Here is a 57671-nt window from a genome sequence, read left to right as displayed (position 1 = left end):
GAATTTCAGGAACTTGCGCTAAGCATCAAAGACAATTAACTGAAGCTATAAAGAGATCAAGAAATATAGCATTACTACCATTTACAACTGAGTAGTAGTTTATTGCCCCTGACATATGTCAGGGGTTTTTATTTTTACTAAAAGAAAATTTAATACGTAAATATTTACAATAAGAAATAATGTTTTTTATTGCATAAAAATAGAAAAATAAATACAATAATATTATGGTAAAAAGGCATATTTGTAGAATATTATGAAAATAAGAATTTAAATATTAATTGGAGGATAATATGGAGAATAAGTCCCAAAGCAGGTGGTTGGTAGAAGCAAGTTTCATGGCGGCTATAACATTTATTCTTATGATGCTTACCACTACTACAATGTTGGATGTAATAGGAGCTTTCATAGTGCCAATCCCTATGACAATTCTTTATTTAAGACATGGAAAAAAAGTAGCTTGGCTATGTGCAATTGCAAGTGGAATTCTCTCGGCATTATTTTATGACCCTTTATGGATAGTAAAGTCTATTATATTATATGGTGCTATGGGGATTGCCTTAGGATATTGTATAAAAAAGGAGCAATCTGTTGCAAAAACAATAGGATTTTTAGCCATAATTAATGGTATTGGTAATATAATAAATTACATCTTAATATTTACAGTATTTAGTGATATAAGTTTTACACAATATTTACAACAAATTGTAAATGTATTTCATCAGTCGGCTGATATGGCATCTTCAATGGTAGGAAACTCTGCATCTATGCAACAAGTAGTAGAACTTTATAAATCAGTGGATATAAACTATCTTTTAATGATTTTACCTATAATATTTATAGTATCTATAATAATATCAGCTTTTTTTAATTTTATAATAGCTAGGTGGATATTAAGAAAATTAGGATTTAAAGTTAAATCTTTACCTCCATTTTCAAGATGGTATTTAGATAGCAAAATATCAATAGTATTAATAATTTTATTTTTATTATCTTATATAATGAAAGTAAACAATATAGCGTATAGTAATTCTTTTTTTGTTACTATGCTTTGTCTATTAATCGTTGTGTTTATGATACAAAGTTTATCTATAGTTGCGTATTTCTTGAAGAATAAATTGAAATTAAGTAATCCTATAATAATTTTTATTGAATTTATTATAATTATGTCACCTTTATCTCTTTATTTTGTAGCTCTTGGAATAGCGGATTTAATAATGGATATAAGGGATGTAGATCCTAATAGTTTAAAAAATATTATTAAAGGTAATATAAAAAATAAGTTTAAACATTAATAGAATTTAAATAGGAGAATGTTTTAAATGAAATTAAAATTTTTAAATAAAGGTTCTAAAGTTACTAGTTATTTAATTATAGTATTAATCATATCAGTGATATTAGCTTTTTTTAGATTACCTTTTATATTACTTGCATTTTTAGGACTAAATTCTATATATTTAGGACGCTTAATTAATGGTTTAATAGATGAGAAAAATTTGAATGAAAATAATATAGAAAACTTATCAATAAATATAAACAATAATATAAGAGATAATTTATTTAATCTTATTTATCCTGTATGTATGTTAAATCTAAATGGGGATATAATTTGGTATAATAAAAGTTTTGAAAAATTATTTGCTGTTAATGATGCAAATGGAAGTAATTTAGTTTCAGTAGTTAGAGGAATAGCACTAGATAAAGTGTTAAAATGTGATAAAAAGTATTATCAAAGAATAAAGGTAAAAAAATTAATTTATGAAGTTTATGGGAAAATGGTAATTCAAGATAGTAAGACTCATTTTTGTATGGTATATTTTAATGATGTAACTTATTTGAGTGAAAAAACTAAAGAAAGTATAATTTTAATAGAAGTTGATAATTTAAATGAAGCTGTAAAAAGTACTGATGAAAATATAAGACCATTATTAGCAGCAGAAATAGAAAGGGCATTAAATCAATATGCTAATTCTATGGATGCCATGATAAAAAGATATGATTATGGGAAATATATACTATCGGTAGATGATAATGTTATTGAAGCTCAAATAAAGAAAAAGTTTGATATATTAGATAAAATAAGAGATATAGATTTTGGAAATGAGATAGATGTTACTTTAAGTATTGGTGTTGGAAGAGGAAGAAATACTCCAGCTAAAAATTATGATGATGCAGCACGTGCGAAGGAATTAGCCCTTGGTAGGGGTGGAGATCAAGCTGTTGTGAAAAATGATAAAGAAATTTCATTCTTTGGTGGAAATACAAAAGAGTTAGAGAAAAGAACAAAGGTTAGAGCAAGGGTTGTTGCAAGAGCTTTAAAAGAACTTGTTTATGAAAGTAATCAAGTTTATATAATGGGGCATAAAAATCCTGATATGGATTGTTTTGGAGCAGCACTTGGAATAGCTTCAGTAGTCAAAGGACTTGGAAAGAATGTAAAAATAGTCTTAGATGACAATATTAATGCTATAGATATTTTCCTAGAGAAGATTAGTAATAAAAGAGAATATAGTGATTTGTTTATTTCTCCTAAAGATGCTAAAATCACAATAGATAGTAATACTTTATTAATATTAGTTGACGTTCATAACAAAGGATATGTTATGGATAGTGAATTAGTAGAAATGTCTAATAAAGTAGTTATAATAGATCACCATAGGAGAAGCCCTGACATAATAAATGGTGCTATATTAACATACTTAGAAGTTTATGCATCATCTACTTCTGAACTTGTAACAGAGATAGTTCAATATATGCTTGATAAACCTAAGATAACTAAATTAGAAGCAGAAGGCTTACTTGCAGGTATATATATGGATACCAAAAACTTTACATTTAAAACAGGAGTAAGAACATTTGAAGCTGCATCATATTTAAGAAAGTTAGGTGCGGACACAATAGATATCAAAAAAATATTTAGTAATGATTTAGAAAACTACATAACTAAGGCAGAGATAATAAAGTCAGCTAAAGTTGAAGATAATATAGCTATTGCTATATGTCCACCAAACGTTAAGGATACAGTTACTGCTGCTCAAGCAGCTGATGAGCTGTTAAATATTACAGGTATTAAAGCATCTTTTGTATTTGTTATAATAGATGATAATATATATATAAGTGGTAGATCCTTTGGAGATATCAACGTGCAGGTAATATTAGAAGCATTAGACGGTGGTGGACACATGACTATGGCAGGAACAAGATTAAAAGGTGTTTCCTTAGAAGAAGCCTTAACTATGTTGAAGAAATCAATAAAAGAAAATTTAGGGGAAGGTGAGTAATAATGAAGGTAATATTACTTCAAGACGTTAAAAAATTAGGAAAAAAAGGTGATGTTGTTAGTACATCAGATGGATATGCAAGGAACTTTTTGTTTCCAAGAAATTTAGCACAAGAAGCAACAGATTCTAATTTACATGTTTTAAATGCTAAGAAAGATGTGGAAAGAAGAAAGAAAACTGCTGAAATAGAAGCAGCACAAAAACTTGCAGATGATCTTAGAGATAAAGTTGTTAAAATAGATGCTAAAGCTGGAGATAGTGGAAAATTATTTGGTGCTATAACAAGTAAAGATATTGCAGATAAGATAAATGACCAATTTAATGTAAAAGTTGATAAAAAGAAAATAGTAATGGATACAATAAAAATTGCGGGGACATATAATATAGAAGTTAAACTATATCCTGAAGTTTCAACAAAAATGAAGGTGATGGTGTCTCCTATTAGCTAAGGGGGATTTGAATTGAAATCTTTAGATGAAATAAATGCATTATATGATGCGTTAAACAGTGAGTTAAGTGTAGAGGCGCAAGTAAATGTGCTTTATGAAGTAACGAAAAATATATTAGATGAAGGTGCTATAAGAGCTAGAACTATTAGATTTAAATTAAAAAAAATGGTTGAATCTAATAATTATTGCGAAAGATTATATGCTTTAAGTAATATAATTTTAGAAGGCAATGGGTTAAAAGAAGTTCCAACTGAAGAAAATGTAGAGGAATGTTTAAAAAATGTTTGTTCTAGTTTATCAGATGTTATAGCAAAAAGATATGTTCAAACTGAAATTGAGAAAAAAGTTGAACAATTTTTAATAGAAAAACAAGATAAATATGTTGATGAAATAAGACTTAATATAATGAAAAAGCAAAAAGGTAACGAAAATGCTAAAACATTAAAAAAGCTAGAAGAGTTAGAAAAGTTAGATAAGAGAGAACATAGTAAAAATATAATGTCTCTTTTAAGACCAGAAGATTTTGAAGAAATAGTAGGTCAAGAAAGGGCAATAAAATCTTTATTATCAAAGCTTGTATCACCATATCCTCAACATGTTATCCTTTATGGACCTCCAGGGGTTGGAAAAACAACTGCAGCAAGAATTGCATTAGAAATGGCTAAAGAGTTTAAAGCAACACCTTTTGATGCAGATTCTAAATTTATAGAAGTTAATGGAACAACTCTAAGATGGGATCCAAGAGAAATAACTAATCCTCTTTTAGGTTCAGTTCATGATCCAATATATCAAGGAAGTAAGAGAGATTTGGCTGAAATTGGTGTTCCAGAACCAAAACCAGGTTTAGTTACAGATGCACATGGTGGTGTGTTATTTATTGATGAAATTGGAGAATTAGATGAAATTCTTCAAAATAAACTATTAAAAGTTTTAGAAGATAAGAGAGTTGAGTTTTCATCATCTTATTATGACCCAGATGATGAAAATGTTCCTAAATATATAAAATATTTATTTGATAAAGGAGCACCAGCAGATTTTGTTTTAATAGGTGCAACAACTAGAGAACCAGGGCAAATAAATCCAGCTCTTCGTTCTAGATGTACAGAGGTTTATTTTGAGCCTTTAGCTTCAGATGATATTGAAAAAATAGTTAAAAATGCAGCTAAGAAGCTTAATGTATCTTTAGAAGATGGTGTAGAAAGATTAATAGCATCTTATACAATAGAGGGAAGAAAGGCTGTAAATATTTTAGCTGATGCATATGGAAATGCTATATATAGAAACGATGGAGTTTTAGGAGAAAATGAAAAGATACTTTTAAAAGATGTAGAAGAAGTTTTAAGTATAGGTAGATTTATTCCTTATGAGAGAATTAAAAAGCTAGATAATAGAGAAGTAGGTCATATATATGGCTTAGGAGTTTCTGGATTTTTAGGTTCAACTCTTGAAATTGAAGCAGCAGTATTTAAAGCTAATAAAGAAGGACAAGGTCATATAAGGTTTAATGATACAGCAGGTTCAATGGCTAAGGATTCAGTATTTAATGCAGCTTCAGTAATAAGAGCGGTTACTGGAAAAGATATTAAGGATTATGATGTACATGTTAATGTAATTGGTGGAGGAAATATTGATGGACCTTCAGCTGGTGCAGCAATAACTGTATGTATAATTAGTGCTCTTTTAAATAAGCCAATAAGACAAGATTTAGCTGTAACTGGTGAAATATCATTAAGAGGTCATATAAAACCTGTTGGTGGAATATTTGAAAAAATTTATGGAGCAAGAAGAAAAGGAATAAAACTTGTAACTGTTCCAAAAGATAATGAGAAACAAATACCTACAGGACTTAAGGATATAGAAGTTAAAGCTATAAGCAATATTGAAGAATTAATACAAATAGCTTTAGAGCAATAAATTTAAGACTATCTAAAAAAATTATTTTAGATAGTCTTTTTTAAATTAATTATTGTTAGGTATTGAAATGGTGAAAATATACATATAAATTTTATTATACTCTTTATAACAAACGTTTTCAAAAGGCTTTTATAGTATAATAAGAAAGAAAAGGTTATGAAATTTAAGATAGAAGAATCTATTTCTATTGAAAAATAGTAAATAAGACATATAGTATTTTTATCAGAAACAGGAAAGGTATATAATTAATTTGTAATTAAATTTAAACGTTTAAATAATGATTATTATTAAATATATTTAGGGAAGTGTAATTTTTATGGAAATAAAAAAAAGCAATAGTAAATTAGCACCTATATTAATTTCATTACCTGCTATTGGTTTAGGACTTGCTTGGAATATGAATAGCACAGTAGTGCCTTTGTTGGTAGCACTTGTAACTAAATCATCTTTTTTATTAGGAATTTTGGTTGCTATGGCATCGGTTACAGGGATTTTTGCACCATACATATCTGGAATTTTAAGTGATAGAGTGGGTAAGAGAAAACCATTTGTTTTGATAGGGTCTTTAGCAGGAGCTATTTTCTTGTTTTTATTGGGTTTTTCTTCTTTTTATTTTGAAATGTTTATTTTTGCATTTTTATTTTATTTATCAATGAATTTTTATCAAGGAGCTTATTATGCATGGGTGCCAGAAGCTGTTGAAAAAAATGAAATTGGACTTGCAACAGGATTTAGAACTGCTTTTTATTTTATTGGTGGAATTATAGTATTTGGAATTGGTGTTATTTTATTTAATATGAATCCGGCGTTGCCTCTTATTGTGTCAGCTGTTGTAGTAATAGTAACTAATATAATAACAGTCATTAATGTAAAAGAAGATAGTAGCCGTTTAGTAAAATCCACATCAAAATTAAGTTTTGATTTTATAAAGAATAAGTCTGCAATGAAAGTATTTATGACAGCATTCTTTTTATACTTATCTTATGGATTTATAATGCCATATTGGATAAGATATTATGAAAAAATGAATGGATTTACAAGTAATGAAATTAGTACTGCATTGGTTGGTATGACATTAATGGGTCTTATTTTTTCAATATTTATAGGAAAATTATGTGATAAATATAATAAACAATTAATTTTGTTTTTATCTTGTACAGTTTGGCTTATAGGATTTATTGTAGGGGCATTTGTTATGAACATAAGTATGTTATGGGCATTTACATTAATTTTTGGATTAGCTTGCGCTATGTTTAGTGTAGTGTTTTATGCATTGATTCCAGCTGTTGCTCCTAAAGAGAGATTAGGTGAATATATGGGGATAAATAATATATTTTTGTGCATACCACAAATTATAGGAAATCTTGTAGCTGGTGAATTGATAACCAATAACGCATTTTTAATATTTCCTTGCTGTATTGTATTCATAATTATAGCAATGTTAATTTGTGTTATAGGTAAAATGAAGCTCAATGATGATAGTAGTGTAATTGAATCTAAGCCAGATAAAGCTAAAGTAGCTTAAAATAAATATTATTATAATAAAAAATAACTAATATCTAACGGAGGGGGAGTTGTATATTATGAAATATTTAGTACTAGATGTTGGAGGAACAGCAATTAAATATGCTTTAATGACAGAAAAATTAGAATTTTTAGAAAAGGGTAAAATAAAGACACCTAGGGATTCTATAGAAAATTTTATAGATAATATAGGTAATATTTATGATAAGTATAAAAATGATATAGAGGGTATGGCTTTAAGTATTCCAGGAATTTTAGATAGTGATACAGGATATATGTATACAGGAGGATCATTAGAATATAATACAGATAAAAATATGATTAGGGTGTTAGATGAAAGATGCAAAACAAAGATAGCAATTGAAAACGATGGCAAATGTGCAGCTTTAGCAGAGTTGTGGAAAGGAAACTTACAAGAGTGTGAAAATGGAGTTGTTATTCTTTTAGGAACTGGTGTTGGAGGAGGAATAATTAAGGATAAAAAACTTTACAAGGGAAAGCATTTTTTTGCAGGTGAGTTTAGCTTTATAGCAGGTAATATAAATGTTATGAGTAATAATGATAAAGAGTGGTGGGGAAGTTTAAATGGCTTAGATGGTCTTTTGGATGATTTTGCGAAAGTTAAAAATTTAAATAGAAATGAAATTGATGGAATTAAATTTTTTGAATATGCTAACAATAATGATAAAGATGCTTTAGAGATTTTAAATAAATTTACTTACAAAACAGCTTTAGCAATAATAAATCTTCAATGTATATTAGATGCTGATAAATATTTAATTGGTGGGGGTATAAGTGAACAAGATATTTTAATAAAGTATATTAAAAAAAATATTGACGATTATCATAGTCAGTTTGAATATTTTGTTCCTAAACCTATTGTAGACAGATGTAAATTTAGAAATGATTCTAATCTTATAGGAGCATTGTATAATTTTTTAATTAAAAAATGATTTAAATATAATAAATAAGTCTTATCAGATTTTTAATTTCTTATTTATCTGATAAGGCTTATTTTTATTTATTTCTTGCACTAAGAATGGTTCACAATTAAAAGTATATATATTATAATTAAATTTTAAGATAATTATATTTTAATTTTAGATAAATTGACTTATAGAAGGGAGGGGTTTATCCGTTGGAGGGACCAGGAATTAAAAGTTCTCCTCAAAGTATAGAGGCTGAGAAATCTGTTCTAGGCTCTATGATGATAGACAAGAACGTTATAGCACAGGCGGTAGAAATATTAAGTGCTGAAGATTTTTATAGGGATGCACATAAATATATATTTAAAAGCATTGTTGAAATGTATCAAAGAGATGAACCTATAGATGAAATTACTCTTTTAGAACATTTAAAATCTACAGATAGATTAGAGAAATCTGGTGGAATAAGTTATATAACAGAAATAGGTTCTTCAGTTTTAACAACAGCAAATGTTAAATCTTATATAAAAATAGTTGAGGATAAAGCAACGTTAAGAAAACTTATTGATTCATCAACTAAAATAATAGAAAGTTGCTATAATAATCAAGATGATGTAGAAAAAGTTATAGATGTAGCAGAACAGAAAATATTTGATTTAGCAGAAAAGAAGAGTAGTAGTGATTTTGAGCCTTTGAGTGATATTTTAGAGAGAGGCTTTGAGCAAATAGAAACTCTTTTTAATAATAAAGGTGAGGTTACAGGTGTTGGTTCTGGATTTAAGGATTTAGATGATTTAACATCTGGTTTTCAAAAAGGGGATATGATATTAATTGCTGCAAGACCTTCTATGGGTAAAACCACTTTTGCTTTAAATATAGCAGAGCATGCGGCACTTAGGGAAGGAAAAAGTGTTGTTATATTTTCTCTAGAAATGTCTAAAGAACAATTAGCTTATAAACTTTTATGTTCTGAGGCTAATGTTGATATGTTAAAACTTAGAACAGGAAATTTAGAAGATAAGGATTGGGAAAATATCGCAAGAGCATCAGGACCATTATCATCAGCTAAAATATATATAGATGATACTGCTGGTGTTTCTATAATGGAAATGAGGTCTAAATGTAGAAGACTTAAGATAGAGTATGGCATAGATTTGATACTTATTGATTATTTACAGCTTATGAGCGGTAGTGGGGAAGAAAGTAGACAACAAGAAGTTTCAGAAATATCAAGAAATATTAAAGCGATTGCTAAGGAAATGCAATGCCCTGTTATAGCACTTTCACAGCTATCTCGTGCTCCAGAACAAAGGGCTGATCATAGACCAATGCTTTCAGATTTAAGAGAGTCAGGTTCAATAGAACAAGATGCTGACCTTGTTATGTTTTTATATAGGGATGAGTATTATAATAAGGAAACAGAAGAAAAAAATGTTGCAGAATGTATTATAGCAAAGCAAAGGAATGGTCCCGTTGGCAATGTTAAATTAGCTTGGATTGGACAATTTAGTAAATTTGGAAACTTAGAACACAATTATAGAGAATAAATAATAGGCTATGTTTTTAATATATAGTGTTGTTGATATATTAAGGCATAGTCTAAATTACTACATATAAAAATAGAAAGGTAATGAGTTATATGAATAAAAAAATTGGTTTTGTGGGTTGTGGCAATATGGGAAGTGCCATGGTTGGAGGAATTTTAAATTCTGGTCTTGTGGAGTGTGAAAATATAATTGTATCATGTAAAAGAGAGTCTAGCATTAAAAATTTAGAAGAAAAGTTTAATATAAAAGCCACTTTAAATAATATTGAGGTTTGTAAAAATAGTGAGATAATTTTTTTAGCGGTTAAACCTTATATGTATAAAGAGATTATAGAAGAAATAAGAAATTATATAGATGATAAAAAAATAATAGTTACGATAGCGGCAGGAGTGACTTTAACTGATATAGAAGAATGGTTTAATAAAGATGTTAAAATTGTTAAAACCATGCCAAATACACCAGCTTTGGTTGGAGAAGCAATGACTGCTATTTGTGCAAATAAAAATGTAACTAAGGATGAATTAAATATAATTACAAGTATATTTAATTCTTTTGGTAAAAGTGAAATTTTAGAAGAAAAATATTTTCATGCTTTTACTGCTCTTTGTGGTTCTTCACCAGCTTATGTTTATATGTTTATAGAGGCTATGGCAGATGCTGCTGTAAAACAAGGATTACCTAGAGATAAAGCTTATAAAATGGCATCTCAAGCTGTTTTAGGTTCGGCGAAAATGGTTTTAGAAACTAAAGAAAACCCAGGAAAACTAAAAGATAATGTTTGTTCGCCAGGTGGTACAACAATAGAAGCTGTTATAGAACTTGAAAGACAAGGATTTAGAAACGCAGTAATAAGTGCAATAGAAAAGTGTGAAGAAAAGTCTAGAAATATGTAATATAGAAATTTTTTAATAGTGTTGGTTTTATTAAGATTTTTCATCTTAGTTAAAACCAACGCTTATTTTAAGTTTTACTTTTTATCCCCAAAAACTTTTTTATTAAGTTCAAGACCAGTTTTGGTTATTGCAAGACCACCCATTGCAGTTTCTCGTAAAGAAGCAGGCATATCACGTCCAACCCTATACATAGCTTCAACAGTATCATCAAAAGGAATTTTGCTAGTGATACCAGCCATGACCAAATCTGCAGTAGTAAGTGCACTTACAGCACCTGCAAAGTTTCTTTTAGCACAAGGAACTTCTACAAGACCAGCTATTGGATCGCACACTAATCCCAATATGTTTTTAAATACAATTGCAGCGGCATTTAATGCCATTTCAGGTGTTCCGCCCATCATCTCTACAGTAGCAGCAGAAGCCATGGCAGCACCTGATCCACATTCAGCTTGACATCCACCTTCAGCACCAGCTAGGGTTGCATTTTGAGCTATAATCATTCCGACGGCAGAGGCTGTTAAAAGACCTTTTATCATTTCATCATCAGAAAGATTTAATTTTTCCCCAACAGTTAATATAACAGCTGGCAAGATTCCACAGGAACCAGCAGTAGGACATGCTACGATTCTTCCCATAGAAGCGTTAATCTCAGAGCAAGATAAAGCTTTAGCCATGGCACTAACCATTGTTTCGCCAGTTAATGTATTGCCTTTTTCAAGGTATTTTTTTAGTTTATAGGCATCTCCACCTATAAGACCACTAACAGAAAAAATTTCAGATTCTTGTCCTTTACTAGTAGAATCTTTCATAACATTTAAAACAAGTTTCATATTTTCTATAATTTTTTCTCTAGTTGAACCTTTATTTTCAATTTCATGTAAAATAGCGTATTCACAAAGAGAAATATTGTTTTCTTTACAAATACGTATAAGTTCTTCACCATTTCTTGCAAACATTAAGAGATACCTCCTTCAACAGGGTTTAAAACAATAATTTTATTCACGTAATCTACTTTCTTAATATCTTCAATAATGTGTTCATCAAGAGTGTTATCAAGTTCAAATATCATAACAGCAGATTTACCCTTTTCAATTCTAAATACTTTCATAAAAGCTATATTAACATTGTATTTATACACAATTTCAGATACTTTACAAACAACACCAGGTACATCTTTTTGAGATATTATAAGAGTTGGGTATTCACCGCTAAAATCTAAGCTATTTCCATTAACTTCTGTAATTCTAATGTTTCCACCGCCTATGGACGAACCCATAACTTCACAATAAGTATTATCAACAGTAGTCATTAAAAATTTAACTGTGTTTGGGTGTTCATTACCTAAATCACATTCTTTAAACTCAATTTCTAGAGATTGCTCTTTAGCTATGTCTAATGAATTTCTAAGTCTTACATCAGATGGTTCCATTCCTAAGATACCAGCAACTAATGCTTTGTCTGTTCCATGGCCTTTATAAGTTTTTGCAAAAGAACCGTGAAGTAAAAAAGTTACTTTTTTTAGTTTGTTATGACCACATATAGATTTAGCTACTTTTCCAAGTCTTGCGGCACCTGCTGTATGAGAACTAGATGGACCTATCATAATAGGACCTATTATATCAAAAATTCCAAAATTTTGCATAAAATCCCTCCTTTAAAAATAATAACATATATAATATCATTTTATGTCATAACTTATTTTTAATAAAGTAAATTAAAGTAGAAAATTAAGTTAATAATAAGTTAATTGCTTATTAAAAATAAAATTGGAAATTATAAAAATAATCACGAATTATATTTTTGAGTAAGAAAAAAATATACGATATATTTTCATTGACCTAGGTAAAATACTTTGATAATATGGTAATGGAGTAATAAAAAATATAAAAAATACTAAAAAATACGAATATTACTCCTGTAAATAAATCCGAACAAACGGTGGTGTTTACATAATTAAAGGAACGTGTTTCTTTTATTTTAAGGAGGAAATTTTTTATGTCAGCATTTATTGTATTAGGAGCTCAATGGGGCGATGAAGGTAAAGGAAAAATGACAGACTATTTAGCAGAAGAGGCTGATGTAGTTGTTAGATTCCAAGGAGGAAACAACGCTGGACATACAGTAGAAGTTGGTGATAAGCAATATAAGTTACACCTAATTCCTTCTGGTATATTACATGATGAAAAATTAAATGTTATAGGTAATGGTGTTGTTGTAGATCCAAAGGCTTTATTTGAGGAAATAGATTATTTAGAGGGATTAGGGGTTAAGGTTACTCCAGAAAAGCTTGTAATTAGTGACAGAGCAAATGTGATAATGCCTTATCATAAAATACTAGACGTTTTAAAAGAAAAAGCTAGAGGGAAAAACGATATAGGGACAACAGGCAAAGGAATTGGGCCTTGTTATACAGATAAAGTTGAAAGATCAGGAATAAGAATATCAGATCTTTTACATGAGAATGAATTTAAAGAAAAATTAGAAATTAACATAAAGATGAAAAATGATTATATTAAACTTTTAGGTGGAGAGCCATTAGATTTTCACGAAATATTTACTGAATATTTAGAATATGCTAAGAGATTAAAACCATTTGTTAAAGATACTTCAGTTAGAATTTATAATGAAATAAAAAATGATAAAAATGTTCTTTTTGAAGGTGCGCAAGGAATGCTTTTAGATATTGACTATGGAACTTATCCATATGTTACATCATCTAATACAACTTCAGGTGGAGTTGCTAGTGGAACAGGAATTGGACCTAATATGATAACAAATGCTGTTGGAATAGTTAAAGCATATACTACAAGAGTTGGTAAAGGACCATTCCCAACAGAACTTTTAGATGAAACTGGTGAGTGGATAAGAGAAAAAGGACATGAATATGGAGTTACTACAGGAAGGTCTAGAAGATGTGGGTGGCTTGACCTTGTTATAGTAAAAACAGCAGCTAGAGTTTCAGGATTGACATCTTTAGTTGTGACTAAAATAGATACACTTGCAGGTCTTGAAAAACTTAAAGTTTGTACCGGATATAAATTAAATGGAGAAATAATAGATTATTTCCCAGCTAGCTTAGAGGATTTAGCTAAATGTGAACCTGTATATGAAGAGTTTGATGGATGGGGAGAAGATGTAGCGAATGCTAGAAGCTACGAAGAATTACCTGAAAACGCCAAAGTATATTTAAATAGAATAGCAGATATTACTGGTACTAAAATTTGTATAGTTGGTGTGGGTCCAAAGAGAAATCAAACTATAAGAATAACAAAGGAACTTTAATATATAGTATAAATGTGAAAAGAGTTGTATTAGGTATTTTAATGCAACTCTTGTTTTTGTTTTATTGATTTTAGGAAAATTACTAAATCATAATCATATGAAAGATATGTTTAAATATCATAGTATAATTATTTTAGAGTATATTCTAAATCTAAATAGTATAAATAAAGAGAAAGTTGGTGATTATAGATATGGGATATATTTTAGAATTAAGAAAAGAGTTAAAAAATCCATCAAGACCTTTGATAATGACATCAGCAGGGACAATTATAGTAAATAATAAAGGTGAAATACTACTACAACAAAGAACAGATAACCTTAAATGGGGTTTCCCAGGGGGAAGTTTAGAGCTTGGTGAAAGTTTTGAGGAAGCTGCAATTAGAGAGGCAAAAGAAGAAGTTGGGTTAACATTAAAAACTTTAAAGCTTTTTAATGTTTATTCAGGTAAGGAGTGTTACAATAAGTATCCTAATGGTCATGAGATATATAATGCTTCAGCTATGTTTATATGTTTTGATTATGAGGGAGAGATTATTTTAGATGAAGACGAAACTAAAAATGCAGTATTTTTTAGTAAAGAAGCCTTTCCTAAGACTTTTGATATAAATCCTCCAGATAGAGTTGTTATAGAGGATATAGTAAAAAATTTTGATTTAAAAAATTATAAAAAAAATATTTAATTTCTATTATATATTGGTCAATAAAGTTTAACAAAATATATTTATATTAAATCAGAGTATTTTACTTGTATTTAAATAGATTTAGAGTTATAATAAATTTAAAGTTATTGTAAAACATTTAATAATAAAATATGAGGTGAGTATATAATGATAACAAAGGAAATGAGAATCGGAGAAATATTACAAGCTAAACCAGATGCTGCACAAATATTAATGAGCTTTGGAATGGGATGTATAGGATGTCCTTCATCACAAGCTGAAAGCTTAGAAGAAGCTGCTATGGTTCATGGATTAAATATAGAAGCTTTAATAGAAGCTTTAAATAAATAATATTATAAAATAAGAAAATGTCTTAGGCTTAGCCTAAGGCATTTTTTTACAATTCATTTTATAATCATTCTTTTAATATAGATGGATAAATGGAATTTATTTTTATTAAAGCTAAATAAAATAAAAAAAATAAAAAAATATTTAAAAAACTATTGTTATTTAATAATAATTATTATATAATAAATTCATAAGATAAGTGGAACAAAACAAACACTTACATATGAGAAATGTTAAATGATGTATAAGTATAAAGAGATGTTAAGAAATGTGGAACAAAACAAACACTTACATATGAGAAATGTTAAATGATGTATAAGTATAAAGAGATGTTAAGAAATTAGGAGGAATTATAGTTATGAAAAAATTTGTTTGTACAGTATGTGGATATGTTTATGAAGGAGAACAAGCTCCAGAAGTTTGCCCAATATGTAAAGTTGGAGCAGATAAATTTATGGAACAATCAGGAGATTTAGTATTTGCTGATGAACATAGAATAGGAATCGCAAAAGGTGTTGACCCAAGAATAATAGAAGGATTACAAGCTAACTTTGCAGGAGAATGTACAGAAGTTGGAATGTATTTAGCAATGTCAAGACAAGCAGATAGAGAAGGATTCCCAGAAGTTGCAGAAGCTTATAAGAGATATGCATTTGAAGAAGCAGAACATGCTGCAAAATTTGCTGAATTATTAGGAGAAGTTGTAACAAACAGCACTAAAGAAAATTTACAATTAAGAGTTAATGCAGAACACGGAGCAACTCAAGGTAAAAAAGATTTAGCAACATTAGCAAAAGAATTAGGATTAGATGCAATTCATGATACAGTTCATGAAATGGCTAAAGATGAAGCTAGACACGGAAGAGGATTTGAAGGTTTATTAAACAGATATTTTAAATAGAATTTAATTATAAAATGAGAGATATATAAGATTAGGAGGAATTATAGTTATGAAAAAATTTGTTTGTACAGTATGTGGATATGTTTATGAAGGAGAACAAGCTCCAGAAGTTTGCCCAATATGTAAAGTTGGAGCAGATAAATTTATGGAACAATCAGGAGATTTAGTATTTGCTGATGAACATAGAATAGGAATCGCAAAAGGTGTTGACCCAAGAATAATAGAAGGATTACAAGCTAACTTTGCAGGAGAATGTACAGAAGTTGGAATGTATTTAGCAATGTCAAGACAAGCAGATAGAGAAGGATTCCCAGAAGTTGCAGAAGCTTATAAGAGATATGCATTTGAAGAAGCAGAACATGCTGCAAAATTTGCTGAATTATTAGGAGAAGTTGTAACAAACAGCACTAAAGAAAATTTACAATTAAGAGTTAATGCAGAACACGGAGCAACTCAAGGTAAAAAAGATTTAGCAACATTAGCAAAAGAATTAGGATTAGATGCAATTCATGATACAGTTCATGAAATGGCTAAAGATGAAGCTAGACATGGAAGAGGATTTGAAGGTTTATTAAATAGATATTTCAAATAAAATTTGTAAATTAAATTAATTAAAATAAAGTATCAATAAAACATATATTCTAAATTATTAAGCCAACTTTTAAATATTGAAAGTTGGCTTTTTATTTGATATAGTCTTTTATATAAATTTTAAAGGGGTGATTAGATGAATAATTTTTACGAAAAAGAGTATGAAATAGCTTATTGGAATACTAATTCAAGGTTGGAGAGTAACATAACATCCATATTGCATTTTTTTTCGGATATAGCAATAAAGCAAGAAGAATCTCTAGGATTTTCTATGGGTGATATGCTTGAAAGTAGAGAAGCATGGGTTCTTTTTGATTATGATATAAACATTATAAGATACCCTAAATATAGAGATAAGATAAGGGTGAGAACCTTTGTTGAAACTATTCGTAGATTTTATGGATTAAGAGGATTTGAAATATATAGTGAGGATGGAGAGTTACTGGTTAAATGTGATTCAATATGGTTTTTAATTGATCTTGAAAAAAGAAGGTTAAAAAGTGCCGATGATAAGTATTATATTGCACATAAACTAGATAAGGGTAATTTAAAGAATTTGAGAAGCAAATTACACATAGACGAATTAGATAAAATTGATATAAATAAAATTTACAATATAGAGCATACACATATAGATAGTAATAAACATGTTAACAATGTTAAATATATGGAGTGGGTAATAGACAGTATGCCATTAGAAATTATAGAAAATTATAAAATTAATAAGTTGAAAGTAAAGTTTGAAAAGGAAGTTCAATATGGTCATAATGTTTTAGTTCAAGGAGAATTGAAAAAAATTGATGACAATACAGTAAAATCAATACATATAATAAAATCAGATTCAGGAGAAAAGTTAACATCTGTTGAAAGCTTTTGGTTTAAGATAAATTAATATGTATTTTATAAATAAGTGTTGATTTTAGAAAAGATAATTTCCTTTCAAAATCAGCACTTAATGAAGTAGTAATCAGTTAAGAGAAGCACTTTTGCCAGCTAAAAATCCAGAACTCCAAGCCCATTGTAAATTAAATCCACCACAATCGCCATCAACATCTAATATCTCACCACAAAAATAAAGATTTTTTACTAAATTAGATTCTAAAGTAGTATTATTTATATCCTTTGTATCAATTCCTCCAGCTGTAACTTGAGCAGAAGAAAAACCATTAGTTTCCAAACATTTAAATTTCCAACATTTCATAAGAGAAAATAGTTTCTTTTTTTCTTGCCAAGTAAGTTCAGAACAAGGTTTATGAAGTTCTGCAATTCCAGCCTCTTTTAAAATTATTGGAATAAGTTTTTTGTTTATTATACCTATCAAGGAATCTATTACAGCTCTATGAGAAAATACAGCAAAATGTCCTTCAAGAAAATTTTCTATATCATTTATAGATTTTTCAGGCATCATATCAACTGTTATGTAAATATCTTTTCCTTTTGATAAAAGCCTTGAGGCAGTCCCTGATATTTGAAGGATAGGAGGTCCAGAAATACCATAGTCAGTAAATAATATCTCGCCAAATTCTTTTCTAAAAGATTTTTCATTAGAAATAACTTCAGCATAACCATTGAATTTAATTCCAGATAAAGCTTTTAAGCTTTTATGTTGAAGTTTAAGTTGAACGATAGATGGAATAGGGGTGATTATTTTATGCCCAAGATTTTTTACAATATTATAAGCACTTCCATCAGAACCTGTTTTAATTGCTGATTTTCCTCCACAGGAAATGATAAGTTTTCCACAGGATATGCTATCATACTCATTATTTTTTGTGGATAATTTAAATTTATTTTTTTTATTAATTATAGAATTTACTTTAAAATTATTATAAATAGGGATATTTCTATCCTCTAATGCCAATCTAAAAATATCTATAACAGATGAGGCTTGTAAAGATTGTGGATAAATTTTTTTATTTTCAAGTTCTATTAAAGGTAAACCTAAATTTAGAAAGAATATTTTTGTATCTTCAACAGTCATAGAATTTAATGCAAAATCAAAAAAGTTATTATTATTGCTATGAAAATTTACAAATGGTGGTTTTATAGAAGAATTGCTTATGTTACATCTTCCATTACCAGTTGTCAAAAGTTTTTTACCAATCCTATCGGTACCTTCAACAATAGCTACATCCATGCCAAGATCTTTTGCAGTTATTGCAGCGATAAGTCCAGAGGCACCACCGCCTAAAACTATTAAATCATGATAAATCATAAAAATTCTCCTTAAAATATTTTAGTAACACTATTATAAACAAAAGTTAATAAATTTCATATAAGTATTTAAAAAATAAAAAAACAATCAAAATAAAATAGTTTTATATCATATATTGTGTTTTCTCATGGAATAATAAAAATAATATTAAATTTTTTAGAGTATTAATCAAAAAAGGAGAAACGTATTTATGAAAATAAAAATTAAAGATAATAATTCTTTAGACAAGGGAAGAGAATTTAAGGTCAGACGTATGAATTATGATCAGGTGGTTGTTAATTATCCAGGGGAAAAAGGTATAGAAATCTTAAAAACTGATGATGTTGAATTTATTAGTGAAAATGAATTTGATGATTTTTTAATAAAGCATAGATATTTATTAAAAATAAAGATAAACAGAGGGATTTCAGTAGTATTTTATAAATATCTTTTTGATGAGTTAGAAAAATTAATACAAGATACAATAGTCGATTTTAAAGTTTTAAAAGATAGTTTTAAAATTGTTAATAAAAGAGGAATGTGGGAAAAAGAAATGGTTATTATGCTAAATCATGAATATAGTATACAAGTAAGTGTTAATGGTGAAAAATTTAAAAAAGATAGTTATAGATATGATGTAAAACAATTAACAGAAGATGAATTAATGGAATTTTGTAAATTTAATATTGAAAAATTAGAAAAGGATATAGAAAATAAAAATAAAGAATTAAACATGTTTAAGGAAATAAAAAGTAATCTCAATGAAAATGTTTAAATAGTGATTAAACATAATAATTAAGATACAGTTTTAAGTAGTATAAAAATGCTAAATGATAAATAAAAAGAGAAAATATTAAAAAAAGTTAAAAAAAATAGTTGACACTTCTTTAGTTTTTCTGTATTATATTTATGTCGGGTAACCGAATATAGGAAATGTTAATTATAAGGCCCGTTGGTCAAGCGGTTAAGACACCACCCTTTCACGGTGGTAACAGGAGTTCGATTCTCCTACGGGTCACCATTTTTAAGGTCGCATAGCTCAGCTGGGAGAGCATCTGCCTTACAAGCAGAGGGTCACAGGTTCGATCCCTGTTGTGACCACCATTTTAAAAAAATACGGTTCAGTAGCTCAGTTGGTTAGAGTGCCGGCCTGTCACGCCGGAGGTCGAGGGTTCGAGCCCCTTCTGAATCGCCATTAAGGCCCGTTGGTCAAGCGGTTAAGACACCACCCTTTCACGGTGGTAACAGGAGTTCGATTCTCCTACGGGTCACCATTTTAAGGTCGCATAGCTCAGCTGGGAGAGCATCTGCCTTACAAGCAGAGGGTCACAGGTTCGATCCCTGTTGTGACCACCATTTAAAAAAATACGGTTCAGTAGCTCAGTTGGTTAGAGTGCCGGCCTGTCACGCCGGAGGTCGAGGGTTCGAGCCCCTTCTGAATCGCCATATTTGCTGGCATGGCTCAACGGTAGAGCAGCTGACTTGTAATCAGCAGGTTGTAGGTTCGATTCCTATTGCCAGCTCCAAAAAACTTCAACACATATGTTGAAGTTTTTTTATTTTACATAAAGAAATTCATCCTAGAATTTATAATAGGATGAATTTGCATTTTGCACTTTAGTTAAATTTTTTTTACTTCGTATTTCTTTAGTATTATTTTTAATTCTTATATCGTCACCATATACATTAAATAATCTAAAGTTTCCAAAAAGTCTTGATGTTATTCTTTCTATGTACATAGTTGTAAGTTCAGAAATATTTAAGTTAGTGGAAATAATCATTTTTTTATTAAGAAGTAATTTTTTATTTAATAGATTGAAAAGTTCTGTTCTTGTAAAGTCAGTTATTTGTTCTGCTCCCAAATCATCTATTATAAGAAGATCACAATTTACAAGCAAATCTTCTAGTTCTATATTATTTTCAAACTTTATTTCCCTTAAATTTTTAACTAGTTCATCTGATGTTCTGTATATAACCAAAAAACCTGAATCTAAAAGAGATTTTGCAATACAATAGGTTAAAAATGTTTTCCCAGTTCCAGGACTTCCGTAGAAAAGGAGATTATCGTTTATATTTTTAAAGTTAGGAATATATTCATTTGATATTGAATTTAATATTATTTGCATATTTTCCCTTGGAGAAAACATCTTATCTGTTCTTTTGTTAGAATAAACATCTAAAGAAAAACTACTAAAATTATTTACTCTTAAAGTATCCTCTAAATGTGAATTTTCATAATAAACTTTTATAAGTTTGTTTTTATAACAAGTACATTTTTTAGGTCCTATGTAACCTGTATCTTGACATTTTGAACATCTATAGTGAAGATTTAAATAATCAGTACTATATCCTCTTTCAACAAGCATTTCATACTTTTTAGCTCTTAAGTCTTCTATTTTTTCTCGAAGCTCATTAAGTTCAGCTTCTTTGTTAGGTGAATTTTTTAGTGCACACATAGATAAATTTAAACATTGCTTTGCTATGTTTTTTTCTAGCTTCATTATTTCAGGATACTTATCTTCAATTTCTTTAGTTCTTTGTTCTAATGATAATTTTTCTTCTTGACGTATTTTTTCATATAAATTCATAAGTTTAGTTTGATATCCCTTAATCATCGTCGTATTCACCATCATCCCATCCTAAAAGTTGTTTTTCTAACTTATCATAATCATATTGTCTTTGAGTGAAGTTAGCAAAGTTAGAAGGTTTGTCTTTATGAAAATTAATATTATTATTTTTGTAATTATTATTTTGTATTTGAGTTTGTTTATTAACATCTTTAGTAGCTATATCTTCTAAAGTAGTTATATTATCTTTAAACCATTTAGCAAGTATGCCATCTATATATCTAAAATCTGCTCTATTTAGCCTTTGTGAACAAATATCACAAGCTTTTAATATAACTTCTATAGAAAAATTATATTGGAATAGCCATTTTTCTATCATATCTTGATGAGGTTTCATAATATCAGAATTCTTTATACCTAAATAATTCAAAATATTTCTTATTTTAGTCCATTTATCTTCATGTTTTGTTATAAGGTTTTGAGCATCATCTACTGTTTTAACTCCTGCATCAAACCAAGAAAGGGCAACCTTTTCAAAATATCTAGAATCATTTTTTCCTTTAGATAAGCAGTATTCTATAAGGATTAATATAAGTTCAGATGAAAAATTAAATTCACTTTGCCAAGATAAATAGTTAGACATTTCAGAGGGAGAAAGAGTTCTTCCTATAAGGTTTTCTATGTCTCTAAGCATATCTTTGTTATTTGATTGAGATAGTGCTGACAAAAGATCTATATTTTTTTTGTAGGTATCTTCTGAGTCTACTAAATCAATAAATTCTATGTTAAAATTATTCATTTTATCTATTGGGTTTAATTTTATCACGCCTTCTTCATTCCAGTATGATAATGCGTTCATAATATCAGATTCTAAAAGGTTAAGTTTAGCAGCGAGTATTGAAGAACTTATTCCAGGTTCACCGCTCATGCTATATTTTAATAAAAGTATATACACTTTTACAAACTCACCGCGAGCTTTTAGCATATATTTATCTATAAATACATTATTGACTGGAGTGAAGTTATTAGCTGAGTTTTTAAGCATAAAAGTACTCACTTTTAGACTCCTTTCTGCTGTTAGTTATGCTATATAAGTATAATAATTATATCAAAGACAGTTTTTGATAACAACATGTAATACTTGTTTATAAAATTGATTTAAAAAATCTTTTTAGGTCTAAATATCCTTGACCAACTGTATCGTTTGAATAATATTCTATTTCATTACAGCTTAAGGTGATTAAAGAACGTAAATCTTTTAAAGTTAAATTAGGAGTATTATCTAATAAAATAGCAGAAAGACCTGAAATATAAGCACAAGCTAAGGAAGTGCCACTAAAAGTTATATAATTATCATTAAGTTTTCTAGGATAAAGCTTAATCCCATTATTTTCGGGAACATATGAGGCATTAGAATTTAAGCAACGTATTTCAGAACAAGCTGCACTAAGTTCTGGCTTTTTTAGATTTTTATTTCCTGATGATGAAAAATTATAAGGTTCAATTTCATGTTTAGTAGTATTTAATCCTCCAACAGTTAAACAATTTTTACATAATGATATGCCCTTTATAGAATTTTCTAGGTTTAAATTGCTTCCAGATGCTACAATAGGAATTATATTTTTAAATTCAGCTAATTCAAAGATAGACTCAAAGCAATTTAATATAAATGGATTATTATCAAATGTTTCAAAAGGAAGGCATAAAACTCTAATGTTTAAAGAGGTATCCATTATTAAAGATTCTATTGCGAATAAAATATCTGATATAAAACCTTTTCCAGTAGAATTAAATGCTTTATAGCAACAAATAGAACCTTTTTCAACTATACCTTTGTATGTTCCTTCAGATGAAATTCCACTTCCGCATATAATTCCAGCTACTGCTGTACCATGTCCATTATCATCATATGGATATTCATAATTGTTTATTAAGTCAACAAAATGTTCAAGTTTATTAAAAGGTTTTACTAAATCTGGATGAGGATAAACTCCGCTATCTACTAATCCTATATTTATATAATCGCTTTTTATAGCTGGCATTTGTAAGTTTATATGATTGGCAGTTTTTAAGCTTAATCCACATAAAAATGCATACGAATCTAAAGAAATAAATTCAATTTCGGGATATTCTAAGAGTCTATTTATAGACCTAGGAGTTAATATAGCACAAATTATAGAGAGTGAGTCTACACTGTTTAAAACTACACCTTTTAGTGATTTTATTTTTTTTTTCATGTCATTTACAAACTTTTTGCATTTTATAATCACTCTATATGACGTGTAATAGGATTTTTCTAAAGAAAATTTTAGATTATTATCTAATTTATTTTTGTATGAAAACATGATTATTACTCCCATTTAAAATACTATAATATTATATATTATGAATGAGAGTAAGTTTTTGATATCTAAAATTTAGTATTAATGAAATTTCCATTTAAATATTATAATCCCTGCAATCATAACAGCAACGCCTATAAATTCATTTAATGAAAATGTTATTTTAGGTGTTTCAAATAATCCAAAGGCATCTATGAGAGCGGCGACTACGAGTTGAGCTACTAAAATAGTGGCTATACCATATGTTGGGCCAAGACCTGCAACAGTTTTTATAACGGTAAATGTTATAATTACACCTAAAACCCCTCCAAGAAGATAAATTTTATTAACAGATACTAAACCTTTCATATTGCCTTTTCCAATAAAAAACATGATGATTAAAGATAAAACAAAAGCTGAACCTTGAACGATAGTTGTAGCTTCCCAAAGTCCTATTTTTTCATTTAATCTTGTGTTTAAAACTCCCTGAATGCTCATAGTAGCCCCAGAGATAATAGCAAGTATTATTGCTATCATAAACAGAACACCTCCTACTATGTTTAAAGTAACATTTTTATATGATTTATTAATGGTACATAAAGACTAAAAATATTAAATGTTAGATAAACATAGTATTTCCAAAATAAAAAAAAACTCTCTAAAAATTAGAGAGCAATTTTGCAAAATTTATTTTGAAAAAATTCTTGTTTTATTTTAGAACTTGAGAATCCAAGAGTTATTCCAAGGCTAATGAAATCTTCAAGTAATGTTTTGTAATGATCCATTGAATTTGAGATTATTAAGTCATTTGTGTCAATAAGTAAATTTAAGAATTGATCGCTCAAACAATAATCATTAGGTTTTACAGCAATGTATTCTAAATTATCATATCCTTTATCTATACCAATTCCAAGTATAAGACTTAAGCAGTCGATATATTTTTTTAGAACAATATTTGGGGAAACTAAATTATCATCATTAGATATCCAATATTTAAAACATTTAGTTTCAGCTGCTAAATTACTAATTTTAACCTGTAAAGATAAGTGCTTTCTAGTATTAATTTTATAGCTAGTTAGGCTTTTATCTATAAAGATATTTTTCATTAAATCCTTCTCATGGGAGAAGAAATCTTTTAAATACATAAAATAACCCCCTTGGCATTATTCGAAAATATTCCTAATAGTAATTTTACAAAAAATTTTGATAATTGAAAAGCTTAGAAAACGAATACATAATAAAAATTCAGTAAATTTAGTAAAAAATTAAGAGATGTAAGAAGTTAACTTTTCTTATATCTCTTATATTGATATAAAAATTAATAAGATGGAAGGGTATAAGTTTTAATTATGTTATCTTTTTTATTATGCGTAGATTTCCAAAGTTCTATATTAGATACTTTAACTACATTTCTTTTAGAAGCTGTTCTAAGTGGTAAAAATTGATTAATTGGTTCACTTTTTTTGATAGGCTTTCCAAGAGAATTAAAAGATAATGGCATAAATAATGGAGAATCAATATTTTCTCTAATAGAAAAGCCATGTAGTTTTAACATATCATTTAAAGATCTATGTAATTTCTTAATATATCCCTTATTCTCTATTCTAAGGCTAGCTGATTTATTTAAATAATCGTGATAATTTAAATCACCTGTTAATTCAATTTTAAATTTTTTGTATGGTTTAATAAGTTTCTTTAGTATGTTATCTAACTTTTCAACGTTTGGATCTTCTAATGTTTCTAAAGGAATATAAAAAGTAGAAGAAGTTCTTGAAATTTTATATTTTCTTTGAATATTCCTCTGTAAAAATTCTATAGATTTTGTTGAATCAAAATCTAAAGTGGCTACTAAATAGTATCTCATACATAAAAACCCTTTCTAAAACCCAATGGGTATAAAAATAAATATTTATAAATATAATGAATGTAATTACTTTTATAGTATAATTTTAATTTTAATATATAATTATTCATTGAAAATTGATTAAATAATTATTAAGTTAATTATGATAAGTTAATATTAAAAAGTAGTTCTTTTATATATAATTGATAGAATTAAAAAAAAACTTTAAATATTGGTTTATTATGATATAATGAAACGTATGAGTAATTTAAAATTAAAAGAATATTAATAAATTAAAAAACTCAAGTTACTAAAAATCTTTAGTTTTAATTATACAATAAAGTTAAATTATTTAAATTTATTAAATAATTATAGCATATAATAACTTTGTTGATAAGAAAGATTTTAAAACCAAATGAAATTAATTAGAAATCAGATATAAAAAAATAGCAAGGGTGAATTTTATGGAAAAATTAATTATAAATGGTGGTAGCTCATTACGTGGTGAGGTTGAAATAAATGGTGCTAAAAATGCCGCAGTAGCATTGTTACCAGCAGCGATATTAGCAAGTGAAGGAAAATGTGTTATAGATAACGTTCCTGACATAGAAGATGTACATTGCTTGGAAAGAATACTAAAAAGCTTAGGAGCAAAGGTTAACAAGTTAAATTCTAACGCTTTAGAGATAAATGCACAAACTATAGATATGGTTAATGCGTGTACTGAAGATGTAAGAAGAATGAGAGCATCTTATTATTTTATAGGAGCTTTATTAGCTAGATTTAAAGAAGCTAGGGTTGAACTTCCAGGGGGATGTCCAATTGGGGTTAGGCCAATAGACCAACATATAAAAGGTTTTGAAGCATTAGGAGCAAAAGTGTCAATAGAACATGGAGCTGTAAATATAATGGCTGAGAAATTAGTTGGGACAAATATATTTTTTGATGTAGTCAGCGTTGGAGCAACTATAAATCTTATGATAGCTGCTACTTTAGCAGAAGGAACAACAACACTTGAAAATGTTGCAAAGGAACCACATGTAGTTGATGTTGCTAATTTCTTAAACTCCATGGGAGCCGATATTAAGGGTGCAGGAACTGATGTTATAAAAATAAGAGGCGTTGAAAAACTAAGTGGATGTAGCTATAGTGTAGTTCCAGACCAAATAGAGGCAGGAACATTCATGATAGCAACAGTAGCAACAAAGGGAGATGTTGTTTTAAAGAATGTAATTCCTAAACATTTAGATTCAATTAGCGCTAAACTTATTGAAATGGGAGCAAAGGTTGAAGAGGGAGACGATAGTGTTAGAGTATATGTTGATGGACCTTTAAAGGGAATCAATATAAAAACAGCACCATATCCAGGATTTCCAACAGATGTGCAACAACCAATGTGTACATTATTATCAAGCGTTCCAGGAAGAAGTTTAATAGTAGAAACAATTTGGGAAAATAGACATAAGCATGTTGATGAGCTTGAAAAGATGGGAGCACAAATAAAGGTTGAAGGAAGAACTGCTATAATAGATGGAGTTGAAACTTTAACTGGTACTTTAGTTAATGCAACTGATCTTAGAGCTGGTGCAGCTTTAGTAATAGCTGGGCTTATAGCAGAAGGTGAAACTCAAATCACTAGTATAGAACATATAGATAGAGGATATCCTCATATAGAAGATAAATTTAAAAAACTAGGTGCAAAAATAACAAGAAGATAAAAATAGGGGGAAGCTTATGATATTTTGCTCATTATATAGTGGTAGTAGTGGAAATAGCATATTCGTATCATCAGAAAATACAAAAGTTTTAGTTGATGCTGGATTATCAGGTAAAAAAATAATAGAAGCACTAGAACAAATAAATGAACAGCCTAATGAGCTAGATGGAATATTTATAACCCACGAACATATAGACCATATAAAAGGCGTAGGAATAATATCAAGAAAGTTTGACATACCTATTTATGCGAATGAAAAAACATGGAATGCCATGGAGAATACTATAGGGAAGATAAAAGAACACAACATAAAAGTTATACCTAAAAGGAGTATTACAACTATAAAGGATTTAGACGTAATTTGTTTTAATACTCCGCATGATGCAATATCTCCTATGGGATATACATTTCATTCAAAAGGAAAGAGCGCAAGTATAGCCACAGATATAGGTACATTTACTGATGAAATTAAAAATAATTTAGCAGAATCAGATGTAATACTTTTAGAGGCAAATCATGATATTCAGATGCTAAAGTATGGCCCGTATCCATACAGCTTAAAGAGAAGAGTTTTAAGTGAAATAGGGCATTTGAGCAATGAAGATTGTGGAAGTGCTCTTTTAGATATACTAAAACAAAATAATAAGTGTAGAAAAATAGTTTTGGGTCATTTAAGCAATACAAATAATGTACCAGAACTTGCATATAGAGCAGTAAAGAATATATTAGATGAAAAGTCATTAATTAGTGAGAGAAAGTTAGATATTAAATTAGCTGATAGAAATAAGCCAAGTAGTTATATTAAGTTTTAGGTTAATGGATAATTTGTGACAATAAGTAAATTATGAAAATACATATTATGTATTGAAACAAATGGTTTTAATTATTATAATTTAAGTAAATTAAAAACTATAGAAAAAGAGGAGTAAATTATGAGCTTATACAAACAATGGACAGACATGGTTGTAGAATATGTAAAAACTAAAGGAGAAGCTGCTTTTTGGAAAGAGTATAGCGATATAGAAACTAGAATATATAAAAATTTTCTAGCTAATCATAGTGAAGTAAAAAAATCTAGTATAACTAATCTTGCTAAAGAGTTTGATGCAAGTATTGAATTTATAATGGGATTTGTTGATGGAATAAATGATAGTTTAAAGACTCCATACGATTTAGAGAAAGTAACTGCTGATGAAGAATTAGTTTTTGATATAGATTTTGAAAAACTTTATTTCAATATGTTAGATGCTAAAGCTGAATATTTATTTGACTTACCACAATGGGAAGCTATTTTCTCCGTAGAAAAGAGAAAAGAGATAGCTACAGCTTATAAACAATCTAAGATAGTTAGAAATGAAAATAAAATCGGAAGAAACGACGCATGTCCTTGTGGAAGCGGAAAGAAATATAAAAAATGTTGTGGTAAATAATACGCAACGAATAGAGGCTGCTAGAAATTCTAGTGGCCTTAACTTAGTTTATGAGTAAATAATACTGAAGTAAGAAATTAATTCTAATTAAGTTTAATTATTATATAAAAAAAGTTTTCCACAGTATATTCACAATAATAAATAGAATATGTGGATAACTTTTAAGTATTTGTGGATAAAATTCAAAAGTGTAAAGGTTATAAGAATGGAGAAAATTAATGAATATAACTATAATTTCAGTAGGAAAGTTAAAAGAAAGATATTTAAAAGATGCAATAGCTGAGTATTCTAAAAGATTAACTAGATATTGTAAGTTAGATATAATAGAACTTCAAGATGAAAAAACCCCAGATAATGCATCTGAAAAGGAAGAAGAATTAATAAAAGAAAAAGAAGGTAGAGCTATTTTATCAAAAATAAAAGAAAATGCTTTTGTAGTTGCTATGGACCTTAAAGGAAAGCAATTAACATCAGAAGAGTTTGCTAATTTTATAGAGAATCAAGGTATTGTAGGAAATTCAAATATTGTGTTTATTATAGGTGGTAGTCTTGGTATTTCTCAAGAGGTTATAAAAAGAGCAAATGAGAAGATATGCTTTTCTAAAATGACCTTTCCTCATCAATTATTTAGAGTGATGTTACTTGAACAGATTTATAGAGGATTTAGAATAATGAAGAATGAACCGTATCATAAGTAAGTGATATTTTTACTTAAAATGGATGATTGGTTATATGTGTAAATAGAGGTATGACTTTTTGATTTTAAATTATTAATAGAGATGCATTATGATATTGATTTATATGGTATCATAATAGATATTATTCGAGATAAATAGTTCAAAAATACATAAGGTACTTAAATATGAATAGGAGGGTCTTTTATGACAGTAAAAGATATGAAATTTATAGATTTATTTGCTGGAATAGGTGGCTTTAGGCAAGCACTAGAGTCATATGGTGCGAAGTGTATATTTTCATCTGAAAAAGATAAGTATGCCATAGAAACATACGAGGCTAATTATGGTGAAAAACCTAGTGGAGATATTACTAAAATAAAGAGTGAAGATATACCTAAGCATGATATACTTTGTGCAGGATTCCCTTGTCAACCATTTAGTATAAGTGGAAAACAGAAGGGATTTGATGATGAGAGAGGGATACACTTTTTCGAGATACATAGGATTGTAAAATATCATAAGCCAAGTATATTATTTCTTGAAAATGTAGCTAACTTAAAAAAACATAATGACAGTCAAACTATAGAACAGATGAGACTTATGTTGGAAGAATTAGGATATATAGTGAATATGAAAGTGCTTAATGCTAGTGATTATAATGTACCACAAAGTAGAAAGAGAATATATTTTGTGTGCTTTAATAAAGATAAATTGCCAATATATAATTTTGAGTATCCTAAACCTATGGAATGTACCACTTTTTTAAAAGATATATTAGAAGATGATAATAAAACTGAATCGTATAGAATAATTAGAGATGATATAGTATTTAAAGATATGGAAATAACTGAATGTGAACCAAAACCAATAAGAATTGGAACAATAAATAAAGGTGGGCAAGGAGATAGGATATATAGTCCGTTAGGTCATGCGATAACATTATCAGCAGAGGGAGGTGGCTCTGGAGCTAAAACAGGAGCATATCTGATTAATGGGCATGTAAGAAAATTGTCACCAAGAGAATGTGCTAGAGTACAAGGGTTTCCAGAGACATTTATAATTGCAGAAAAAAATAATCAAGCTTATAAACAATTTGGTAATAGTGTAGCATTGCCTGTGTTAAAAAACATAGTTGGATGTATAAATAACGCTATTCAACAAGATGTTTATAAAGAGTGTGCAACTGATAAAGAGAGTGATTAAATACTCTCTTTTTTACAAGCTATTAAGATAATCAGCAAATTCATCTAAGCCTATGTCTTCATTAAGTGTAAGTTTTAATGAAAGTTCAAACATTACATTTGGATTATTAGTATTACTTCTTTTTTTAACTCTGTAAGTATAATCATCTTCAGGAGCAAGGAATATATCAAATTCATCACAAGTAATATATTGTGCTGATGTTTCTTTAATTTCTTTATTCAGAGTAATATAAAATTTACTGCTTTTTTCAGTAGTATTAGTTATAAAAATAGATTTGTTAGATAAAGATTCATTTATTAGTGGAAGATGCGTTTTTCTATATTTTTTAGGTAAATCGCTTGTACCACTTCTTTTTCTTCTTAAAACAGCAGAGATTGAAAAGTAGTTTTTTAATTCATTACATTTAAAAATTGCCTTATGACCAGTCTTTATATCTCCAGTAATAAAAAATTCACTTTTCTTTACATTAGTATAGTGCTCTATTATTCTTGAATAAAGAATATCTTCATCCAAATCTATTTTTATAGAAGATGTTGATACCCCATTGTATTTATCAAAATTATCATTAATATAATCAATAATACTTTGAGTAAATATATTATTTGGTGCAACTGATGATTCAGAGAAAACAAATTTTCCATCTTTGATTAAGATTACTATTTGACCAGCTTGAGAATTAGGCATTTTTGCTTCTATACAAGAAAGTTCAGCACCATTTTTCATAATAGCAATATCGGTTTCAGTACTATTGGTACCACCTTTCCTAGTAAAAGTAAAGCCTAAATCATTAAATTTATAATTTAAAAATTCAGTACATTCTATTTCGAATAATTCCCAATAAGGGATGAATGAATCACTTTTTTTCATTATAAAAACCTCCTATATTATAGCTTGTACATAAATTATATCAAATAAAGTATAAAACTGGAATGAAATATAAAGTATAGTGAATATACAAAGATTATTAAGGAGGTAAAGCCGTGAAATATAGTAAGACTATTACATCTTCAGTATATGTAGTTTACGATAATGAAGTACTATTACATAGACATAAAAAATATAACATCTTATTTCTTTTAGGAGGAAAGATGAGTGAAGAAGAAGTTCCTCATGAAGCTGCTATAAGAGAGGTTTACGAAGAATCAGGGCTTGAAGTTGAGTTATATAATAGAGAGTGTGAATTAGATTTACGTAGAGTGATTCAATTACATAGTCCAATGCATACTCTTCTTGAAAATGTAGGGCATGAAGTGGAGAATATACACTTTATATATTTTGCAAGAGCATTTTCTAATGAAGTACCACAAAAGAGAGAAAGTAAAGAATTATATTGGTTTGCTAAAGAAGAATTTGAGAGTGATGGTACTATAAAACCTCATGTTAAAGTAATGGTATTAGATGCATTACGTATTTTAAGTAATATATAAATATATATTATTATTATGTAATATATGAGGAGGTTGTATTTATGAATAATGATATTACACGTATAAAAATAACATAGTTTCTTTAATGGAATGATAGAAATGGTTGTTATACGGATGAGAATTATGATTTAGAAGATATACCTATAATAGGTTCATAAGTATTTTTATTAGGGATTATAATTATATAAGTATTAAGTATGCTAGTCATATAAGAAGTCCTGAAAGAGAAAATTCTTGGCTTAGCTTTAATAAAAGAAAATAGTTGTTCTTTATGGTCTGATGTAAACAAGTAATATTAACTTAGCTTTTTTCCAAAGATGACTATTGAAGAAATCTTCATTTACTACTGAACAATAGTTAATCATTGTAATACTAAGACGCTCTTTTGCTGAAATAGTATTATTTTTATTTATTTTATAAGGAGTAACTTTTAATTCGACACCAGCTTTATCAAAATCAGGATTTGAATCATTGTTACATTTATAATGGAAAAAACATTCCTCTATAATTTCACCTAATCCACCCTTACGTTTTTTATTTTCATGAGATACGGAGTATTCAGCTGAATCTTCATAAATTCTATCAGTATTTAATGAATCCAAACGAATTATATCAGAAAAGGTTTTACCAATTAAATTTTGAGAGTATTTTTCAATACTTAGAGGATTGGTTTCGTCATATGAATAATTAAACATAATTACCTCCAATAAAATATAAATATGTATAATTATACCATACTAAATTTTATTATGATATATCAATTTATTTTAAATTATTATGTTAAGTAAATTAATGATGTGTGAGAATTCAAATAAATAATTTACTTTTTTTGTTTAAATAGTAAATTATAAGATTTATAATAATATAAAGATATAATTTATTAGGGGGAGATAAAATGGAATTAAGAGAGATAATAGAAAGACAATACAGCGGAAAGTTATATTATTGTAATGATGAAAAAATATTAAAAGAACAAGGGAAGTGTGCAGATTTATTATATGATTTTAATCAAACACGCCCATCAGAGATGGAAAAGAGAAATAAATTATTAAAACAAATGTTTAATGAAATAGGTGACAACTGTTATATAGAACCGCCTCTTAGAGCAAATTGGGGAGGAAAAAATGTTCACTTTGGAAATGGTGTTTATGCAAACTTTAATCTTACTTTAGTTGATGATGGAGAAATATTTGTTGGAAATAACGTTATGTTTGCTCCAAATGTAATTGTTGCCACAGCTACACATCCTATACATCCAGAGTTAAGAAGAAAACAAGCTCAATTTAATCTACCAATATATATAGGTAACAATGTTTGGATTGGTGCAGGCTCGATAATACTTCCAGGTGTAAAAATAGGAGATAATACTGTAATTGGTGCAGGAAGTGTGGTAACAAAGGACATTCCTTCAAATGTAGTAGCTGTTGGTAATCCATGTAGAGTTTTAAGAGAAATTAATGAGAGAGATATGGAGTATTATTATAGGGACATGAAGATTGATATTGAATAAAAGATAAAAATATGATAAGGATTGTGTTTTATTTTTAAGTTAAAAAAAATAATACAATATGTATTGACTTAGAGTGGACTTTAAGGAGTAAACTATGGGTAAGGTAAAGGGATTTGCTTAGGAATATTTATTAGGGAGGTAATTTTAGTGAATAGAGTAGAAGAAGCAAATAAAATGATGCAAAAGCTTGGTGTTAAAGAAAATTCATTAGCTAAATCTTTTGATGAATTTGAAACTGTAAAGAATAACTTTATTTATGGTGAAGTGTGGAATCAAGGAAATATGGATGAAAAATTAAGAAGTATTGTTACAGTAGCAGTTCTTACAACTGTGGAAGGAAAAGATTTAGAAGAGCAAATTCGTGTAGCACTTAATATTGGAGTAAAGCCACAAGAACTTTTAGAAGTTTTTCATCAAGGGGTTCCATACATCGGATTTGCAAAAGCTGAGAAGGGTTTAGAAATTCTTAAAAAAGTTTTTGATGAAAAAAATATTTTAATGCCTTTAGAACATAGTGGTGTTGTTACGGAAGAAAATAGACTTGAAAAGGGGATTAGTGTGCAAAAATCAATTTTTGGAGAAAGAATTGATAAGATGAGAGCGTCTGCACAAGGGCAACAAAAGATAATGCAAGATTATTTATCAGCTTATTGCTTTGGCGATACTTATACTAGAAAAGTTCTTGATTTAAAAACAAGAGAACTTATAACTTTTGTTTGCATATCTGCATTGGGTGGATGTGATAATCAAGTAAAATCTCATGTAGGAGGTAATCTTGAAGTTGGAAATAGTAAGGAATTATTGATTTCAGCTATTTATCAATGTCTTCCATACATTGGTTTTCCTAGATCTTTAAATGCCATTTCAGCAATTAATGAAATTGCAAAGTAAAAAATAATAAATTATTTGGAAAGAGGTAATAAGATGAAAGTAGCAAATAAAGAGCAATTTGAAAAAGAAAATATATTTGGAATGGGTATGCCAAATGATGCATATGCTAAATATTTTATAGGCGATTCATTTTTAAATCCGCTTACAAAGCCAGGTGAAAGTGCAGTATTTCTTGCTAATGTAACTTTTGAACCGGGATGTAGAAATAATTGGCATATACATCATGCAAAAAGTGGTGGAGGACAAATTTTAATCTGTACAGCAGGTAGTGGATGGTATCAAGAGGAAGGTAAAGAAGCTGTTAGTTTAGAACCAGGTATGGTTATTACAATCCCAACAGAGGTAAAGCATTGGCATGGTGCAAAAGCTGATTCATGGTTTAGTCATATTGCAGTAGAAGTTCCAGGCGAGGAAACAAGTAATGAATGGTGTGAAGAAGTTTCTGATGAAGTGTATAGTAAGTTATAAAAATTAATATAATTTATGTGATAAATGAAAAACCACTAGCTAAGCTAGTGGTTTTTTTGTATAAATATACTATTTAGAAATATTTCCATTATCAATAGTATATTTACTTCCATTAGGAGCTGTGTATGTTCCATTTAATGCTACTAATCCATTATTAGTTATTTGATATACGACATTATTAGCTATTTTGTTAACTTGAAGATTTTTATTTTTTAAGTATAGTTGTCCTTTAGAGTTTGCTCCAGGATTATAATTTATAGAGATTATATCTCCAACAGTATATTTTGTACCATTTATCAAACCTGTAAGGTCATAACCTTGTTGGTTAGCTCCAAATTCTTCTCCTTCGGCGTTAATATTTTTTATTAAATCCATATTTGAAGAATATAACTTGATATTTATTCCATCATTATTAGAACTTCCAATCCAAGTATGAGAGCCATTAGCTGAAATTACACCATTTTGGAAAATTATATTAGTGGTGTTTCTTCCCCAAGTATCAAGAATTATTGTTCCTAGAACGGGTTGTTCATTGTCTACAAGTCCTTCTTGAGACATTGATTGTAACATTTCTTTAGCTGTGGCTTGTTGATTTGAATTTGTTACTGAATTTAATGCATTTGTAATAGAATTAACAAATTCATTAAATTGTTCAGTAGTTCCCTTTTGTAATATTTGGTCTTTTATTTGAAGTAATGTATCAAACATAGGCATTGGATATTGTTTAAATGTACTAATAATTTCATTTGAAAGATTTAGATAATCTTGTGCAGTTAAATCATTATTAGTTTCCATTAAATTAATTTTATCAAGCCATGCTCTTAAGTTTAATGGTTGAATAGATATAGCTTCATTTATAGCATTCATTTTTTCTTGATATGATATGTTAGAGTTAACTAGCCATAAATATTCATTAGATTTTTCTAAAGCTGGTGTGTCTGCGTTTTGATATAATAAATCATAATTAGTGGTGTATGAGTTTGTTGAGATTCCGTTTGACCATCCACTTACATCAGCCCCTTGACTTTGAGACCAGCCAAATATATTATTACCTATTTCCCATTGACCATCTGTATAATATATAAATGCACAGTGACCTGGTTGTCCAACTGGTTGAGCTGGGATTCCAAATACTTGACAAGCTGATGCCCCTAAATATGATGTAGAACCACAAACACCACCATCATACCACACATCTAAGATAGTAGGATTTGGTCCATAAAAATCAGGGCCAAATACACTTGCTCCTGTATGTGGATTTGTTTCGTTATAATTTATTGTATAGGCTATATTATTTAATCCACTGTTGCTAGAATTTATAAAACCATTATGATTTTGTAAAACTATATTTCTTAACTCCATTATTTGAGAATTTGGTATATGTGTATTAACTACATATATTAAATGTTTTATATCTAAAGTTTTAAATATAGGAAGCATGCCACCATCTGCGTTTAATGTTTCAAAAATATTATATCTTTCAACAGGATTTCCTATATTACCACTACATGGCCATGAAGCTATTGGATTAGCGTTAGCGATAGCAGTTGCAATAGCTAATTTCAAATTAAATCCGTATCTTGAATTAGTATATGTATTCCAAATATTAGACCAAATTTGAAGTCCATTTATATTTACTCCTTCTTGACTTGTCCCTTCTAAATATTCTTGCATTGCAGTTTGATTATTTAAGACCCAATTTATAAATTCTTTATTAGCTGTGCTTTGATTAATAAAGTTTTCAAGGTTATTTTCACCGATTCTACTTATAAATTCATTAGCAGTAATATCATAGTTTAAACTTGCATTAGTTAAGATGTCGCTATTACCGTTTTGGGTTATTGATGAACTGATATTACTGTTTATTTTATTAAGATATTGTGATATATCACTTGAATTATTTATAGTAATTGTTGGAGTTGGTTTGATACTTATTGTAAGTAAATTATCTGTATTTGCGTTTAATAAGAAATTAGAATTACTTTGTATATTTGATAATACTTTTATTGGAAATAATTCATTGTTTATATCTAAAGCAAATGTGTAGTTTTCTCCTTTACTTAAATTACTTAAAGTTGATTCACTAATTATCCCTTGTACACTTGAAGTGTTATTATCTAAATTAGTTGTGTCTACTGAATCAATTATCTGATTGCTTGAATTTAAAATAACTAATTTTTTATTGGCATTTAAAATACTTTCACTTTGACCGTTAGCTAAATTACTATTTACTACTAAGTTATTTCCTTGCCAATATACATTGCTTGTATAAGCATTTTGTCCAAATTTAACAGACACTAACCCATCTTTAGTTATTTCAAAATATTCTGTGTTACCACTTATATTACCTAATACAGTATTTCCATTTAAAATTACTGGTTTAGAAATATTTGTATTATAACTTAAACCTATAATATCACCATAACTAAAAGATTTACCGTTTAAAGCTTCAGTTAATTGATTTGTAGAACCATTATTAATAGAAGAATTAGAAATTTCTTGTCCTTGGCTATTATATAGAGTTAAGTCGAAATAATGAGATTGTCCATTACCAAAACTATTAGAATAGTTGTTTACAGTAAATTGCATAGTTTCAGGGTTAAATGCAATGCTTGATACTAGAGCTCCAATATTTCCATTATTGTTATAAAAATTTATATAACTATTAGCTAATTTTATGTCTGAACTTATAGTAGGTTTAATGATTGTTGGGATATATCCCTTTGTTGTTATGGTTATTTCAGTATTGCTAGTAAATCCATTAATATCAGTTATAGGAATATTAAAGTTTCCACTTGAATTTGTTGTACCTGTAAATGTTTGTCCACCTACTGATATAATTACTGGAGTGTTTGGATTTGCTGTACCTTCTACATTTGTTTTTGTTATATTTCCATTTGAACCTAGGATATCGACTGGTTGAACTTGGACAAATTTATTATTTAAATTTTCTAATCCATTATTTGTTATTTCAAAGTATTCTCTTGCACCTGTTGAATTTCCGATATTATTTTTTCCAGAATAAACATTAACTTTTGTATAAGAAGGATTATATGAAATTTCAACTATATCGCCGTTTGTATATGGCGTATTATTAATTTGATTAACAATGCTAGATACATCATTTAACTCATTACTACTAAAAGATTTTATTGTATTACCAGTAATAGGGTTTATAATAGATATATTTAATGTATTACCGTAAAAAGCTCCTGTATATTCTTTATCATTTATTGGTTGTTGAGTAACTTGAAGTGTTTGGTTAACTGGATTAAATGCTATATCAAAAATAGGAACATTTGTGTTATTTAAAACTTCTATTTTATTCTGACTTACATGCATATTTGATGCATATTGTACTGTTAATAAAGAAACATTTTGATTATTAACAAAAACTCTAACTTCACTACCTATTGGAGCTTGATCAATTGGAATGTCTAATGAAAATTCTCCATTAGAGTTAGATTCAACTACTTTAGAGGTATTTCCATAGGATATAGTAACATTTGTATTAGCTAAAGTTTTTCCGGTTAGAGTCATATTTTTTGTTCCAGTATATAAAACTTGAGAAGTTGTTAAATTTTTATTTGCTACTGCAACTAATCCATTTTGAGTTATTTCAAAGCATTTAAATTGATTTGTACAATCGATTTGACTTTGTCCACTATTAAGTAATAATTGCCCCATAGATAATTCTATTTCTTGAGGTTCATAGACTGCAATTATATCTCCATATTTAAAGCTTGCACCATTTAAATTATTGCTTGATGAAAATACGCTAAATTGACTTGGAGTACAACTTGCTAATACATTACCAGTTGTTTGGTCTATAAGTTGTACTGCAAAGTTAGAATGATTATTATCTACTACTGTCATATTTGCAGGATTAAAACTAACCATTTGACCAAAAGTACCATCTTGATCTTTATCAGATATAGTTATATTGGATTTTAGTATTCCAAGGGTATTAATAGCTGTTGGATTTACAATTGTAGCAAGTTCTCCAGATGTTTGAACAACTATATTAGTTGAGTCTGTAAATCCATTTGAATCTGATATTGTTAAACTGAATTCACCGTTAGAATTAGTTTTAGTAGTAAACGTTTGTCCATTTACTAATACTGTTACTGTTTGATTAGGTTTGTTAGTGCTACCACTAAGTGTTCCAGATGTAACACTTCCATTACCTAAAACATCAAAAGGGTTTACTTTTATGTGTTCCATATTTGTTGATACTAAACCGTTTTTTTCTATACTAAATGTTGCAGTTTGATTTACATTATAGGTTTTTCCGTTAATATTAGATATGTTTATTTCACTTGAAGAGTAAGGATATACAATTTGTATAATATCCCCATATGTATAATTTAAGTTATTAAATGCTTGAGATAGAGAATTTTCAGGATATTGTCCACCACCATAGACATTTACAGATTTTATTAATTCTCCAGTATTAGAATATAAAGCAACTGTAAATAATACTTGTGTGTTAGAAGCGTATGGATTTGTTTCAGCCCAGCCAGAATTGAATTGAATTTTATTTGTACTTGGGTTAAAACTTAATGTTCCTATGTTTTGATTCCAGTGGTTGTTTAAACTAATACTATTGTTTTGTATTTTGTATACATTAGGATTCAAAGTTGGAGTTATGTTTTGTACAGAGCCATTGCTTACAACCTGTATGTTAGTTGTATTAGTAATATTATTTGTAGCTGTTATATCTAAAGAAAAATCTCCGTTAGCGTTGGAAGTAGTTGTATAATCTTTATTATCTATCCAGATATTAACTTGAGTATTTGCCGTTGTAGTTCCTGATACAGTTATCTTATTACTATTTAATTGATAATATACAGGATTAATTTTTAAAGTATTTACTTGCTTTAATCCACTTTCCTCAATAACAAATGATACAGTTTTATTTACATTATAAGTTTTACCGTCTATATTAGAAATGCTTATTTTACTTGATGAATAAGGATAAGATATTTGTATAATATCTCCATATGTATATTTTAGATTATTGAATGCATTACATAGAGCATCTTCAGGCCACTCATTACCACAGACATTGACTGTTTTTATTACTTGACCATTGCTTGATAATAAGGTGATAGCAAATAACTCTTGGGTACTAGAAGCATATGGATTTGTTATTGCATTTCCTCTTGTTACTTGTAATTGTGAAGTTTGTGGATTAAATGTTATTGTTCCTAAACTTTGTTGCCATGTGTTATTTAATGTTATTACATTTTGTTGAATTTTATATACATTAGGATTTATTGTAGGATTTATAGTTTGTAATGCGCCATTACTTTCTATTTCTATGTTAGTTGAGCTTGTTATATTTTCATCTGCTGAAATGTTTAAAGAAAAATCTCCATTAGCGTTTGAAGTAGTTGTATAATCTTTATTGTTTATCCATATATTAACTTGAGTGTTTGCAGTTGTAGTTCCTGATATGGTTGTTTTGTTACTATTTAGAGTATAATATATTGGGTTTATATTTAAAGTATTTATTTCTTTCAATCCACTTTGTTGTATAACAAATGATGTTGTTTTACTTATATTATAATTTGATTGTCCATTAACATTAGAAATGCTTATTCTACTTGAGGAATAAGGATATGTAATTTGTATAATATCACCATATGTATAGTCTAAATTATTAAATGCTTGAGATAATGCATTTTCAGCATATTGTCCACCACCATAGACATTTACAGATTTAATTACTTGTCCATTATTAGAGTATAGAGTTATTGCAAATAGTTCTTGACTACTTGATGCATAAGGGTTTGTTTCTGCCCAACCAGAATTAAATTGAATTTTATTAGTAGTTGGATTGAAAGTTAGAGTTCCTATATTTTGGCTCCAAGTATTATTTAATGTTATTGTGTTGTTAGACAGGGGATTTGTATTCTCATTTGTTGTTATATTTTTTATATTTGTAGTTTTTACATTTTCATTTACAACTGGAGTTTTTGTATTTTTATTTGTTTTTATATTTTGATTTGTTGAACTTGATGAAGTTGATTCAATTTTAGGTGAATTAGATAACAAAGTAATGCTTTTAAATTGAGATACATTTCCAGATACAACTTGGGAACTAAGAGCTATCGTTCCTGCTAGTGTAATTAGTGATACAAGTTTTTTTAGTTTCATTTAGTTACCTCCTAATGGATTGTTAAAAAATAATTTTAATTTCATTTAGTTATATATAACAATTATTTTTATAAAGCTTTATATGGTATTAATTTTTTTAGATAACGTATACATAAATAATACTTGATATGCGTATTTAAATAATAGGTAAATATATAATATTAAACTAATTTTACCTTAATTTATTTAATTTTATTGGAAAGTATTATCATAAAAATTATATAACATATTTATTAGTATATGTGGTATAAATTTAACATATTATTAATTAAATTAAAAAAAATATATAATATTTATACAATTAAAAATAAAAAACAATTATTAAATAGAAAAATGTTTGAAAATTATATGCTATAAAGAAGAGATTTTATTATTCATTGAAAAGTTTTCAAAACTATATAAAAATAGTGCTGATTAAAAAGCAAATTTAAATATTTGCTTTTTAATAGTGTAGATTAAGATGTAAATTAAACCATGTATTTATTATTAGATTATTTATTATAATGGTATTTTGTGCTGATAAAGTGTTGTGATTATTTTATAACACTTTTTTTATAAAGTAGATTTAAATTATTAAGTATTATTTCATATTCTTGCAACATATCATTTAAACTATTAATCATGGATTGATTTGCATTAATATTTTTTAAATTAGTTATTGCGTTTGAACCACCTTTTATACCCATATCCATTGCTTTTGTAGCACTTTTTAAAATTTCATCATCATTATTCATAAATATATCTTTTACTCTTTCGAAAAAGCTTGCTATTTCTCCACTTACACCTAGAGAGTCATTAGGATCTCCATTAACTTTTTCTATATATGAAATTATTATTTTTTTTTGGGACTTAAATTTAGATATAATTTTTGTGAATTCATGTTTTAGTTTAGAACTATCTGTTTTGTCTAAATATATTTCAAAAGAGTCTATTCCCATATTTATTCCTTTTAAAAAGCTATTTAATTGTTTTATAGTTTCTTCTTTTTTAGTTACATCCATCTTTTTCGCCTCCTAGTAGTAATTTTTCCACAAATATTGTTAATTTATTCATTGATAAAAGATAGTTTAATTTAGAAAAAGCTTGACTTAAGGACTTTAAACGACATAATTAATATATAAAAAGAACAGGATTTAATGATATTTTAAAAAATTGAAGAGGAAAAGGTGAATTAAAATGATAATAAGAAAAGCGAAAAAAGAAGATTTAAAAGAACTTTTGGATATATATAACTATGAAGTAGAACACGGAGTAGCGACTTTTGATTTGGAAACAAAGACTTTAGAAGAAAGAGAGGAGTGGTTTTATAGTCATAATGTAGATAATCATCCTTTAATTGTAGCAGAAATTGATGGAAATATTGCGGGATATGCAAGTCTATCTTCTTATCGTGAAAAAGAAGCATATAAAAGCACAGTAGAACTTTCTATATATATAGGAGTTGGCTATAGAAAAAAAGGAGTTGCAACCGCTCTTATGGATTCTATTTTGGATGAAGCTAAAAGAGATGAAAGAACACATACAGTAATTTCAGTTATTACATCAGGGAATGAGGGGAGCAAAAAGCTTCATGAAAAGTTTGGGTTTGAATTTTGTGGAACCTTAAAGGAAGTTGGAATAAAATTTGGGAAATATAGAGATACAGATAGTTATAGATTGGGTGTATAGTTAATTTTATTATGAAATAAAGTGAGGCAAATTTATGAGAAAAATATTAGAAAATGCCCAATTAATAAAAGATGAAATAGTAACCTTTAGAAGGACTATTCATCAAAAGCCTGAGTTTGGTCAAAATCTTCCAAAAACTACTGCTTATGTAATGGATAAGCTTAGAGGATTTGGTTATGAACCAAAAGAGATATGTGAAAGTTGTGTTGTTGCTACAATACAAGGGGAAAAAGCAAGGAAAAACATTTCTTTTAAGGGCTGATATGGATTCATTAAATTTTAATCAATGAGATTGCGTCTTACATAAAAGATATTGTAGGAGAAAAATCAGTGATTCAGTATAAAGGTGGACAAGGTATGGGCTCGGAGGATTTTGCATATTATTCACAAGAAGTTCCTTCTGTTTTCTTTATGGTAGGGGCAGGTAGTAGTAGTGAAAATCCCAAATATGGATTACCAATGCATCATCCTAAAGTAGAATTTAATGAAGAAGTGTTAGTTACTGGAGCAGCTATATATACTTATAGTGCTATTATGTGGTTAAAAAATAATAAATAAAAAGTATATAATTCTAAAAAATCTTCTAAAAATGATTAAAAATAATTTTAGAAGATTTTTTTATGTTAACTAATATAGAGATTTTATAAAAATTTTATAGAATTTTTATTTATAGATTTAAAATTTATGTTATAAATAATTATATAAATTTTACTTAGGATAAGAAGAAAGAAGGGATTTACAATGGCAAGAGGGTTGTTTTTAGCATTTCCAGGACATGGACATGTTAATCCAACAATAGGATTAGTTAATGAGCTTATTAGAAAAGGAGATGAAATAATTTACATATGTTCTGAAGAATTTAGAAGTAAATTTGAAAATACTGGTGCTAAATTTATAGGTTTTGATTTGGATCTTTCAGATTTTGATGGCAAAAATACAATTGATAATATGGGAGAAAGGTTTTTAAAAATATTTAAAAATATTTTAAATTTAGCTATAGAGCAAGAGGGAGAATTTGATTATATAGTAGTTGACCCTTTTATAAGACCTGGAACAAAAATTGTAGAAAAGTTTAAAGTTAAAAAAGTAATAACAATATCTACAACTTTTGCTATTAATAAAGAATTTTCTGAAAGAATTTTAAAATCTATGTCACAAGATAAATCAACAATTGATAAGATGACTGAAAATTTTATAAAGTTAAAACCTGAATTTGAAAAATTGGGAAAAGAGTTCGGTATATCTTTTCCAGAAAAGCCAATAGAATTAATAACTGGAGTTAAAAATGATTTAACTATAGTGTTTACATCTAAGTATTATCAACCAAATGCGGAAGTTTTTGATGAAACATATAAATTTGTTGGGCCATCTATATTTGATAGACGTGAATTAGAAGATTTTAAAATAGAAAATTCTAAAAACAAGAAAATTGTATACATATCTTTAGGAACTATTGCAAATACAAATATTGAATTTTATAAGAATTGTTTTAAGGCTTTAGGTTCTAGAGAAGATTTAATGGTTATAATGTCTGTAGGAAAGAAAATTAATATTAGTGATTTAGGACAAATTCCTACAAATTTTAAATTGTATAATTATGTTCCACAACTTGAAGTATTAAAGAAAGTTGATTTATTTATAACTCATGGAGGAATGAATAGTTCAAGTGAAGGTTTATATAATAATGTACCTTTAATAGTTGTTCCACAATTTGGAGACCAACCTGTGGTTGCAAAGAGAGTTGAGGAATTAGGTGCGGGTGTTCCTTTAATGGGGGACATATCTCCTTTAGCTATTGAAAATGCAGTTAATAAAATTTTATCTGATAATTCTTATAAAGAAAATGCTAAAAAAGTTGGCGAATCTTTAAGAGAATGTGGTGGATATAAAAAAGCTGCGGAAGCTATCCACAAGGTAATTTAATTGTATTTAAAATAAATAATTTTATAAGATTACTAAAAATATCTTTGAAGGAACTAGACCTTTAAAGATATTTTTTGTTGTATAGTAATTTTAAAATTTTAATTTAGTTGACAAATCAACTTATTTTAATTTATACTGTATTAGTATTATAGATTAATTTTTTTATCAAGAGTTTTAAATCTTTAATTTTAATTCATATTTAGTTGATATATCAACTAAATATGAATTAAAATTTTTTAACTTGATATTAAATTTGAAATAAAGTTTTATCTTGCAATAAACAAAGGAGGAAAATATGAAAAATACTAAGAATGCTACAAAATTAGCTGTTTTAGCTGTTGCTTTATTAACTATAATTGCTACATCAGCAATAGGGCCATCTCTTGCTATTATAAAAGTTAATTTTCCGCAAGTAAGTCCGACATTAATAAAATCAATAGTAACAATTCCAGCATTAATATGTATTCCTATAAGTTTACTTAGTAATCAATTTAGTAGACATATAAGAAAAAAATATTTGCTTATTTTAGGTCTAATTATTTATTTAATAGGAGCTATAGTATGTTATTTTTCAAATAATATATATATGCTTTTAGGGGCAAGAGGAATTTTTGGTATAGGACTTGGAATCATTGCACCTATGTCTTTGGTTTTAGTAGGTGATTTTTTTGAAGGAAAAGATAGAGCAAAATTTATGGGATATTCAAGTGCTTGTAGTAATATCGGAGGAGTTATAGCTACACCAATTGTTGGAATTATAGCTGTTATTGATTGGCATAATATATTTTTAATATATTTAATAGCTTTACCTATATTACTTGTTGTGATATTTTGTCTTCCAAAAGTTGCGCCTTTTGATGGATATGCGCCAGAAAATCGTAAAGAGAATATACATAATGAAACTAAGCATATAAAATTAAATTTAGAGGTATTTAAATATGCAGTTATTATAATATTAGCTTTTATAACTTTTTATAGTATTCCAACTAATATAGCACTTTTAATTGAAAATAGAAATTTAGGAAATTCTGAAACATCAGCTATTTTAATAACATTAGTTACTTTGTTTGCATTTTTTTCAGCTATGTCATTTGGAAGAGTTCTAAGAATATTCAAAGAAACGTTAATATTAATCTCATTTATAATTATAGCAATTGGTTTAATAGTTTTAATTTCAGCTAATACATTTACTTTTATGGGACTTGGAGTTATTTTAGTTGGTGTAGGATTTGGGCTTATTGTACCTTATTCACTTTATTACGCTTCAAAGTGTGTTCATAATAAACATACATCACTTGCTATTACTATAGTAACGACTTCAATATATGTTGGTGAGGCAATATGTCCTATAGTATTAGATTATATAGCTAAATTTCTTAACTTAGGAAATGTTATTGGTTCTTTTTATGCTGCTGAAGTATTAGCAATTGTAGCTATTATATTTTCTATTGTTATTATTATGTTATCTAAAATTAAAAAAAGCGGTACTAATCAAAAGTCTATTAATTTAGAAGATGATGGTGAAACAAATGAAATTGTAGTAGAGGTTATTTCTGTTAATGATTTAAGTAATGATATTAAAACAGGTATTGATTATAATAGAATAAAATCACAAATAGATAATCAAGTTTCATTTGGATATAAAAAAAATAAAGTTAATATTTTAGAAAATAATAAATAAAAGAGAGTTTTATTTATAGGAGGATATCATGGGTTTAAATGAAAGAATAAAATTATCTAAATGGGCTGATATTCTCAGCAATAACTTTCAGGCTTATGTAAATTTAAAACTTAAACCTTATGATTTAAAATTTGCTGAATTTATATGCTTATTAAATTTGTATGAGAATGATGGAAGCCACCAAGATTTTATAATTAAGAGAAAATACACAGATAAATCTGCAATAACTAGAACTCTTCAGTCTTTAGAAAAAAAAGGCTTTGTAAGACGTGAAAAAAGTGAAGAAGATAAAAGAATTAATTGTGTTTATTTAACTGAAAAAGCATTAGATTATAAGGAAGAATTAGATAAAATTATTGATGAGTGGCAAGAATTTTTAAATGATTGTATTCCAAGAGATGAATATAATAAGATTGCAACTGCACTTGAAGATATAACAATAAAAGTTTTAACTAAGTTAGGGAAAAAATAATTTAATACTACACAAATTTAATATTAAAAATATCTTTTTTTTTAAAATTAACACAATAGCTTTGTGTAACAATGAATATATCTCAATTAGAATGTAAAATGTTATAATATTATACAAAGAAAAAAGGCTTAATAGCTATGGAGGAATTTGTATAGAGGAGTAAAAGATTATGCCAGTGGATATGAAGAGTCTTATAGGAAATACTTTTGAAGAGATGATGGAATATAAGAGTATAGATAAAATTACAATTAAAGATTTAGTAGATGCTTGTAATATTTCAAGGCAAGCATTTTACTATCATTTTCGAGATATAATGGATGTTGTAAAATATAAATTTGAAAAAGATATGAGAACAGTATTAGCTAATAGTCTTAATACATCTTCTTTAGAGGAAGCTTTACAAATATTTATTCTTGAAATAAGTAAAAGAAAAACAATTATTCAAAAACAGGTAATATCTCAAAGAAAAGAAGAGATAGCTGTAATAGCCCTTGAGGTGGTTAATAAGTATTTGCAAGAACTATTTAGAAAGAAAGTTTTAAAAAAGAAAATTAGTTATGAAGAGTTAGATGTAATAGTTGATTTTTATTCCTGTGGTATTACAACATTTTTACTAAAGCAATATGAGAAAGAACAAGTTGATGAAAAAAAATTAGCTTATGAACTATCTAAAATAATATCAGTAGGTATAATGCCTTATGAAATATAGTATAAAAATTTAATAATAAATGCTGAATTTATTTTGACAAAAACACATAAGTGTAAAATTATTTTACGTTTATGTGTTTTTGTATATACATATCTTACAATTTGATAATGGTTGTACTATGAAATATTTGCTATAAATAGAATAAGAAAAATAATTAAGAGAAAGAAGTGACTTTTATGGCAAGAGGATTATTTTTAATGGTTCCAGCACATGGACATGTTAATCCAACAATAGGTTTAGTTAATGAACTTATAAGCAAAGGAGATAGTATAACATATATAGCAGGAGAAGAATTTAGAGATAAATTCGAGAATACAGGGGCTAATTTTGTAGGATATGAAGCAGATTTATCAGCATTTAATGGTCAAACAAGTAGTATTAGTAATATGGGAAAACAGTATATAAAGATATGTAAAGACATTTTAAATCTTGCTATAAAACAAGAGGGAGAATTTGATTATTTAGTGGTTGATCCTTTTATAAAACCAGGAACAAAAATTATAGAAAAGTTTAAAATTAAAAAGGTTATAGCAACATCTACAACTTTTGCTATGAATGAGAAAATATCTAATAGTGTTTCAAGCGTAATGGAAAAAGATAATAAAGATATGTTAGAGATGATGAAAACTTTTCTTACATTAGCACCTAAATTTAAAAAATTAGGAAAAGAGTTTGGTATAAATTTTCCCAAAAACCCTATGGATTTATTAATGGGAGATAAATATGATTTAACTATAGTATTTACATCTAAATACTTTCAACCTAACTCAGATGAATTTGATGAAACATATAAATTTGTTGGGCCTTCTATATTTGATAGACATGAACTTGAAGATTTTACAATAGAGAATGGTGAAAATAAAAAAGTTATATATATATCTTTAGGAACTATTGCAAATACAGACCTAGAATTTTATAAAAGCTGTTTTGAGGCTTTGGGTTCTAATAAGGATTTGACTGTTATAATGTCCATAGGAAATAAAACCGATATTAAAGATTTAGAAAAAATACCTGAAAACTTTAAAGTGTACAACTATGTTCCACAACTTGAAGTTTTAAAGAAAGTTGATTTATTTATAACTCATGGTGGAATGAATAGTTCAAGTGAAGGATTATATAATAGTGTTCCTTTAGTAGTTGTGCCTCAATTTGGGGATCAACCTGTAGTTGCAAAAAGAGTTGAAGAGTTAGGTGCTGGTATAGCTTTAATGGAGGATAGAAGTGTTCAAGCTATAAGAAGTGCGGTTAATAAGATTCTATCAGATGATTCTTATAAAGAAAATGCTAAAAAGATAGGTGAATCTTTAAAAGCTTGTGGTGGATATAAAAAAGCTGCTGAAGCTATTTATGAAGCAATTGATAATGTTGAAGTTTTAGTTTAAATTTAATATATAGAAGCCACTTGGTTAGATTAACTAGGTGGTTATTTTTTTATATCATAGACATCAAATATTTTAAAATATCCTGCACTAGCATTATAAAGAGCATATCCAATTACTTTTATTGTAACATCAACTTTACCTTTTTGAAAAATTGTAGTTTTTTATAGATGTGTATTAATAAGTTTATTTTAAATTTATTCACTAAAAGTATTATAATAGTAAATAATGTAAATAATGGCGGAGGATATATTATGATTAGCATATTAGTTGTTGAAGATGATAAACATACTAGAAAATTAATGGAAACTATTTTAAAAAGGCAAGGATATTCTGTTTTTGTAGCAGAGGATGGAGTGCAGGGAATGGAAGTTCTTGATAATCATCATATCGATTTAATTATTTTAGATGTTATGATGCCTAATATGGATGGGTTTGAGTTTGCAAAAGAGCTTAGGGAAGGGGAATGTATGATACCAATACTTATGGTTACTGCAAAGCAATTGCAAGAGGATAAAATAAAAGGTTTTGTTGCTGGAGCTGATGATTATATGACAAAACCTATTGATACAGAGGAGATGCTTCTTAGAATAAAAGCACTTCTTCGTCGTTCTCAAATTTTCCTTTCAAAAAAAATTAATATTGGAAAGGTTACTTTAGATTATGATTCTTTAACTGTAACTCGTGATGGTGAAAAGCAAACTTTGCCTCAAAAAGAGTTTTATTTATTGTACAAGCTTTTATCTTATCCAGATAAGATATTTACTAGAATTCAATTAATGGATGAAATATGGGGAATGGAAACGGAAAGTTATGACACAACTATTAATGTGCATATTAATCGCTTAAGAAAGAGATTTGATTCTTATCCAGAATTTGAGATAGTTTCAGTTAGGGGACTTGGATATAAGGCGGTAAAAAAAGATGAAAGGAATGAATAGATGTAAAAAATTTATAGGTAAGATTAGTTTAACAATATCATTTTCTATTATAATATTTATTATAAATTTAATAACTACTATCATTGCTGGTGGGTTAGTATATTTTTTGGTATATGTAGGAATTGTAAATGATAAAAACATTCAAAATAAGATGTTGCTTCCAATAATAACTCTTATTTCGTGTATAATTATTGGAATCGTGGTTTCGACTATTTCAAGTAGAATTGTGCTTAAGCGTATTAGACAATTTATTGAGGCTACTGCTAAATTATCACGTGGCGATTTTACTACACGTCTTAATATAAAATATCCTCCAGAATTTATAGTGTTATCTAAGAACTTTAATCTTATGGCAGAAGAATTAGGAAGCATGGAGGTGCTTCGTACAGATTTTATAAATAATTTTTCTCATGAATTTAAAACACCTATTATATCTATAAAAGGCTTTGCTGAAATATTGAAAGATGATACTTTATCTAAGGAGGAGCGAGATGAATATTTGGATATAATTATAGAGGAATCTCAAAGATTAAGTTATCTTGCTACTAATGTTTTAAATCTTTCAAAAATAGAGGGACAAGCTATATTAAAAGATAAACAAAAATTTAATGTAGGAGAACAAATCCGTCAAAATATACTTCTTTTAGAACCTAAATTTAAAGATAAAAATATTTCATTAAATATTGATATTGATGATTGTATTTTAATTGGGAATAAAGAAATGTTAAGTCATGTATGGTTAAATTTATTAGGAAATTCTATTAAATTTATCAATGAGAATGGCGTTATTAGGGTTATTGTTAAGAAAAGAGATGATAATATTATTATGATATTTAGTGATAATGGCATAGGAATAAGTGAAAATGTCATACCTAAAATATTTGATAAGTTTTATCAAGGCGATACATCTCATGCAACAAAAGGAAATGGTTTAGGTTTAACAATGGTTAAAAAAATAGTAGAGTTGCATTCAGGAACAATAAAATGTGAGAGTGTTTTATCTAAGGAAACCAAATTTACAATTACATTGCCTATAGAATAAATTAAAATTTTTAAATTAAATATTAATACATTTAAAAAGAATTATTCATAGATATTCTAAGAATAGTTCTTTTTTTATTTAATATAAAAATCATATTTTCCAAAAAGTTTATTTTAAGTTTATATTTATATATTAATATACTAATAGGAAATTAGTAGGAAGGGGTTTAATTTTATGTTAAAGATATTTAAAAATTTTAAAGGCAAAGAATGGCTACTCTTAAGTATTAGTGTTGTATTTATAGTGTTGCAAGTGTGGCTAGATTTAAGATTGCCAGATTACATGAGCGATATTACAAGACTTGTGCAAACACAAGGAAGTGAAATGAGTGAGATTTTAACCGCAGGTGGATGGATGCTTCTTTGTGCTTTAGGTAGTTTAATTGCATCAGTTATTGTTGCTGCACTTGCTGCAAAAATAGCTTCAAATTTTTCAGCTACGCTTAGGTCTAAATTGTATGACAAAGTTCAGGATTTTTCCATGGAAGAAATAAATAATTTTTCAACAGCAAGCTTAATAACACGTTCGACAAATGATGTAACTCAGGTACAAACATTTATAGTTATTGGCTTACAGTTATTAATAAAAGCACCTATATTAGCTGTTTGGGCTGTTTTAAAGATTACAGGGAAGAATTGGGAGCTATCTTTAACAACAGGAATAGCTGTTTTAATATTATTAATTATTGTTGGTATATGCATTGCAATAGCTCTTCCAAGGTTTGCAAAACTTCAAAAATTAACTGATAATTTAAACCGTATTGCAAGAGAAAATCTTTCAGGTATTTCTGTTACTCGTGCATATAATGCAGAAAAATATCAAGAAGATAAATTTGAAGAGGCAAACTCAGAACTTACAAGTGTTAACTTAGTTGCTAACCGTGTTATGGCAACGTTACTGCCAAGCATTAGCTTTATAATGAGTGGATTAACTCTTGCAATATATTGGGTTGGAGCAGTGCTTATTCAAAATGCGGATATAACAAGTAGAATGGGATTATTTTCAGACGTTGTCGTTTTCTCATCATATGCAATGCAAGTTGTCATGGCATTTATGATGCTTGTTATAGTATTTATTTTAATGCCTCGTGCATCAGTTGCAGCAAAGAGAATTAATGAGGTATTAGATGCAGAAATTAAGATAAAAAATGGGACAACTTCACAAGAAATTGTTAGTGCAGTTGGAGAAATAGAATTCAAAAATGTTAGTTTTAAGTATCCAGATGCTGATGATTATGTGATAAAAGATATTAGTTTTAAGGTAAATAGAGGAGAAACTGTGGCATTTATTGGTGCAACAGGTTCTGGAAAGAGTACATTAATTAATCTTATTCCTAGATTTTATGATGCAACAGAGGGTGAGGTTTTAGTTAATGGTATGAATGTAAAAGAATATGATCAAAAACATCTTAGAAATAAGTTAGGTTATGTACCTCAAAAGGTAACTTTATTTGAAGGAAGTATTGAATCTAATATAGCATTTGGTGATAATGGAAGGTCAAAAATATCAAAAGATGATGTTGTTTATGGAATTTATGGAGCTCAAGCAACTGAATTTGTTGAGAGGTTAGATGGTCAATATGAGGCTCATGTTTCACAAGGGGGAAATAATTTCTCTGGTGGACAAAAACAACGTTTATCAATAGCTAGAGCGATATCCCGTAATCCAGAGGTTTTAATTTTTGACGATTCATTTTCTGCTTTAGATTATAAAACTGATAGCAAACTTCGTAAGTTTTTAAAGCATGAAAGTGTTGGAACAACAACTATAGTAGTAGCTCAAAGGATTAGCAGTATAAAAGAGGCTGATAAAATAATTGTATTAGATAATGGACTAATTGTTGGTATGGGAAAACATGATGATTTAATGAAAGAGTGTAATGTATATCAAGAAATTGCTTATTCACAACTTTCAAAAGAAGAATTAAGTATAGTAAAAGAGGTAGAAGTTTTAGAAGAGGAGGCTATATAATGGATAAAAAGAAAGAAACAGAAAAAAATTTGGGCAAACTTATAGTTTATTGCAAAAGTTATATGCCTATAATAGTTATAGCATTAACAAGTGCAGTAATTGCAACTATTTTATCCTTATTAGGTCCTGATAAGCTTTCTGAAATGACAGATACTATAACTAATGGAATATTAACTAGTATTGACATGGAAAAGATAACTTCAATAGGATTAATTCTTGTTATTATATATGGAGCAAGTGTTATATTAAACTTAACTCAAGGATATATAATGGCAACTGTTACTCAAAGAATCACTAAAAATTTAAGAAAAGATATTTCTAAAAAAATAAATAAACTTCCAATGTGGTATTATAACAATAATACCACAGGAGATTTACTTTCTCGTGTTACAAATGATGTAGATACAATTGGACAAGCTTTAAATCAAAGCACAGGAACTTTGATAAGTGCGATATGTTTATTTTTAGGTTCTTTAGTTATGATGTTAAAAACGAATTTTATTATGGCAATAACTGCTGTTATGTCAACAATTATTGGGTTTGCACTAATGTCAGTAATCATGAAGAAGTCTCAAAAATATTTTACTAATCAACAGGAATATTTGGGAAAGATAAATGGGCATATTGAAGAAGTATATTCAGGGCATACTGTAATTAAGGCTTTTAATGCAGAAGAACAAATGAGGCATACATTTAAAAGTTTAAATTATAGTCTTAAAGATAGTGCTTTTAAAGCACAATTCCTTTCAGGACTTATGATGCCTATTATGACTTTTATAGGTAATTTAGGATATGTTGCAGTTTGTATAGTAGGTGCAATACTTGCTATGAATGGAAGTATATCTTTCGGAATAATTGTAGCATTTATTATGTATGTTAGATATTTTACACAGCCACTTGGTCAAATTGCACAAGGGGTTCAAAGTATGCAATCAGCAGCTGCTGCAAGTCACAGAGTGTTTGAATTTTTAGAGGCTGAAGAAATGGAAGATGAGAGTCATAAAGCTTTAGCTCTTGAAAATGCTGATGGAAAAGTTGAATTTAAAAATGTTAAATTTGGATATAAGGGTACAGGTAAAATAATAATAAATAATTTTTCAGCTGTTGCAAAACCTGGACAAAAGATTGCAATTGTTGGGCCAACAGGAGCAGGTAAGTCAACCTTAGTAAACTTACTTATGAGGTTTAATGAAATAAATAGTGGTGAAATATTAATTGATGATGTACCTATAAGTGATTTAACAAGAGAAAATATCCATGATTTATTCTGTATGGTGCTTCAAGATACTTGGTTATTTGAAGGAAGTATTAGAGAAAATTTAGTATATAACAAAACTGATGTGCCAGATGAGGTAATTAAAAAAGCATGTAAGGCGGTAGGATTAGATAGTTTTATAGAAAATTTACATGATGGATATGATACTGTTTTAAGTGATAAAGTTAATCTATCAATAGGACAAAAACAACAATTAACCATTGCAAGGGCAATGATTAAGGATTCACCAATGTTAATCTTAGATGAAGCAACAAGTTCAGTAGATACAAGAACCGAGCTTTTAATTCAACAAGCTATGGATAAACTTATGGAGGGAAGAACTTCTTTTGTTATAGCACATAGACTTTCAACAATTAAAAATGCTGATATTATACTTGTATTAAAGGATGGAGATATTTTAGAAAGTGGAAACCATGAGGAATTGCTTGAAAAGGGTGGTTTTTACGCAGAATTATATAATAGCCAATTTGAAGAGGCTTCTTAAAATATAGAGTTAAAGGCTAGATTTTAGTTTTTAAAATAATAAAAATAAGTTCCCTGGTTTAGACTAGGGAACTTATTTTGTTTCCTTTTATTTTACTAAGTTTTTTAAGATTATTATTTAAATCTTATGAAGTTTATCTTTTTGCCTTGCCTGTAATCATATCTATTGATATTTCATAAACAGATACCTTATTAATAGCTGCTTTTATGTACTTCATACCTGCTTGTTTGTACTCACTACTATATTTATCTAAGAACTTTTCTAAAGCCATTTCTTTATCAGTTCCTTCACATAAAGAGGCGGTTCCAAGTACTACTACACTTTCATATTTTGTAGCAAATTGAGATGGTAATATTTCTGTGTTACCAACAACAGTAAAGCATACTTTAGGATTATTATGTATATTTTTAGTTTTTTGTCCTGATTCACAAGTTCCATGAATATAAATTTTATTGTTTGCTACAACATAGCTCATAGGAACTGCATAGGGATAATCATCTCCCATAGTTGATAAAATACCATATTCACATTTTAGTAAAACTTCCATGGTTTCTTCTTCAGGTAATTGTCTATTTTCTTTTCTCATTTTTTCTAACAAGGTAAATCCCCCTTTTAAATTATAATTTATTATTAAACAATTATATCATAGTAAAAGGTAAGAATATTTTGCTTTTTACTATAAATTTATATCTATTTATCAGATAATTTTTTATAAGCATCAAGTTTATAAGTTATATTTTTATTATAATTAAATTTGAAATATGAGGTATATATGCAATCTAAAATATATAATAATGATAATCGTGTTGAAAAAGATGAAATTTTATTGTAGTGATTTTCATTAGAACTTAAATATAAGTGATAGTTTGCATATTTAGTTAAAGAATTTTTGTTAGTAGAAGAAATTAATATAATTGGTGTTTTGTTTGTTTTTAAAGTTCTAGCTAATTTCTCTATTATAAATCCTCTGCCTTCAAAAGAAACTATTATTGCTACATGACTTTCATCACTAGTAGATGCAGTTAAAAGTTGATGATATTCTTCTATTGGAACATTAACGAAAGTTCCAATTTCTTGCATTTGAAATTTAAAATTTTGTGCAAAGTAAATATTGCCTGCAGAAGTATAAAAATCAATATGATGTGATTTATTTAAAACATTAGATATTAATTTTAATTGTTTTGTATCTATTAAATTTAATGTTGATATTAAAGTTTGTTCGTATAATTCCTTTATTTTAATAGTAATTTGATTTTGTGTTTCATTTTCTTTAAATGGGTAATTATAGTCTATTGAAGTATCTTCTTTTAAATATTCACTAATAGACATAGATACTTGAAGCTTTAATTCTGATAATCCAGCCAAATTTAATTTTTGGCATAATCTATAAATAGTAGAGGTTGAAACAAAGGCAACTTCACTAATTTCAACAGCACTCATTTTTATAAAATCTTCAGAATTATTTTCTATATATTTAACCAATGTTTTTTCATTTTCAGTAAGATTAGTTATTTTATTTAATTTGCTAAAAATGTTCACAAGAATCACCTCATGAACATTATACAATATTCTTATTAAATTTTAGTAGTTAAGTTAAACAATATATTGGAAGGCATTTGTTTAATGTATGAGCGATTCCATCTTCATCATTAGAAAAAGTTATTTCATCAGCTACTTTTTTTAAGGCATCTACTGCATTGTCCATAGCAATACCAATTCCAGCATATTTAATGATTGAAATATCATTATGCCCATCACCAAAAGCAATAATTTCTTCTCTTTTATATCCCATAGGAGTTAAGACAGTATCTAAAGCTTTAGCCTTATCAATTCCTTTAGCAGTAAATTCAAAGTAAAATGGAGCAGTAAACATGCAACTTAAACTATCTTTAAATGGCTCCATTATTTCTTTATAGTGTTCTTCTAGGTATTCAGGATCCCCAGCAGTTAAGATTTTATTTAGTGGATAGTCAGCAAGGGCTACTAAATTATCTTTTTCACATAACTTAAATTTACCACCACGAGCCTCATATTGAATTATATTAAAAGGTTCATTTTTTATTTGTATGTTGCAATCAAAAACATCATTAACATATAAATAATCATCTTTATCAATCATAGGTTTAATATTAAATTTCTTTAAATGTTCTAAAACAGCTTGTCCCTCTTCAACAGTCATAGTTTCATTAAATAAAATTTCATTAGTTTCACAATCAATAACTTTAGAACCATTAAAGCAAACTAAAAGCCCATGATGTTTATCCATTTCTAGTTCTTTAGCAAAATCAATTAATCCAGAAGTAGGTCTTCCGGAGGCTAAAACCAAAAGAATACCATTATTTTGAGCTTCAATTAAAGTTTCTTTAGTCTTTTTTGTTATTATTTTTTTACTATTAGTTAAAGTACCATCCACATCCATTACAATTACTTTTATATCATTCATATGTGTCCCCCCTATTTTTTTCTTTTATTATATTAGTTATATTTATATAAAAAAATATGTATACGAAAAGATGAGTAATATTTATCATGAATAATAATTTTAGGGAAAATAAATGAAAAAAAATTATCATTTTATTTTGTTTAATTTACATAAAAATGTTTAATTGTTAAAATGATTTGTAAGAAAGTTACAAAGATAAGGGAGTGGAGAAAATGAGTTATATAGATTTGCATATGCATTCTTGCTACAGTGATGATGGAGAATTTGAACCTAAACAGTTAATTGATTTATGTTTAGAAAAAAATATAAAATATTTCTCTATTGCAGATCACAATAGTGTAAGAGGAATAAAAGAAGCAAAAGAATATTGCGTTGGTAAAAATATTAATATTATTCCAGCAATAGAATTAGATTGTACTTTTAATGAAATTAATTTGCATGTTTTAGGGTATGGAATAGATTATGATAAAACAGTATTTTATGATATTGAGAATAACATCATAAAACAAGAACAATTTGCATCAAAAAAACGTATGAAATTGGTTAAAGAGTTAGGAATAGATTTTTCAGATGAGGTTATTAATTCATTATCTAGAAATGGAGTAGTTAACGGTGAAATGATTGCTGAAGCAGCTATGAAATTTGATAAAAATCATGAAAATCCACTTCTTATGCCTTACTATGAAAATGGTTCTAGGAGTGATAATCCATATGTTAATTTTTATTGGGATTATTGTGCTCAAGGAAAGGCAGCTTATGCTGAAGTGAGTTTTATAAGTTTGCAAGAGGCGATTAACATTATTGAAGAAAGTGGAGGCATTCCTATTTTAGCTCACCCAGGAAATAATATTAAGGAAAACATAAATTTATTAGAACAAATTATTTCTTGCGGTATTAAAGGAATAGAAGTTTACAGCAGTTATCACAGTAAAGAGCAAGTAGAATTTTATAAAAAATTCT

54 protein-coding genes and 7 tRNA genes (2 of these 61 running past the window's edge) are annotated in these 57671 nt (G+C 27.8%); 45 read left to right on the top strand and 16 right to left on the bottom strand.

Annotated elements, in window-relative coordinates; genetic code table 11:
* From rpsR to proC, 9 genes are all read left to right on the top strand, one after another.
* Nucleotides 1-95, top strand: the final stretch of a protein-coding gene (gene rpsR / locus HH195_RS11315; protein WP_055259129.1) for a 30S ribosomal protein S18. The gene continues 157 nt to the left of window position 1, outside the view; 95 of the gene's 252 nt are visible here — the last part of the coding sequence; its start codon lies beyond the left edge, outside the window; it ends in the stop codon at nucleotides 93-95.
* 195 nt (nucleotides 96-290) lie between these two features.
* Complete coding sequence (locus HH195_RS11310; RefSeq protein ID WP_195926773.1) at nucleotides 291-1292, top strand: DUF2232 domain-containing protein; 1002 nt, start codon at nucleotides 291-293, stop codon at nucleotides 1290-1292.
* A gap of 27 nt (nucleotides 1293-1319) precedes the next feature.
* On the top strand, nucleotides 1320-3278 hold the full coding sequence (locus HH195_RS11305; protein WP_112365548.1) for a DHH family phosphoesterase: 1959 nt from the start codon (nucleotides 1320-1322) through the stop codon (nucleotides 3276-3278).
* Nucleotides 3279-3280: 2 nt separating this feature from the next.
* Nucleotides 3281-3727, top strand: coding sequence for a 50S ribosomal protein L9 (rplI, locus tag HH195_RS11300; protein WP_055259124.1), 447 nt, complete (start codon nucleotides 3281-3283; stop codon nucleotides 3725-3727).
* 12 nt (nucleotides 3728-3739) lie between these two features.
* On the top strand, nucleotides 3740-5641 hold the full coding sequence (gene lonC, locus HH195_RS11295) for a Lon family ATP-dependent protease (RefSeq protein ID WP_196371139.1): 1902 nt from the start codon (nucleotides 3740-3742) through the stop codon (nucleotides 5639-5641).
* 316 nt (nucleotides 5642-5957) lie between these two features.
* The gene (locus HH195_RS11290; protein WP_243278507.1) at nucleotides 5958-7166 is read left to right on the top strand and encodes an MFS transporter; all 1209 of its coding nucleotides are present in this window, start codon (nucleotides 5958-5960) and stop codon (nucleotides 7164-7166) included.
* A 58-nt stretch (nucleotides 7167-7224) separates the two neighbouring features.
* Complete coding sequence (locus tag HH195_RS11285; RefSeq protein WP_196371138.1) at nucleotides 7225-8118, top strand: ROK family protein; 894 nt, start codon at nucleotides 7225-7227, stop codon at nucleotides 8116-8118.
* 185 nt (nucleotides 8119-8303) lie between these two features.
* Entirely contained in the window at nucleotides 8304-9638 is a 1335-nt protein-coding gene (locus HH195_RS11280) for a replicative DNA helicase (RefSeq protein ID WP_055259116.1), read from the top strand.
* A gap of 92 nt (nucleotides 9639-9730) precedes the next feature.
* On the top strand, nucleotides 9731-10531 hold the full coding sequence (proC, locus tag HH195_RS11275) for a pyrroline-5-carboxylate reductase (RefSeq protein ID WP_195926922.1): 801 nt from the start codon (nucleotides 9731-9733) through the stop codon (nucleotides 10529-10531).
* 74 nt (nucleotides 10532-10605) lie between these two features.
* Here proC and sdaAA read toward each other — a convergent pair whose 3' ends face one another.
* Nucleotides 10606-11487: an L-serine ammonia-lyase, iron-sulfur-dependent, subunit alpha gene (gene sdaAA / locus HH195_RS11270; RefSeq protein ID WP_055259112.1), complete on the bottom strand. Its 882-nt coding sequence runs from the start codon at nucleotides 11485-11487 to the stop codon at nucleotides 10606-10608.
* Nucleotides 11487-12173, bottom strand: a complete 687-nt coding sequence (gene sdaAB, locus HH195_RS11265) for an L-serine ammonia-lyase, iron-sulfur-dependent subunit beta (RefSeq protein WP_058993692.1) — start codon at nucleotides 12171-12173, stop codon at nucleotides 11487-11489. Before sdaAB ends, sdaAA begins: the two co-directional genes overlap by 1 nt.
* Nucleotides 12174-12526: 353 nt before the next feature.
* On the opposite strand from sdaAB, the gene HH195_RS11260 reads away from it, so the two are divergent.
* The 6 genes from HH195_RS11260 (at nucleotide 12527) to HH195_RS11235 (ending at nucleotide 17204) form a co-directional block, all read left to right on the top strand.
* Nucleotides 12527-13813: an adenylosuccinate synthase gene (locus HH195_RS11260; protein ID WP_058993690.1), complete on the top strand. Its 1287-nt coding sequence runs from the start codon at nucleotides 12527-12529 to the stop codon at nucleotides 13811-13813.
* 191 nt (nucleotides 13814-14004) lie between these two features.
* Nucleotides 14005-14493, top strand: coding sequence for an NUDIX hydrolase (locus HH195_RS11255; protein ID WP_055259176.1), 489 nt, complete (start codon nucleotides 14005-14007; stop codon nucleotides 14491-14493).
* 147 nt (nucleotides 14494-14640) lie between these two features.
* Nucleotides 14641-14823: a DUF1858 domain-containing protein gene (locus HH195_RS11250; RefSeq protein ID WP_055259107.1), complete on the top strand. Its 183-nt coding sequence runs from the start codon at nucleotides 14641-14643 to the stop codon at nucleotides 14821-14823.
* A gap of 355 nt (nucleotides 14824-15178) precedes the next feature.
* Nucleotides 15179-15721: a ferritin family protein gene (locus HH195_RS11245; RefSeq protein WP_058993685.1), complete on the top strand. Its 543-nt coding sequence runs from the start codon at nucleotides 15179-15181 to the stop codon at nucleotides 15719-15721.
* A 49-nt stretch (nucleotides 15722-15770) separates the two neighbouring features.
* The gene (locus HH195_RS11240; RefSeq protein ID WP_058993685.1) at nucleotides 15771-16313 is read left to right on the top strand and encodes a ferritin family protein; all 543 of its coding nucleotides are present in this window, start codon (nucleotides 15771-15773) and stop codon (nucleotides 16311-16313) included.
* Between the two features lie 135 nt (nucleotides 16314-16448).
* Nucleotides 16449-17204, top strand: a complete 756-nt coding sequence (locus tag HH195_RS11235; RefSeq protein ID WP_058993683.1) for an acyl-[acyl-carrier-protein] thioesterase — start codon at nucleotides 16449-16451, stop codon at nucleotides 17202-17204.
* A 75-nt stretch (nucleotides 17205-17279) separates the two neighbouring features.
* Here HH195_RS11235 and HH195_RS11230 read toward each other — a convergent pair whose 3' ends face one another.
* Entirely contained in the window at nucleotides 17280-18527 is a 1248-nt protein-coding gene (locus HH195_RS11230) for a BaiN/RdsA family NAD(P)/FAD-dependent oxidoreductase (RefSeq protein WP_196371137.1), read from the bottom strand.
* A 190-nt stretch (nucleotides 18528-18717) separates the two neighbouring features.
* On the opposite strand from HH195_RS11230, the gene HH195_RS11225 reads away from it, so the two are divergent.
* The 8 genes from HH195_RS11225 (at nucleotide 18718) to HH195_RS11190 (ending at nucleotide 20032) form a co-directional block, all read left to right on the top strand.
* Nucleotides 18718-19281 (top strand): hypothetical protein, encoded by a 564-nt coding sequence (locus tag HH195_RS11225; RefSeq protein ID WP_196371136.1) that lies wholly within the window; start codon nucleotides 18718-18720, stop codon nucleotides 19279-19281.
* A gap of 171 nt (nucleotides 19282-19452) precedes the next feature.
* Nucleotides 19453-19527 (top strand) — tRNA-Glu (locus HH195_RS11220).
* 7 nt (nucleotides 19528-19534) lie between these two features.
* Nucleotides 19535-19610 (top strand) — tRNA-Val (locus HH195_RS11215).
* Nucleotides 19611-19624: 14 nt separating this feature from the next.
* A tRNA-Asp gene (locus tag HH195_RS11210) sits at nucleotides 19625-19701 on the top strand.
* 4 nt (nucleotides 19702-19705) lie between these two features.
* A tRNA-Glu gene (locus HH195_RS11205) sits at nucleotides 19706-19780 on the top strand.
* A gap of 6 nt (nucleotides 19781-19786) precedes the next feature.
* A tRNA-Val gene (locus HH195_RS11200) sits at nucleotides 19787-19862 on the top strand.
* 13 nt (nucleotides 19863-19875) lie between these two features.
* A tRNA-Asp gene (locus HH195_RS11195) sits at nucleotides 19876-19952 on the top strand.
* Nucleotides 19953-19957: 5 nt separating this feature from the next.
* A tRNA-Thr gene (locus HH195_RS11190) sits at nucleotides 19958-20032 on the top strand.
* 54 nt (nucleotides 20033-20086) lie between these two features.
* On the opposite strand, the gene HH195_RS11185 is transcribed toward HH195_RS11190, so the two are convergent.
* The 6 genes from HH195_RS11185 to HH195_RS11160 form a co-directional block, all read right to left on the bottom strand.
* Complete coding sequence (locus HH195_RS11185; RefSeq protein WP_196371135.1) at nucleotides 20087-21121, bottom strand: ATP-binding protein; 1035 nt, start codon at nucleotides 21119-21121, stop codon at nucleotides 20087-20089.
* On the bottom strand, nucleotides 21114-22130 hold the full coding sequence (locus tag HH195_RS11180) for a DnaD domain protein (protein WP_055259094.1): 1017 nt from the start codon (nucleotides 22128-22130) through the stop codon (nucleotides 21114-21116). Before HH195_RS11180 ends, HH195_RS11185 begins: the two co-directional genes overlap by 8 nt.
* 88 nt (nucleotides 22131-22218) lie before the next feature.
* Entirely contained in the window at nucleotides 22219-23418 is a 1200-nt protein-coding gene (locus tag HH195_RS11175; RefSeq protein ID WP_196371134.1) for a S8 family serine peptidase, read from the bottom strand.
* A gap of 78 nt (nucleotides 23419-23496) precedes the next feature.
* Nucleotides 23497-23931 carry a DMT family transporter gene (locus tag HH195_RS11170; protein ID WP_196371133.1) on the bottom strand — a complete coding sequence of 145 codons (435 nt, stop codon included), beginning with the start codon at nucleotides 23929-23931 and terminating at the stop codon, nucleotides 23497-23499.
* A gap of 128 nt (nucleotides 23932-24059) precedes the next feature.
* Nucleotides 24060-24539 carry a dUTP diphosphatase gene (locus HH195_RS11165; protein ID WP_055259089.1) on the bottom strand — a complete coding sequence of 160 codons (480 nt, stop codon included), beginning with the start codon at nucleotides 24537-24539 and terminating at the stop codon, nucleotides 24060-24062.
* Between the two features lie 173 nt (nucleotides 24540-24712).
* Nucleotides 24713-25258, bottom strand: coding sequence for a hypothetical protein (locus HH195_RS11160; RefSeq protein WP_055259087.1), 546 nt, complete (start codon nucleotides 25256-25258; stop codon nucleotides 24713-24715).
* Between the two features lie 443 nt (nucleotides 25259-25701).
* Between HH195_RS11160 and HH195_RS11155 the strand changes: the two genes are divergently transcribed.
* The 5 genes from HH195_RS11155 to HH195_RS11135 all read left to right on the top strand — a co-directional run bounded on the left by HH195_RS11155 (nucleotide 25702) and on the right by HH195_RS11135 (nucleotide 30264).
* Nucleotides 25702-26955, top strand: a complete 1254-nt coding sequence (locus tag HH195_RS11155) for a UDP-N-acetylglucosamine 1-carboxyvinyltransferase (protein WP_196371132.1) — start codon at nucleotides 25702-25704, stop codon at nucleotides 26953-26955.
* A gap of 16 nt (nucleotides 26956-26971) precedes the next feature.
* Nucleotides 26972-27766 (top strand): MBL fold metallo-hydrolase, encoded by a 795-nt coding sequence (locus tag HH195_RS11150; RefSeq protein ID WP_196371131.1) that lies wholly within the window; start codon nucleotides 26972-26974, stop codon nucleotides 27764-27766.
* 120 nt (nucleotides 27767-27886) lie between these two features.
* Nucleotides 27887-28384, top strand: coding sequence for an SEC-C metal-binding domain-containing protein (locus HH195_RS11145; protein ID WP_055259084.1), 498 nt, complete (start codon nucleotides 27887-27889; stop codon nucleotides 28382-28384).
* 218 nt (nucleotides 28385-28602) lie between these two features.
* On the top strand, nucleotides 28603-29082 hold the full coding sequence (gene rlmH, locus HH195_RS11140) for a 23S rRNA (pseudouridine(1915)-N(3))-methyltransferase RlmH (protein ID WP_058993573.1): 480 nt from the start codon (nucleotides 28603-28605) through the stop codon (nucleotides 29080-29082).
* A gap of 183 nt (nucleotides 29083-29265) precedes the next feature.
* A complete protein-coding gene (locus HH195_RS11135) occupies nucleotides 29266-30264 on the top strand; it encodes a DNA cytosine methyltransferase (protein WP_196371130.1) in 999 nt (332 codons plus the stop codon).
* Nucleotides 30265-30276: 12 nt separating this feature from the next.
* Here the strand turns inward: HH195_RS11135 and HH195_RS11130 are convergent, their stop codons facing one another.
* A complete protein-coding gene (locus tag HH195_RS11130) occupies nucleotides 30277-31131 on the bottom strand; it encodes a PDDEXK family nuclease (protein WP_196371129.1) in 855 nt (284 codons plus the stop codon).
* Nucleotides 31132-31244: 113 nt separating this feature from the next.
* Here HH195_RS11130 and HH195_RS11125 point away from each other — a divergent pair, with 113 nt between their 5' ends.
* Complete coding sequence (locus HH195_RS11125; protein WP_196371128.1) at nucleotides 31245-31691, top strand: NUDIX domain-containing protein; 447 nt, start codon at nucleotides 31245-31247, stop codon at nucleotides 31689-31691.
* A gap of 269 nt (nucleotides 31692-31960) precedes the next feature.
* On the opposite strand, the gene HH195_RS11120 is transcribed toward HH195_RS11125, so the two are convergent.
* Entirely contained in the window at nucleotides 31961-32386 is a 426-nt protein-coding gene (locus HH195_RS11120; RefSeq protein ID WP_243278505.1) for a MutH/Sau3AI family endonuclease, read from the bottom strand.
* 200 nt (nucleotides 32387-32586) lie between these two features.
* Here HH195_RS11120 and HH195_RS11115 point away from each other — a divergent pair, with 200 nt between their 5' ends.
* The 3 genes from HH195_RS11115 (at nucleotide 32587) to HH195_RS11105 (ending at nucleotide 34560) form a co-directional block, all read left to right on the top strand.
* The gene (locus HH195_RS11115; RefSeq protein ID WP_055259073.1) at nucleotides 32587-33201 is read left to right on the top strand and encodes a sugar O-acetyltransferase; all 615 of its coding nucleotides are present in this window, start codon (nucleotides 32587-32589) and stop codon (nucleotides 33199-33201) included.
* Nucleotides 33202-33348: 147 nt separating this feature from the next.
* The gene (locus tag HH195_RS11110) at nucleotides 33349-34092 is read left to right on the top strand and encodes a carboxymuconolactone decarboxylase family protein (protein WP_196371127.1); all 744 of its coding nucleotides are present in this window, start codon (nucleotides 33349-33351) and stop codon (nucleotides 34090-34092) included.
* Nucleotides 34093-34125: 33 nt separating this feature from the next.
* Nucleotides 34126-34560 carry a cupin domain-containing protein gene (locus HH195_RS11105; RefSeq protein WP_058993558.1) on the top strand — a complete coding sequence of 145 codons (435 nt, stop codon included), beginning with the start codon at nucleotides 34126-34128 and terminating at the stop codon, nucleotides 34558-34560.
* Nucleotides 34561-34629: 69 nt separating this feature from the next.
* On the opposite strand, the gene HH195_RS11100 is transcribed toward HH195_RS11105, so the two are convergent.
* Both HH195_RS11100 and HH195_RS11095 read right to left on the bottom strand, forming a co-directional pair.
* Nucleotides 34630-40722: a beta strand repeat-containing protein gene (locus HH195_RS11100; RefSeq protein WP_196371126.1), complete on the bottom strand. Its 6093-nt coding sequence runs from the start codon at nucleotides 40720-40722 to the stop codon at nucleotides 34630-34632.
* Nucleotides 40723-41255: 533 nt separating this feature from the next.
* Entirely contained in the window at nucleotides 41256-41723 is a 468-nt protein-coding gene (locus HH195_RS11095; protein ID WP_058993554.1) for a DUF2383 domain-containing protein, read from the bottom strand.
* Between the two features lie 175 nt (nucleotides 41724-41898).
* On the opposite strand from HH195_RS11095, the gene HH195_RS11090 reads away from it, so the two are divergent.
* The 12 genes from HH195_RS11090 (at nucleotide 41899) to HH195_RS11040 (ending at nucleotide 54268) form a co-directional block, all read left to right on the top strand.
* Entirely contained in the window at nucleotides 41899-42390 is a 492-nt protein-coding gene (locus HH195_RS11090) for a GNAT family N-acetyltransferase (RefSeq protein ID WP_196371125.1), read from the top strand.
* Between the two features lie 34 nt (nucleotides 42391-42424).
* Complete coding sequence (locus HH195_RS12730) at nucleotides 42425-42652, top strand: hypothetical protein (protein WP_371811658.1); 228 nt, start codon at nucleotides 42425-42427, stop codon at nucleotides 42650-42652.
* Nucleotides 42653-42720: 68 nt separating this feature from the next.
* Nucleotides 42721-42948 (top strand): M20/M25/M40 family metallo-hydrolase, encoded by a 228-nt coding sequence (locus HH195_RS12725; protein ID WP_371811657.1) that lies wholly within the window; start codon nucleotides 42721-42723, stop codon nucleotides 42946-42948.
* 183 nt (nucleotides 42949-43131) lie between these two features.
* Complete coding sequence (locus HH195_RS11080; protein ID WP_112365533.1) at nucleotides 43132-44313, top strand: macrolide family glycosyltransferase; 1182 nt, start codon at nucleotides 43132-43134, stop codon at nucleotides 44311-44313.
* Between the two features lie 295 nt (nucleotides 44314-44608).
* The gene (locus HH195_RS11075) at nucleotides 44609-45994 is read left to right on the top strand and encodes an MFS transporter (protein ID WP_055259058.1); all 1386 of its coding nucleotides are present in this window, start codon (nucleotides 44609-44611) and stop codon (nucleotides 45992-45994) included.
* A gap of 28 nt (nucleotides 45995-46022) precedes the next feature.
* The gene (locus HH195_RS11070; protein WP_058993544.1) at nucleotides 46023-46466 is read left to right on the top strand and encodes a MarR family winged helix-turn-helix transcriptional regulator; all 444 of its coding nucleotides are present in this window, start codon (nucleotides 46023-46025) and stop codon (nucleotides 46464-46466) included.
* A 169-nt stretch (nucleotides 46467-46635) separates the two neighbouring features.
* Nucleotides 46636-47175, top strand: coding sequence for a TetR/AcrR family transcriptional regulator (locus tag HH195_RS11065; RefSeq protein WP_055259055.1), 540 nt, complete (start codon nucleotides 46636-46638; stop codon nucleotides 47173-47175).
* 176 nt (nucleotides 47176-47351) lie between these two features.
* The gene (locus HH195_RS11060) at nucleotides 47352-48557 is read left to right on the top strand and encodes a macrolide family glycosyltransferase (protein ID WP_196371124.1); all 1206 of its coding nucleotides are present in this window, start codon (nucleotides 47352-47354) and stop codon (nucleotides 48555-48557) included.
* A gap of 251 nt (nucleotides 48558-48808) precedes the next feature.
* Complete coding sequence (locus tag HH195_RS11055; protein WP_055259050.1) at nucleotides 48809-49495, top strand: response regulator transcription factor; 687 nt, start codon at nucleotides 48809-48811, stop codon at nucleotides 49493-49495.
* On the top strand, nucleotides 49479-50537 hold the full coding sequence (locus HH195_RS11050) for a HAMP domain-containing sensor histidine kinase (protein ID WP_243278504.1): 1059 nt from the start codon (nucleotides 49479-49481) through the stop codon (nucleotides 50535-50537). The genes HH195_RS11055 and HH195_RS11050 overlap by 17 nt, the downstream gene beginning before the upstream one ends.
* A 174-nt stretch (nucleotides 50538-50711) precedes the next feature.
* Nucleotides 50712-52508 carry an ABC transporter ATP-binding protein gene (locus tag HH195_RS11045; protein ID WP_196371123.1) on the top strand — a complete coding sequence of 599 codons (1797 nt, stop codon included), beginning with the start codon at nucleotides 50712-50714 and terminating at the stop codon, nucleotides 52506-52508.
* Entirely contained in the window at nucleotides 52508-54268 is a 1761-nt protein-coding gene (locus tag HH195_RS11040; protein ID WP_196371122.1) for an ABC transporter ATP-binding protein, read from the top strand. The genes HH195_RS11045 and HH195_RS11040 overlap by 1 nt, the downstream gene beginning before the upstream one ends.
* Nucleotides 54269-54401: 133 nt before the next feature.
* Here the strand turns inward: HH195_RS11040 and HH195_RS11035 are convergent, their stop codons facing one another.
* The 3 genes from HH195_RS11035 to HH195_RS11025 form a co-directional block, all read right to left on the bottom strand.
* Entirely contained in the window at nucleotides 54402-54866 is a 465-nt protein-coding gene (locus HH195_RS11035) for a pyridoxamine 5'-phosphate oxidase family protein (protein WP_195925787.1), read from the bottom strand.
* 92 nt (nucleotides 54867-54958) lie between these two features.
* The gene (locus HH195_RS11030) at nucleotides 54959-55807 is read right to left on the bottom strand and encodes a MurR/RpiR family transcriptional regulator (RefSeq protein WP_055259034.1); all 849 of its coding nucleotides are present in this window, start codon (nucleotides 55805-55807) and stop codon (nucleotides 54959-54961) included.
* 49 nt (nucleotides 55808-55856) lie between these two features.
* Nucleotides 55857-56711, bottom strand: coding sequence for a Cof-type HAD-IIB family hydrolase (locus tag HH195_RS11025; RefSeq protein WP_196371121.1), 855 nt, complete (start codon nucleotides 56709-56711; stop codon nucleotides 55857-55859).
* Nucleotides 56712-56923: 212 nt separating this feature from the next.
* Between HH195_RS11025 and HH195_RS11020 the strand changes: the two genes are divergently transcribed.
* Nucleotides 56924-57671, top strand: the 5' portion of a protein-coding gene (locus HH195_RS11020) for a PHP domain-containing protein (protein ID WP_196371120.1). 134 nt of this gene lie beyond the right edge of the window; the window shows 748 of its 882 coding nt (coding positions 1-748); it begins with the start codon at nucleotides 56924-56926; its stop codon lies beyond the right edge, outside the window.

Origin of the sequence: Candidatus Sarcina troglodytae (assembly GCF_015708635.1) — a bacterium.
Lineage (GTDB): Bacteria > Bacillota > Clostridia > Clostridiales > Clostridiaceae > Sarcina > Sarcina ventriculi.
Note: the sequence above shows the minus strand (reverse complement) of the source record. Positions and strands in the feature narration are given on the sequence as shown.

Bases quoted from the DNA above. Each gene is read 5' to 3' on its own strand.
- HH195_RS11310 (WP_195926773.1), top strand. From the start codon at position 291: ATGGAGAATAAGTCCCAAAGCAGGTGGTTGGTAGAAGCAAGTTTCATG.
- HH195_RS11305 (WP_112365548.1), top strand. From the start codon at position 1,320: ATGAAATTAAAATTTTTAAATAAAGGTTCTAAAGTTACTAGTTATTTA.
- rplI (WP_055259124.1), top strand. From the start codon at position 3,281: ATGAAGGTAATATTACTTCAAGACGTTAAAAAATTAGGAAAAAAAGGT.
- HH195_RS11290 (WP_243278507.1), top strand. From the start codon at position 5,958: ATGGAAATAAAAAAAAGCAATAGTAAATTAGCACCTATATTAATTTCA.
- HH195_RS11285 (WP_196371138.1), top strand. From the start codon at position 7,225: ATGAAATATTTAGTACTAGATGTTGGAGGAACAGCAATTAAATATGCT.
- proC (WP_195926922.1), top strand. From the start codon at position 9,731: ATGAATAAAAAAATTGGTTTTGTGGGTTGTGGCAATATGGGAAGTGCC.
- sdaAA (WP_055259112.1), bottom strand. From the start codon at position 11,487: ATGTTTGCAAGAAATGGTGAAGAACTTATACGTATTTGTAAAGAAAAC.
- sdaAB (WP_058993692.1), bottom strand. From the start codon at position 12,173: ATGCAAAATTTTGGAATTTTTGATATAATAGGTCCTATTATGATAGGT.
- HH195_RS11260 (WP_058993690.1), top strand. From the start codon at position 12,527: ATGTCAGCATTTATTGTATTAGGAGCTCAATGGGGCGATGAAGGTAAA.
- HH195_RS11255 (WP_055259176.1), top strand. From the start codon at position 14,005: ATGGGATATATTTTAGAATTAAGAAAAGAGTTAAAAAATCCATCAAGA.
- HH195_RS11250 (WP_055259107.1), top strand. From the start codon at position 14,641: ATGATAACAAAGGAAATGAGAATCGGAGAAATATTACAAGCTAAACCA.
- HH195_RS11245 (WP_058993685.1), top strand. From the start codon at position 15,179: ATGAAAAAATTTGTTTGTACAGTATGTGGATATGTTTATGAAGGAGAA.
- HH195_RS11240 (WP_058993685.1), top strand. From the start codon at position 15,771: ATGAAAAAATTTGTTTGTACAGTATGTGGATATGTTTATGAAGGAGAA.
- HH195_RS11235 (WP_058993683.1), top strand. From the start codon at position 16,449: ATGAATAATTTTTACGAAAAAGAGTATGAAATAGCTTATTGGAATACT.
- HH195_RS11230 (WP_196371137.1), bottom strand. From the start codon at position 18,527: ATGATTTATCATGATTTAATAGTTTTAGGCGGTGGTGCCTCTGGACTT.
- HH195_RS11225 (WP_196371136.1), top strand. From the start codon at position 18,718: ATGAAAATAAAAATTAAAGATAATAATTCTTTAGACAAGGGAAGAGAA.
- HH195_RS11185 (WP_196371135.1), bottom strand. From the start codon at position 21,121: ATGATTAAGGGATATCAAACTAAACTTATGAATTTATATGAAAAAATA.
- HH195_RS11175 (WP_196371134.1), bottom strand. From the start codon at position 23,418: ATGTTTTCATACAAAAATAAATTAGATAATAATCTAAAATTTTCTTTA.
- HH195_RS11170 (WP_196371133.1), bottom strand. From the start codon at position 23,931: ATGATAGCAATAATACTTGCTATTATCTCTGGGGCTACTATGAGCATT.
- HH195_RS11165 (WP_055259089.1), bottom strand. From the start codon at position 24,539: ATGTATTTAAAAGATTTCTTCTCCCATGAGAAGGATTTAATGAAAAAT.
- HH195_RS11160 (WP_055259087.1), bottom strand. From the start codon at position 25,258: ATGAGATACTATTTAGTAGCCACTTTAGATTTTGATTCAACAAAATCT.
- HH195_RS11155 (WP_196371132.1), top strand. From the start codon at position 25,702: ATGGAAAAATTAATTATAAATGGTGGTAGCTCATTACGTGGTGAGGTT.
- HH195_RS11150 (WP_196371131.1), top strand. From the start codon at position 26,972: ATGATATTTTGCTCATTATATAGTGGTAGTAGTGGAAATAGCATATTC.
- HH195_RS11145 (WP_055259084.1), top strand. From the start codon at position 27,887: ATGAGCTTATACAAACAATGGACAGACATGGTTGTAGAATATGTAAAA.
- rlmH (WP_058993573.1), top strand. From the start codon at position 28,603: ATGAATATAACTATAATTTCAGTAGGAAAGTTAAAAGAAAGATATTTA.
- HH195_RS11135 (WP_196371130.1), top strand. From the start codon at position 29,266: ATGACAGTAAAAGATATGAAATTTATAGATTTATTTGCTGGAATAGGT.
- HH195_RS11130 (WP_196371129.1), bottom strand. From the start codon at position 31,131: ATGAAAAAAAGTGATTCATTCATCCCTTATTGGGAATTATTCGAAATA.
- HH195_RS11120 (WP_243278505.1), bottom strand. From the start codon at position 32,386: ATGTTTAATTATTCATATGACGAAACCAATCCTCTAAGTATTGAAAAA.
- HH195_RS11115 (WP_055259073.1), top strand. From the start codon at position 32,587: ATGGAATTAAGAGAGATAATAGAAAGACAATACAGCGGAAAGTTATAT.
- HH195_RS11105 (WP_058993558.1), top strand. From the start codon at position 34,126: ATGAAAGTAGCAAATAAAGAGCAATTTGAAAAAGAAAATATATTTGGA.
- HH195_RS11100 (WP_196371126.1), bottom strand. From the start codon at position 40,722: ATGAAACTAAAAAAACTTGTATCACTAATTACACTAGCAGGAACGATA.
- HH195_RS11095 (WP_058993554.1), bottom strand. From the start codon at position 41,723: ATGGATGTAACTAAAAAAGAAGAAACTATAAAACAATTAAATAGCTTT.
- HH195_RS11090 (WP_196371125.1), top strand. From the start codon at position 41,899: ATGATAATAAGAAAAGCGAAAAAAGAAGATTTAAAAGAACTTTTGGAT.
- HH195_RS12730 (WP_371811658.1), top strand. From the start codon at position 42,425: ATGAGAAAAATATTAGAAAATGCCCAATTAATAAAAGATGAAATAGTA.
- HH195_RS11080 (WP_112365533.1), top strand. From the start codon at position 43,132: ATGGCAAGAGGGTTGTTTTTAGCATTTCCAGGACATGGACATGTTAAT.
- HH195_RS11075 (WP_055259058.1), top strand. From the start codon at position 44,609: ATGAAAAATACTAAGAATGCTACAAAATTAGCTGTTTTAGCTGTTGCT.
- HH195_RS11070 (WP_058993544.1), top strand. From the start codon at position 46,023: ATGGGTTTAAATGAAAGAATAAAATTATCTAAATGGGCTGATATTCTC.
- HH195_RS11065 (WP_055259055.1), top strand. From the start codon at position 46,636: ATGCCAGTGGATATGAAGAGTCTTATAGGAAATACTTTTGAAGAGATG.
- HH195_RS11060 (WP_196371124.1), top strand. From the start codon at position 47,352: ATGGCAAGAGGATTATTTTTAATGGTTCCAGCACATGGACATGTTAAT.
- HH195_RS11055 (WP_055259050.1), top strand. From the start codon at position 48,809: ATGATTAGCATATTAGTTGTTGAAGATGATAAACATACTAGAAAATTA.
- HH195_RS11050 (WP_243278504.1), top strand. From the start codon at position 49,479: ATGAAAGGAATGAATAGATGTAAAAAATTTATAGGTAAGATTAGTTTA.
- HH195_RS11045 (WP_196371123.1), top strand. From the start codon at position 50,712: ATGTTAAAGATATTTAAAAATTTTAAAGGCAAAGAATGGCTACTCTTA.
- HH195_RS11040 (WP_196371122.1), top strand. From the start codon at position 52,508: ATGGATAAAAAGAAAGAAACAGAAAAAAATTTGGGCAAACTTATAGTT.
- HH195_RS11025 (WP_196371121.1), bottom strand. From the start codon at position 56,711: ATGAATGATATAAAAGTAATTGTAATGGATGTGGATGGTACTTTAACT.